Source organism: Amycolatopsis bartoniae, from assembly GCF_014191255.1.
GTDB classification, from domain to species: domain Bacteria; phylum Actinomycetota; class Actinomycetes; order Mycobacteriales; family Pseudonocardiaceae; genus Amycolatopsis_E; species Amycolatopsis_E bartoniae.
The window spans coordinates 135,001-191,734 of the sequence record NZ_JACHWH010000008.1 but is presented as its reverse complement, the minus strand read 5'-3'; the positions used below and the strand labels follow the sequence as shown (position 1 = coordinate 191,734).

The window sequence follows — 56,734 nt, the reverse complement described above, 5'->3', positions numbered from 1 at the left end:
GGAGACGTTGCGCACCAACCCGGAGCGCCTGCTGGCCCGCTGGCCGCAGGCCGAGGTCCTGCTGCTCGACGAGCAGGGCCGCACGCCGGTGCGCGAGGACGAAGGCGTGCTCTCGTGCCGGAAAGCGCTTTCTTTCGGTGACGCCCCGCCCGAGGAGGCGATGTTCCTCGGTGAGTGGCAGGGCGTCGACTACTGGACGCTGCCCGGCGAGCCGGCGGGGGAGCAGGAGGTCGTGGAGTCCCGCGGGAGTTGGGGCCTGACCGAGCGCTACCCGAAGGCCGACGGCGAGGTGTGGGTCGACCTGCGTGGTTACGGCGACCGGCTCGACGACACGTCGGCGGGCCTGTTCACCACCGCGCATGCGTTGCGGAACTGGCACCGCCGGGCGCGGTTCTGCGCCCGCGACGGCAGCCCGACGCAGGTCACGCAGTTCGGCTGGGCGACGCGCTGCGAGGCGAAGGGCCACGAGGAGTACCCGCGCACGGACCCGGCGATCATCTGTCTGGTGCACGACGAGGCCGGGGTCAACGGCGAGCGCGTGCTGCTGGCGCGTCAGCCGATCTGGCCGCAGGGCCGGTACTCGGTACTGGCCGGTTTCGTCGAAGCGGGGGAGTCCCTCGAAGGCTGCGTGACGCGCGAGATCCGGGAGGAGGCCGGGATCGAGGTCGGCGACGTCCGGTACCTCGGCAGCCAGCCCTGGCCGTTCCCGCGCTCGATCATGCTGGGCTTCACCGCCCGGGCCGACTCGTCGCAACCCCTGCACCCGGCGGAGGGCGAGATCGAAGAGGCGCTGTGGGTGTCCCGCGCGGACGTGCAGGCGGCCTTCGCGAACGAGGGCAGACCGACCCCGATCGGTGACGGCACGTCAACGCTCATGCTGCCGGGCAACTCGTCGATCGCCCGCGTGATGCTGGAAGCGTGGGCGTACGCGGAGTGAGACTCGTCAACGAGGGCCTCGCGTTCCTGCTGGAACTACTGGCCTTGGCGGCGCTGGCGTACTGGGGTTTCGCCACCGGTGACGGGATCGTGTGGAAGTTCGTGCTGGGCATCGGAGCACCCGTGGTGGCGGCGGTGGTGTGGGGGCTTTTCGCGGCCCCACGGGCGAGTTTCGGGCTGCCGGTGGTAGGGGTGCTGGCGGTGAAGGCGGTGTTCTTCGGAGCGGCTGTGGTCGCATTGGTGGTTACCGGGCACCCGGTGCTGGGAGCGCTCCTGGGAGTGGTCGCGGTGGCGAACGTGAGCTACACAACCGCGACGCGGGGGAAGCGCAGCCAAGAGTTGGGTGATCATCCCGTCGCCTGATTCAGGACCATCACTTTGAGGAGCAGCCGCAACATTCGTGCTCACCGGCGGCCGAGCTACCCAACCTTGCGGCTGGTCCTCAAAGTGATATGCACAAACCGCAGGCGACGGGATGATCACTCAACTCGACCACCCACCCCAAGGTGAGATCCCTTTGGGCCCCCATCATCCTGGAGCCTGCCCGCCGGCGAGGCATTCTTTTCCTCTTTCGTCCCAGCGTGGTCACCTGCTGTGGGCCGGGCGCGGGCGCCCTCCAATGCCCGGCCACCCCCGCCCCATCCCCTTGATCGTTTAACGGTTGGCTCACCGCGTCAAGGGCGCCTCAGTGGTGGGGTGTTGGTGCCGTCGTGTGGCGGTTAGGGTCTGGTCCTCGGTTGCGTGGTGACTCTCAAGGGCGCTGTCACCTGCGTGTTGGTGGTTGGCTTGGCGAAGAATTGTCCAGCGTGGCCGGGGTCCCGGGCCGGCTGGGCGTGACTTGATAGAAGCGTGGACGAGACGCCATCCATCAACTCGACTGAGGTGTGTCCGTCCAGCCTGGCCCGGGGTGCATGCCTGCCCTGGAGTGGAAGGACACGCGAGAACCATGGTGGTCATTGGGATTGATCCGCACAAGCACACCCATACCGCGGTCGCGGTGGACGAGGTGGGTCGCAAGCTCGGTCAGGTGACGGTGGCGGCTGACGAGGCCGGGGTGTTGCGGTTGTGGGTGTGGGCCGGGCGGTTCGGGCAGCGGCGGTGGGCGGTGGAAGACGGGCGTGCGGTGGCGGGTCGTCTGGTGCGCACGCTGATCGGGATGGGGTCGGCGGTGGTGTGGGTACCGCCCAAGCTGATGGTCGCGTGCCGGGCCAGTGCCCGCACCCGGGGCAAGTCCGACCCGATCGACGCGCTCGCGATCGCCCGGGCCGCGCTGCGTGAACCGCGTTTGCCTGCGGCGAGGTTGGATCAGGTCGCGTTGGACCTGCGGTTGCTGATCGACCGGCGGGAGACGGTGGTGGCGGCCCGCACCGCCGCGATCTGCCGGCTGCGCTGGCACCTGCATGACCTGGCACCCGGGCTGGACGAGGGGACGCGGACACTGACCGGGCGCCGCCGCCAGCACGCCCTCACCGGGATGGTTGCGGCCCTGCCCGCCAGTGTCCGCCGCGACATCGCCTTGGACCTGCTGGCCGACATCACCCGGCTGACCGAGCAGATCCTGATACTCGAGCGACGCCTGAGCGAGCTGGTCACCCCGATCGCACCCACCCTGATGGCGATCGTGGGAATCAACGTCCTCGCCGCGGCCAAACTGATCGGGGAAGTCGCCGACATCACCCGTTTCCGCAGCCCCGCCGCGTTCGCCATGCACACCGGCACCGCACCCATCCCGGTCTGGTCCTCCAACACACCCCAATACCGGCTCAACCGCGGCGGGAACCGGCAACTCAACACCTGCCTGCACCGCATCGCCCTCATCCAGCTCATCCACCACCCACCCGCCCAGCAATTCCGAGACCGCTGGACCCAGCAACACCCCCACGCCACCAAAAAAGCCGCCATCCGCGCCCTCAAACGCCACCTCACCAACGTCATCTACCACGCACTACAAACCGACCACCACCACTTGACATAGAAGCTTCTTCGGCGTCGCTTCGCGATCGCTGCGCGACCCTTGACACGGCGAGCCAACCGCTAATGAGGCTGGGGATCGGGGACGGGGGAGGTCCGGGCGTGTGCCGGGCGTCTTTGTGTTGCCGCGTTTCGTTAGAAAAGTGCGCCTAGTGGCAAAAGGATTGCTATTGCCACCACTGAGATCACTGTTTCCATTACCGACCAGCTTTTGATCGTCTGGCCCACCGACAGGCCGAAGTATTCCTTCACCAGCCAGAAGCCTGCGTCGTTCACGTGGGAGAAGAACAGTGAGCCTGCGCCGATGGCCAGTACCAACAGTGCGCTGTGGGTTGGGTCCAGGGTGGCTGCCAGCGGCGAAACGATGCCCGCCGCCGAGACTGTGGCCACCGTGGCAGAGCCGGTGGCCAGGCGGATGGCCACCGCGACCAGCCAGCCCAACAACAGTGCCGGGATGGAGGCGCCCGTCGCGAGTTGGGTGATCACGTCCCCTACGCCGGCGTCCACCAGGGTCTGCTTGAAACCGCCGCCCGCGGCCACGATCAGGATGATTCCGGCGATGGGCCCCAGCGCATCGCCCACCGTCGACGACAGGCGGTCCCTCGTGAAGCCCGCCGCGCGGCCCAGGGTGAACATGGCCAGCAGCACCGTCAGCAACAGCGCCACCAGCGGGTCGCCGATGAAGTCCAGCACCCGCCGGACCTCGCTCCCGCTCTTCGCCAGGATGTCCGCGAGCGCTTTCGCCAGCATCAGCACCACCGGTAGCAGCACCGTGCACAGCGTCGCTCCGAAGCTGGGGCGGCGCACCTCCGCCGACTCCTCGTGAGCAGCGGGCACGAGACGCTCCGGGGCGACGGCGTCCGGCACCCAGCGGGCCGCCACCATGCCGAACAGCGGACCCGCGATGATCACCGTCGGAATGGCCACGAGCAGGCCGAACGCCAGCACGATCCCGACGTTCGCGTTCAGGGCACCCGCCGCCGCGAGCGGGCCCGGGTGGGGCGGCACCAGGCCGTGCAACACGGAAAGCCCGGCCAGCGCGGGAATTCCGACCAGCATCACCGGCCGCCCGGTGCGCTTCACCACCAGCAGCACGATCGGGATCAACAGCACGAGCCCGATCTCGAAGAACATCGGCAACCCGATCAGCGCCGCCACCAACGCCATCGCCCAAGGCAACGCCCGCCTGCCCGAGCGGGAGACGATCGTGTCCACGATCTGTTCCGCCCCACCGGAATCAGCGAGCAGCTTGCCGATCATGGCGCCCAGCGCGATGAGCACCCCGACGGACGCCACCGTCGAACCCACCCCGCTGGAGAAGCTCTTCAGCAACTTGTCGACCGGCAGCCCGGCGATGAGCCCGAGCGCGCCCGACCCCAGGATCAGCGCGAGGAAGGCGTGCAGCTTGAACTTGCTGATCAACACCACGATCAGCGCGATCGCGACGAGTGTCGCGACGATCAACCGGGTGTCGTGCCCGGTCCATCCGGCGGCCAGCGTGATCACTTCGGCTCCTTTGCCAGTGCGTCGAGCGCGGCACGCACGATGTCCTCGGGCGGAGTGGCGATATCGGCCACGAGCCCGCGCTCGTCGTTCTCCAGTGGTTCGAGGTCGGCGAGCTGCGAGTCCAAAAGGGACACCGGCATGAAGTGCCCCGACCGGCTCCGCATCCGGTCCGCGATCAGCTCCCGCGGCCCGTCCAGGTGCAGGAACCACACGTCCCCGCCGCTGCGCAGCACATCGCGGTAACGGCGTTTGAGCGCCGACGACGACACCACGCCGCCGGTCTCCTGGTGCGCGTGGATCCAGCCGGCGATCGCCGCCAGCCACGGCTGCCGGTCCTCGTCGGTGAGCGGATGGCCTGCCGACATCTTCGCGATGTTCGCCGCCGGGTGAAAGGTGTCGGCCTCGGCGTACTCGACGCCGAGGCGCCGGGCCAGCTCGGCGCCGACAGTCGTCTTGCCCGACCCGGCCACGCCCATCACCACGATGACGGTCATCTCTCGTCTCCCGACCTCTTCGTCCTCGAAGTAGTGCACCGCAAAAGTACTACTTATTCAAGACACAAGTACTACTTAATCGAATCAGTCCTCTAGTGTTCGCGGCGTGGCTGACGGCAGGCACGCACGCGTGCTCGACGAACTGGGTACCGCGATCGCGTCGGGGGAAATCCCCCCAGGCACGGTCCTGCGGCTCGAACAGCTGCAGGAGCAGTACGGCGCGTCGCGGACGGTCGCGCGCGAGGTCGTGCGGTCCCTCGAAGTCATGCGCCTGACCAGCAGCAAGCGCCGGGTCGGCGTCACGGTGCGGGATCCGGCCGAGTGGAACCACTTCGACCCGCGCCTGATCGGCTGGCAGCTCGACGGCAGCGGCAGGGAGCAGGCGCTGCGGATGCTGATGGAGCTGCGCTGGGCCGTCGAGCCCACCGCCGCCCGGTTCGCCGCGCTGCGCGCCACGCCGGAGGACCGCGGGCGGCTGCGGGCGCTGGCGAGCCACCTGCAGACCACGGCCAAGGCGCGGGACCTCGGCGCGTTCCTCGACCACGACATCGCCTTCCACCACGTCGTGCTCGCGGCGTCGGGGAACCCGATGTTCGCGCAGCTCTCCGACGTCGTCGCGCAGGTGCTCACCGGCCGCACCGAGCACGGCCTCATGCCGCCGGAACCCCAGCCCGAAGCCGTCGCGCTGCACGTCCGCGTCGCGCTCGCGGTCGACGCCGGGAACGCCGACGAGGCCGAGGAGGCGATGCGCCGCATCATGGAGCAGGCGCGCGACGAGGTGGCCGAGCAGTTCGAGTAACCTCCCCCGCGGAAACGGACAACCGGGGGGCACGGGGTGAGTGCGGCGCGAGCCATCGGGCTGCTGCTGGGTGCGGCCGCCGACGGCGTGATCGGGCGCGGCGAGCCGCTCGCCGCCTTCTGCGGGGCGCTGGAAGGCAAGCGGCCCGCCTACACCGCCGGTCTGGTCGGCGGTCTCGTGGTCGCGGGGATCGCGGTCGAGCGCGCGACGCGCCGGAGTCCCGTGCTGCAGGCGGCGGGAACGGCCGTCGCCACGTGGGCGGTGCTCGGCGGAGCCGGGCTCGCCGCCGACGGCACGTCCCTGGCCCGCGACCTCGAAGACGGCGAGCTCGACTCCGCTCGCGACACGCTCTCCGGGCTCGACGCGCGCACCACGAAGTCGCTCGACGTCATCGGACTGTCGAGGGCGTCGGTCGAATCCGTCGCACAGCACACCTCGGACTCCGTGGTGGCACCCATGTTCTGGGGCGCGGTCGCCGGCATCCCCGGCCTCCTCGTGTCGCGGGTGCTCAGCGTGCTGCGGGGAACGAGGTTCGCCGCCCGGCTCGACGAGCTGGTGAACCTGGTGCCGACCCGCGTCGCCGCCGCGCTCACCGTGACGGGCGCGCCGGTGGTCGGCGGGTCCGCGAGCGGCGCGTGGCGGGCGTGGCGCCGCGACACGACGGCGCACCCGAGCCCGAACGCGGGCCGCATCGAGGCCGCCTTCGCGGGGGCGCTGGAGATCCGCCTCGGCGGGCGGACGGTGTACCCGGACGGGGTGGCGGAGCTGCCGGTGCTCGGCGACGGCCGCAACCCGGACGCCGGGCACGTGACGCGCGCGGTGGAGCTGTCCCGGGTGGTGGGGCTGCTGACCGCGGTCAGTTCTGCCGTGCTGGCTCTTCTGACCGGTCTTCGCCGCTCTCGTTAGCCTCGTCCTCAGCGAGAATCTCCGCCACGGACTTCCGCTTGCGCGCCTTCTTCTCCTTCTGCCGCTCGCCCATTTCGGCGAGCACGCCACCGGGCTTGAGCTCCCGGATGGTGAAGTACGCCAGGCCGCCAAGGGCCATCACGCCGAACGCGATCCACTGCAGCGCGTACGAGAAGAACGGGCCCGCGTCGAGCTGGGGGAGCGGCAGGGCGTTGAGCACGCCGGGCGTGTTCTGGTCCAGCTGGAAGTAGCCCGGCCGGATGGGCAGTCCGCTGGAGCGGGCCACCACGCGCGAGTCCACGTCGTAGCTCTGCAGCTTGCCGCCAGTGGAGGCGTCGGCGAACGCGTCGCGGTTCTTCGGGTCCGTCTCGTCCTGGCGGATCCGCCCCACGACGTCGACCACGCCCGCGGGCGGCGCGGCGTACGGCGGGACCGAGTTGTGCTCACCCGGCTGGACGTAACCGCGGTCGATCAGCACGACCTCGCCGGTGGTGGTGCGCAGCGGCGTGAGCACCTCGAACGCCGGCTCGCCCTGAACCGTTCGCAGCCGCGCGACCACCTCGTACTCCGGCAGGTACGTGCCGGTGATCGTGACGCGCGTCCACTCCGTCTTCCGGTCCGGCGCGACGCCCGGCGCGAGCACGGTGTCGAGCGGCTTCGGCTGGGCGGTCATCGACGCCTGTACCGCGGAGTTCTGGGCCTCGCGCTCGGAGTTGCGGCTGAACTGCCACGGCGAGAGCAGCCAGAAACAGGCGAAAGCGAAAATCAGCACGCCCGCGACGAGGGCGAGCCAGCTGGGCCTGAGCAGGAACTTCCACCGCACGCCGTCCACGGTAGCCCCGGGGGTTCAGCGCAGGCAGGACCGGGCCGCCGACAACGCCTGCCGCGCGTAGCCGCCGCCGAACACCGCCGCGTGCATGAGCAGCGGGAACAGCTGGTGCAGCGGCACGCGGTCGCGCCAGCCCTCGGCCAGCGGGGCGCCCTCGTCCTCGGCACCTTCGGCGTAGCCGCCGAGGATCGAGCCGAGCAGTGACGTACCGAACAGTTGCAGCATGGCGAGGTCCGCCTCGCGGTGCCCGCCGTGCGCGGCCGGGTCGATCAGCCACACCCGGTCGGTGCCCCAGTGCACGTTCCCGCTCCACAGGTCGCCGTGAATGCGCGCGGGCGGTTCGGCGGGCACGCCGAGTTCGCCGAGCCGGTCGCCGAGCTTCTCGAACAGCCCGGCGTCGTCGGTGGTGAACAGGCCCTGGTCGACGCAGTCCCGCACGTACGGCAGGACGCGGTGCTCCGCGTAGAACGTCGGCCAGTCGGGGCACGGCTCGTTGCGCATCGGCGCGACGCCCATCCACGCGTCCACCGGACCGCCCGGCGGCGGGCAGCCGTACGCGTCCGCGCCCCGCAGGTGCAGCTTCGCCAGGCCCCGGCCGAACTCCTCGGCGGCCTCGACGGTCGGCGCGCCGGGCGGGAGGTACTGCATGACGAGCCACTGCTCGTCGTGGCCGTGCACCCTGGGCGTGGGCACGTCGCCGTATTCGCCGAGCCAGCGCAGGCCCGTGGCCTCGGCCGCCGTCGCCCCCGGCCCGACGCCCTCCTTGGCGATCACGGCCTCGCCGCTCGCCAGGGTGACCAGGAAGATCGCCCCGCCGGCGCGGCGCACACCCGTCACTTCGCCGCCGTACAGCCGCTCCACGGCCTCACGTGCGTTCACGCGTGCAGTGTGCCCAGTTCGCCGCGCACCCATTCCAGCAGGCCCGGGACCGTGCGCTCGATCATCGCCAGCACCTCGTCGAACCCCTCGTCGCCGCCGTAGTACGGGTCCGGGACCTCGGCGCCTTCGGGCGCGGCCGGGTCGAACGAGCGCAGCAGGCGCACGCGGGACGGGTCGTCGAGCAGGCGCCGCAGGTCGCGCAGGTGCCCGGCGTCCGCGGCGAGCAGCAGGTCGGCGGACAGGTGTTCCTCGTCGACCTGCGTGGCGATGTGCTTGTCGTCGTAGCCGTGCGCGTGCAGGGTCGCCAGCGCGCGGGCGTCGGCGGGCTCGCCCACGTGCCACGGGCCGGTGCCGCCGCTGCTGACGCGCACCCGGTCACCAAGGCCCTCGCGGTCCAGGTGGTCGCGGAACACGATGGCGGCCATCGGGGAGCGGCAGATGTTGCCGGAGCAGACGAAACAGACGTGCAGCGCCTTGTCCGTGGGAGAACTCATGGCCACACCTTCTCGCACGGACCACGGCGGGCACGAGAAAGCCCCTGGCGAAGCGTTCGCCAGGGGCCGTCCTCGACGCTAGCCGCAGCTCGAACAGCAGCCGCAGCCCGGACCGGTGCACTTCCCGCAGGCGTTGCCGCAGCAGCCCGGCGCCGGTACCTCGTGCTCGTGTTCCATGGTCGCTCCCATCGTCGGCGTTCCATCGATGGTCGCGCATGAATCGGCCGGAGTTCCGGACGTCACCGGATCGGGTCAGCGGACTCCCGCCGACGCCGGATGCGAAGATCCCCGTCATGCCCGCACTCGCCGAAGTCATCGCCGCACTGGAGGACGCCTACCCGCCCGAGCTCGCGGAGAGCTGGGACGCGATCGGGCTCGTCTGCGGGGACCCGGCCGAGCCGGTCAGAACTGTGCTGATCTGCGTCGACCCGACCAGCGAGACCGTCGACGAGGCGCTCGACCTCGGCGCCCAGCTGCTCGTCACCCACCATCCGCTGCTGCTGCGCGGCGTGCACGGTGTGCCGGCCGACACCCCCAAGGGCGCCTTGGTGCACCGGCTCATCCGCGAGGGCGTCGCCCTGTACTGCGCGCACACCAACGCCGACTCTGCCGACCCCGGTGTCTCCGACGCCCTCGCCGAGGCCATCGGGCTGCGCGTGCTGCGCCCGCTCGACCCGATCGGCGAGCGCACCGGCCTCGGCCGCATCGGGGAGCTGCCCGAGCCGGAGCCGTTTTCGGTCTTCGTGCAGCGCGTCGCCGAGGCACTGCCGGAGACCGAACCCGGCGTGCTCGGCGCCGGTGACCCGGACCGTCCAATCAGGACGGTCGCGGTGGCGGGCGGCGCGGGGGACAGCCACCTCGCCGTCGCGGCGCAGGCCGGCGTCGACGCGTACGTGACCGCGGACCTGCGGCACCACCCCGCGGGCGAGCACCTCGCCGCGGGTGGCCCCGCGCTGGTCGGCCTCACGCACTGGGCCAGCGAATGGCCGTGGTGCGAGCAAGCCTCGGCAGTCCTGCGCCGGGCGTTTGCGGGTAACGTCGAGACCCACGTGTCCACCCGGCGCACCGACCCGTGGACCATCCGAACCTCAAGGGAGCGCAACCAGTGAAGGCAGACCCCGCCGTCCAGCGTCAGCTGCTCGAACTCGCCAAGGTGGACGCCGAGCTGTCCCGCGTCGAGCACCGCCGCCGCACCCTGCCCGAGCTGGCCGAGATCGACGCGATCGAGAAGACGCTGCGCTCCCGCCGCGACGCGCTCGTCGCCACCCAGACCGCGGCGTCGGACCTCGACCGCGAGATCGCGCGGCAGGAGAAGGAGATCGAGTCCGTCCGCGCCCGCGAGGACCGCGACCGCAAGCTGCTGGAGTCCGGCTCGATCCAGGCCAAGCAGATGAACGACCTCCAGCACGAGCTGGAGACCCTCGCCCGCCGCCAGGCCGCGCTGGAGGACGACCTGCTGGAGCTGATGGAGCGCCGCGAGGCGCTGGAGCTGGACGCGCAGCGCACCGGTGCGGAGGTCGACAAGGCCCAGCAGGAGCTGGCCGACGCGCAGCGCCGCCGGGACGAGAACGTGCTCGACCTCGACACCACGCAGGCGCGCCGCGACGAGGACCGCGCGAAGCTGCTGCCGCGGTTCCCGGAGCCGCTGCTCAAGCTCTACGAGCGCACCCGCGAGCACAAGGGCATCGGCGCCGCGCTGCTGCGGGCACGCCGGTGCGGGGCCTGCCAGCTGGACATCGACCGCGCGGCCATCTCGGAGATCAAGTCGGCGGCCGAGGACGAGGTCGTGCAGTGCGAGAACTGCGGCGCGATCCTGGTGCGCACCCTGGAGTCCGGTCTGTGAACGTGGTCGTCGAGGCCGACGGCGGTTCGCGGGGCAACCCGGGGCCCGCCGGGTACGGCGCGGTGGTCAAGGACGCGGCGACGGGCGAGGTGCTCGCCGAGCGCGCCGAGGGGCTGGGCGTCACCACGAACAACGTGGCCGAGTACCAGGGCCTCGTCGCGGGGCTGGCCGCCGCGGCGGAGCTCGGAGCGTCCACAGTGGACGTCCGGATGGACTCGAAGCTCGTCGTGGAGCAGATGTCCGGGCGCTGGAAGATCAAGCACGCCGCGCTGCAGCCGCTCGCGCAGGAGGCGCGCGAGCTGGCGGAGCGGTTCGAGCGGGTCCGCTACGAGTGGGTGCCGCGGGCACAGAACTCGCACGCCGACCGGCTCGCCAACGAGGCGATGGACGCGCAGGCGGGCAAGCGCACCGAGGTGCCCGCGACCCGCACCGAGGTGCCCGCCAACTCGCCCGCGCGCTGGACGGGTGCACAGGGCAAGCCCACCCGGCTGCTCCTGTTGCGGCACGGGCAGACCGAGATGTCCGTCGACCGCCGGTACTCCGGGCGCGGCGACGTCCCGCTCACCGAGCTGGGCCGCCAGCAGGCCGCGGCCGCCGCGAAGCGGATCGCGGCGCTGCCCGGCGTGGCGGACGCGGACGAGCCCACGCCGATCCTCGCGTCCCCGCTGACCCGCACGATGCAGACGGCGCAGGCGGTCGCGGACGTGGTCGGTGGCCGTGTCGAGACGCGCCAGGGTCTGCTGGAGACCGACTTCGGCGACTGGGAGGGCCTGACCTTCGCGGAGGCGGCTGAGCGCGATCCCGAGCTGCATTCCCGCTGGCTGCGCGATTTCACGGTGCCTTCGCCGGGCGGCGAGAGCTTCGAGCGCGTGCACCGGCGGGTGCTGGCGTTCCGCGACGAGCTGTTCGAGACGCACGCCGGCCGCACGGTGATCGTGGTGAGCCACGTGACGCCGATCAAGTCGTTGCTGCGCATGGGGCTCGACGCCGGTCCCTCGCTGCTGTTCCGGCTGCACCTGGACCTCGCGTCGCTGTCGATCGTCGAGTTCTACCCGGACGGCAACGCTTCGGTGCGGCTCGTGAACGACACCTGTCACTTGAGCTGAAGAGCTAGCCACAGCGCGGCCGTCGACGCGGCGAGTGTGGTGGGCACGGTCAGCGTGCCCAAGCGCAGGAAGTCCCGCCAGCGCGGGGATTCGCCCTGTCCGAGCAGTACCCGCCGCCACAGCAGCGTCGCGAGCGAGCCGAGGTAGGTGGCGTTCGGGCCGAGGTTCACGCCCAGCAGCACGGCCAGCAGGATGCCGGGCGCGGGATGCGGCCCGAGCACCGACAGCAGGAGCAGCGTCGCGGGCAGGTTGTTCACCAGGTTCGCGAGCACGGCCGCGACTCCCGCGGTGAGCAGCAGCTGTGGCAGCCCGGGCGTGTCCGGCAGGAGCGCGCGCAGCGGTTCGCCCAGCAGGTGCCGCGACACCGCCTCGACCACGACCGCGAGCCCGAGCACGAACAGGCACAGCAGCGGGTTCGCCTCCGCGATGAGCGTCGGCACGCGGACGCGGCGCGCCGACAGCGCCCGCGCGGCGAGCACCACGGCGGCGATCGCGGCGACCACCACCGGTTCGACGTGCATCAGCGGCGCCACGCCGAACCCCGCCAGCGTCACGGCCAGCACGACGAGCGCGAACACCGGCGTCGGCGGGATCTCGCCCGCGGGTGCGCCCGCCTCGCCGGTCAGGTCGCGCGCGAAGAACCGGAAGAACACCCCCAGCTCGATCGCGATCGTCACCAGCCACGGCAACGCCATCAACGCGGTGAACCCGGCGAAGCTCAGACCCGACGCGGAGAACGCGAGCAGGTTCGTCAGGTTCGACACCGGCAGCAGCGTCGAGGCCGAGTTGGACAGGTGCGCACACGCGTAGAGGTGCGGCCGCGGTGGCAGCTCCAGGCGTTTCGCCGTGGCGAAGACGACGGGGGTGAGCAGCACGACCGTGGCGTCGAGGCTGAGCACCGCCGTGGTGCCCGCCGCGGCCGCGAAGGTCAGCACGAGCAGCCGCCGGGGCCGCCCGCGGCAGGCGCGGGCGAGCCGGGCGCCGAGCCACGTGAACACGCCGTCGAGGTCCGCGAGGTGCGCCAGCAGCAGGATCGCGGCGAGGAACCCGAGCGTCGGCAGGATGGTCAGCGCCTGGTGCCCGGCGTCGGCGGGCGGCACCCAGCCCAGCAGCAGCACGATCCCCGCGGCGGGCAGCGCGACCGTCGCCTCCGGCAGCCCGCGTGGGCGCGCGGTGGCGAACGCGAGGACGGCGGCGAGCAGAACCAGACTCCCGCCCGCCGCCAGCACCCGGACAAGTTACCCTGAGTGCGCGGACGAGTTGGCCGGGCGGTCGCGAGGGGCCTTCGGGTCCTTCGAGGAAAGTCCGGACTCCACAGGGCAGGGTGGTTGCTAACGGCAACCCGGGGCGACCCGCGGGACAGTGCCACAGAAAACAGACCGCCCCGGCTTCCGAGCCGGGGTAAGGGTGAAACGGTGGTGTAAGAGACCACCAGCACCCCGGGTGACCGGGGTGGCTCGGTAAACCCCACCCGGAGCAAGGCCAAGAGGGCGCCTGGCGACAGGCGCCTGCGCAGGCGTTCGAGGGCTGCCCGCCCGAGCCTGCGGGTAGGCCGCTCGAACCTGCCGGCAACGGCAGGTCTAGATGGATGGCCGCCGCCGCGCCTTCGCGCGCGGAACAGGATCCGGCTTACAGGCCAACTCGTCCGCTTCCCCGATGTGGGAAGGTACCGGCGTGGAGAGCGAAGAAGCCCGCGCGCTGGCCCACCGGTGCCACCGCGTCCTTGACCCCCTGCACTCGATGATCTACTTCGCGCCCGAGGCCGAAGAGCTGTTGTCCGGGCTCGGACTGCGGCGCGGTCGCATGGCGTACTTCGCGAGCCGCTCGGCTCCGATGGGGCCGGTGAGCGCGGGCACCGTCGCCGCCACGTTCTACAACTTCAACCCCGCGCTCGTCGCGAAGCACATCCCGCTGGCGTGGACGCTCGCTTCGCCCGCGCAGATCGTCGAGACGCGCTTCGCCGTGGCCGACGCCGTGATGCGGCGCCTGCTCGGCGAAGCGGTGTCGAGCGACGAGACCGCCGAAGCGGCTTCGCTGGCCCGGGAGGCGAGTGAGGCGTGCACCGGCGACGGGCGCCCGCTGTACGCGGCCCACGCGGAGCTGGCGTGGCCGTCCGAGCCGCACGTGGTGCTGTGGCACGCGATCACGTTGCTGCGCGAGTACCGCGGTGACGGGCACATCGCCGCGCTCGTCGGGCACGGCGTGAGCGGCCTGGGTGCGCTGATCACCCACACGGCCACGGGAAAGGGCTTTCTGCCGTCGGCCGCCAAGGCGACGCGAGGCTGGTCGGACGAGGAGTGGGACGCCGAGAGCGACCACCTGAAGGCCGAGGGCGTCCTGGACGCGGACGGCGCGCTCACCGAGCAGGGCCTCGCGCTGCGGGAGAGCATCGAGACCCAGACGAACGCCTCCGCGGTGGCCCCGTGGCGACGCCTCGGCGCCGACCGGGCGGCCCGGCTGCACGAACTGGGCCGCACGCTGAGCCGGGCCGCGGTGGCGGCGGGCGCCTTCCCGTCGGGTGTGTTCGCGGCGCCGCGCGCCTGAACGGAGTAGTGGCGGGGCGCTGGCGGGCAGCGGCCCGCCTCCCCGCCGAACATGTTCGCCCAGCCGCGCCTGACCAGCGCGGAAGCCCTCCTCCCGAACCACGGCATCCTGGTGGAATTCGGCTACCCGACAACAGAGAGCAGTTTGGCTGTCACGGGTAGTCACGCCCCACTGACGTGGCTCAGACTGAACGTGTCCGGATTTCGACAGCTTTTCACGAAATCGGCGCGAGAGGAGGAACCATGTCCAAGACCCACAAGAAGAAGCAGGGCCGGCAACCGAGTTGGCTGCGGTACACCGGCCCCGTCTCCCAGTTGCTCATCGCACTGGCGAAGGCCGCGATCATCGTCTGGCGCGGCGTGCACAACTGTTGACCCTGCCCCTGAGCGCCGGCGGCCACCGGTGCTCGAACGGGCCCGTCAAGGATAGGCTGTCCGCCCCGGAGCGGGCTAGCTCCGAACAGGGCAGCCTGTCCCCTTCTCGACGCCGGCGCTCCGGCGGTCGAGCCAAATCTTCCTCCCGACCTGCACGGACAGTGATGAAGTCGGGGAGCTGTCATGCCGGTGGGCAACGGACCATGATCGACTAGGGCGGAGAAGTCGTCACCGCCGGGTAGCGGGACTGCCACCGATCGGGTCTGTCACACTGTCCCTGCGGCGCGTGCTACGGACGCAGAGTGAGCAGAAACGCTCATTTCGAGCGAGTGCGTACGCAAACTACGAAATACGGGTGGACGGGGTTAATCCTGGGCGGCCTTGCAACGATGATGGAGGGCGACGAGTTCAGGGAGAGTGGCCGTACTGTGCCTGGTGAGGTTCGACTGTCCGGCGACGGAGAGCACTTTGACCGTTACCGGTAGTCACGCCATCATGATGTAGACCAGACCGGACAAGCTCCACACCCCGTGGGCCCCGCCCGGCGAGACCCACCCGACCACACTCCTCGCACCCGGGAGTACGCGATGACCATGATGACGCTTGTGCAGCACCTCGCTGAGGGCGAGATCAAGACCCGAGGCGTCCAGCAGTGGATGCTCGACAACGTTATCCCGCTCGTATTGCTGGCCGTCGCGTTGCTGCTGCTCTGGCTGGGCGGCGGCAAGGGCGACAACGCCGGCGTCATGCGCCGCCTGGCAGGTGTGGTGATCGCGCTCGCGATCGTCGGCCTCGCCGTGAGCGGGCTGGGCGTGAACGTCGGCGAGTGGATCGCCGGCCTGTTCACCGGCTGAGACGAGACCCCGTGCGGATTCGAACCGATGACGAGGTCTACCGGGTCGACGCGGTGTGGCTCGGCCCCCCGAAGGCCACGTTCCCCTGGCGCGCGAGGTACGTCGCGTGGGGTGTCGGCATCGCCGTCTTCCTGGTGGTCCTGACGGTCGAACGCCAGCTCGGCGTCGGGTTCGGGTTCTTCTCCACGGCGTGGGCGTTCGTGGCAACGATCTTGATCACCAGACTGATCACGAGAAAGATCAGTCACGAGCGCCCGCTCGGCGCGGTGTTCACGATGTGGCTGCGAGAGCTGCACACGCCGCGCGAGAAACCGCGAGGGGAGGGCGGTGCGGTGACCGCCGGCAAGCTGCGCGTCCGCTCGCAGCGCCCGTTGCCAAGGAACAAACGCCCTGACAGGTCCCGAGCACGCCGTGGCGCGGCTCCGGCGAGGAGGTAGCTGTTGTTCGGTCGCCGGAAGGACCGGGAGCGCGACGCGGGCGGTGCCACCGAGTGGCAGCCGCAGCGCGGCCGTGGCGCCCCGGCGGGCGCGAAGAAGAACCAGGGAAGCCGGCGACTGCCGGGTGAGCAGGCGATTCCCAGCTACACCCCGTCCATCGCGGCCCGCAGCATCGACGGGCACCTGCTGCGCACCGGGCACGAGGTCTACGCCTGGTACCGGCTGGCGCCGCAGCGCTGGTCGTTCCGGTCCGACTCGCAGCGCCGGGACCTCATCGCGGCGATCGCCGGGCAGTACGCGGAGCTGCAGGGCCGCTGGCTGCACCTGCGGGTCACCACGCGCCCGTACCCGATCCGGATGTGGGCCGAGGCGCACGTGCACAACGCCGTCGGCCGCCCGCAGGACGTGCCGGGCACGCTGTCGTTCGACGACTACCTGATCGGCGAGCAGCAGCAGCTCATGGGCCGTTCGATGGCCGAGAAGGAGGTCTACATCGGCGTCCAGGTGCAGACCCGGCGGATGGTGGACCGCGCGGTCGAGAGCGCCGCGCCGCTGTTGCGCAAGATCCTGCCCGAGGCCGTGGACGCCGAGCTGACCGCGCTGGACTCCGAGGTCGAGCACCTCGACCAGGTCATCGGCTCCTCCGGACTGGAGGGGCGGCCGGTGCACGCGGAGGAGATGTCCTGGCTGATGCACCGCTCGTGCTCGCTGGGGCTGCCCGCGCCGCGGAACCTGCCCGCCGTGCCGGGTACCGAGTGGGAGCCGGAGGACCTCGCGAGCTTCACCGACGCCGCGGACTTCCACGCCGAGCCGTACGCGCCGACGCTGACCGTTCGCGGGCGCACCGGGTCGAACGCCGGGCTGAAGCGGCACGTCGCGGTGCTCACCGTGGGGCAGATGCACGGCCTGCAGATCCCCGAGGTCGACGACCCGTGGGTGCAGCACGCCGACCGGCTGCCGGCCGCCGTGGAGTGGTCCGCCCGGATCTACGTGCGCCGCCCCGAGGAGGTGGCCGGTGAGCTGCAGCGCCAGATGAACAAGGTGCGCTCGCAGGTCAAGCACTACACCGACGAGCACGAGCTGGAGCCACCGCAGTCGCTCGCGCGCCAGGCGTCCCGCGTGCTGGAGATCGACGACGAGATGACGTCGGGCTTCACCGCGCTGGCCACGCGGGTGCGCTCGTGGTGGCGGCTGGCGGTGTCGGGGCAGACCGAGCGCGAGGCGCTGCGCCTGGCCCAGCAGCTGCTCGACCTGTACAAGCCGAAGGTCGCCATCGAGCACCCCGAGGCGCAGTACGCGATGGCGCGGGAGTTCATCCCGGGCGAGCCGCTCGCGTCCTCGGCGTACATGCGCCGGGGTTCGGTCGTGTGGGCCGCGGCGGCGGTGCCGACGGCGACCGCGGAGGTCGGCGACCGGCGGGGCATCCTGCTCGGCGAGACGGTCACGGCGACCCGGCGCCCGGTGGCGTGGGACCCGTGGATGGCGCAGGAGATCCGCGACGGCTCTGGTCTGACCGCGATGGTCGCGGGCCTCGGTGGCGGCAAGTCGTTCCTCGGTGGCGGCATCGTCTACAAGACGATCCGCGCGGGCGCGCACTGGACGCTGCTGGACCCGTCGGGCCCGCTGTCGAGGTTGTGCGACCTGCCGGAGCTGCGGCCGTACGCGCGGCCCATCAACTTGCTCAATGCACAACCCGGCATCCTGAACCCCTACCGGGTGGTGGCGGAGCCGCTGCTGGAGCACTTCCTGGACGAGGACGACCCCGAGCGGGCGTGGCGGCGAGAACGGGCGCTGGCCGGCGCGACCCGACGGCGGTTGGTCCTCGACGTGCTGACCGGGATCCTGCCGTACGAGGTGGCGCGGATGCCGCAGAGCCGGATCGTGCTGCTGCGCGCGGTCCGCACGGTCGGCGGCCGCTACGACGCCGACCCCGGGCAGGTGATCGACGCGCTGCGGCGCGACTCCAGCGAGCACCACGAGCACGCCGTCGTCGTCGCGGACTTCCTCGACGAGATGCGCGAGCGCATGTCGCTGCTCATCCCGGAGGACGACGCCGACCCGTACTCCGAGACCCGCGACGACCGGCTGACGGTGCTGACCATGGCGGGCCTGACCCTGCCCAAGGACGGCGTGGGCCGCGAGCACTGGACCGACGCCGAGGCGCTCGGCGTGGAGATGCTGAACCTCGCCGCGTGGCTCACGCAGCGTTCGGTGTACGAGAAGCCGAAGGACCTGCGCAAGGGCGTCTGGATCGACGAGGCGTTCTTCCTGTCCGAGGTGCCGACGGGGCGCGTGCTGATGAACCGGTTCGCGCGTGACTCGCGGAAGTGGAACGTCCGGGTGCTGCTGTCGTCGCAGATCCCCGCGGACTTCCTGAAGATCCAGGGTTTCGTGGCGTTGCTGGACTCGGTGTTCGTCGGCCGCCTCGACGACGACGAGGCGCAGGCCGACGCGTTGCGCCTGCTGAAGGTGCCGGTCGGCGTCGGGTACGAGCAGGTCGTCGCGGCGCTGGGCCGCCGCCCCGGCGCGCACCGCGACGCCGAGCGCGACCGTGAGCCGCGGCAGTTCATCTTCGGTGACGGTGCCGGTGGCGTGGAGCGCATCCGCGTCGACTTCTCCGGGCCGCACCTGGAGCACCTGCGTGCGGTCATGGACACCACGCCGGGTTCCAAGGACGCGCTGCCCGCCGACAACCGCGCGGCGCGCGAGGCCGAGCAGGAGGAGAAGCCGCACGTGCCCGTGCCGCCTCCGGACGACGAGCTGGAGGAGGACCTGGAGCTCGCGGCGGAGCGCGAGGTCGGGCTCACCGAGGAGCAGATCCTCGCCGAGGACGTGCCCGGCGGCGCCGAGCACGCGACGGCGGGCAAACGGGGCGGTCATGGCCGGGACGCCGCATGACGACCGTCCTGACGCTGGGATTCGTGCTGGCCTGCGCTTGGGGGTGGCACGCGTTCAAGGGATTCCTCCGCAGGGGAGGGTTCCGCGGCAAAAGACCCGGCCGCTGGGCGACGGTGGCCATGGTCGCGCTGGTGCTCGGCCTGCAGGCGGTGGCCACGGCCCCGGCCGCCTCGGCGGCGGCCTGCGGTGAGGCGCCCACGCCCGAACGCCCCGGCGCGGGCATGGTCGGCGCCATCGACCCGCCCGCGACGCACGGCGAGAACGGCAGCGCGTACCTGGACTACAGCTACGCCGGCATGGTCTGGTACGTCTTCCAGACCGACTGCGGCCCGCTGTCCGGGCTCTCCAGCCCGAACTCGACCATCGACACGTGGGCGGGCAACGAGCTGTTCAACATCGGCAAGAACATCGTCGGCGCCACCAACTCGCTGCACTACACGGTGATGGAAGGCGGCCTGCTCAACCCGATCTACGACGCGGTCAAGAGCGGGGCCGAGAAGGTCTACAACAACATCTACGCGCAGCTGTTCGGCATCGCCGCGCTGCTGCTGGCGATCCTGATGTTCCGCAACATCTGGCGCGGCGACCTGGCCGCGGTCAGCAAACGCGCGCTGTACGGGCTGGGCGCGGTGTGGCTCGCCGCGTCGTCGCTCGCGATGCTGCGGTACTTCGACCCGATCGACAAGGCGATCGTCCAGACCACCACCAACATCCAGGCCGGGTTCGTCGACGACTCGGGTGACCGTGTGGTCCGCGAGATCCTGCCCACCGAGCTGCACACGCAGGTGGTCTACAACAACTGGCTGCGCGGGGAGTTCGGCGCGCCCGACGCTTCGCAGGCGACGCAGTTCGGCAGGCCGCTGCTGGACGCGCAGGCGTTCACGTGGGACCAGGTGCGCAACGGCGACGACGCGAACCAGGCCGTCGTGGACGCGAAGAAGGCGTCGTACAAGAACATCGCCGGGCAGCTGGGCACCGCCACGCCGTACTTCACCGGCGAGGGCGGCAGCCGCACCGGCGCGGGGTTCCTGGCGTTGCTGCAGAGCATCGTGTACGCGCTGTTCCAGCTGCTGGCCAAGGCTTCGGTGCTCCTGGCGCAGGTGCTCATCCGGCTGTTCGCGCTCACGGCGCCGCTCATCGGCCTGGTCGCGCTGGTGCACCACGACATTCTCCGCCGCGTGGCGAAGGTGCTGGGCGGGGTCGGGTTCAACCTCATCGTGCTCGCGGTGCTCGCCGGGGTGCACGCGCTGCTGCTGCAGGCGATCTTCGCGGCGGGCAGCGCGTTGTCGATGCTCACGCAGATGGCGATGGCGGGCCTGGTCACCGTGCTGCTGTTCCTCGTGGGGCGGCCGGTGCGGCGGCTGTGGCAGATGGTCGAGATGTCGGTCGGCATGGTCGGTTCGGGTGTGCCGGCGCCGTCGGGTCTCTTCTCGCGCTTCCGCCGCAAGCAGGGCCCGACGCCGCAGGACGAGTTCTGGCAGAACGTGCGGGACTCCGACGACAGCGACCTCGAAACACGCGGGCCGATCGGTGCGACGGCGGGCGGTGGCCGTTACCGCCCGGAGGCGACGATCTTCGCCAGCTCACAGCGGCTCGACGGCTCCGGCTCGATGGCTTCCCGCCCCGCCGCGGCTTGGTCGGGTGCGCTGCCGGGGAACCGGCCGCGCCAGGCGTTGCCCGCGGGCGGCGGTGGTGCCGGGGCGTACCCGGGCTACGCGCCTGCCGGCGGCAGCCCGGACGACTACGTGTACTCCGCCCCGCCGGGCAGCACCCGCCGCGCGGACGCGGGCTGGGTCGCGCAGCCGAGCAGGCGGGTCGACACGTCGCCGGTGTTCGATGGCGACACCGAACAGGCCGACTCCGTGGTGGTGCCGTCGCGGCTGCAACCGGCGCCGCAGGCCGCCAGGGTGCCCGTGCCGCGGCCGCGCCGCGTGGAGCCGGAGCTGGTGGGCGGCAAGCCGGTGCACGTGCTGTACCGCCCGTCGCGCGGGCTCGAAGTGCGCGACACCGACCAGGTCGTGCGGTGAGGTGAGCGATGCCGATCAGGACGAATCGTGGGCGCGCCGCGGTCTACCGGCGCCTGTGGGGCTTTCCGCTGCGCTCGCCGCGGCACCTCGCGGGCACCGCGGTGGCCGTGCTGATCCTGATCATCGCGATCGGGATCGCCGTGCCGCAGCTGCTCGGGTCGCCCGCGGGCAGCAAGGTCACGCCCGCGCGCGTGCCCGATCCCGCGTCGTCGGCGGCAAAGGTGCCCGCGGGCACCACGTCGACGCCGATGTCCTCCCGGCTCACCGCGCCACTGCTGCAGCCGACGTCGGCGGCGCCGAACCCGGAGGCGCTCAACGTCGCGAAGCTGTGGGCGCAGGCGTGGGTCACGCACCCGGCGGGCATGACCAACGCGCAGTGGCTCGACGGGCTGCGGCCGTACACCACCGACGAGTACCTGCCACAGATGTCCACAGTGGACCCGGCGAACATCCCCGCGACCAGGCTGACCGGTGATCCCCGGGTCACCGAGTCCTACACGAGTTCCGTGCTCGTGCTCGTGCCCACCGACGGGCCGCAGCTGAGCATCACCGTCGCGCAGACCGCCGCGGGCTGGCGCGTGACCGGCTACGACCAGGCGAGCTGACGATGCGGCTCGGGGTGATCATCGGCGTGGTGGTCGCCGCGTTGTTCGCGGCGGTGTTCACCACGGGTGTCGTCGCGAAGGTGGTCACCGACCAGCAGGCCGCGCAGGCGCGGGTGCAGAACCTCAGCTGCGACGCGGCGATCGGCCCCACTGACGCGGGTGACGCGCAGACGGCGCAGGGGCAGGCCGACCGGCTCGACGCCACGCAGCGGGGGATCGTCGCGCAGATCATCGCGATCGGCAAGCAGCGCGGGCTGTCGCCGCGGGCGTGGCAGATCGCGATCCAGGCGGGCATGACCGAGTCCGGCCTGCGCAACCTCGCGTTCGGTGACCGCGACTCGCTGGGCATCTTCCAGATGCGCCCGTCGATGGGCTGGGGCACCGTCGGTCAGCTGCAGGACGTCACGTACGAGATCAACAAGTTCTACGACGTGCTGCTGTCGGTGCCGAACTGGGACGGGCAGCGGCCGGGCGACTCGGCGCAGGACGTGGAGCGCTCGGCGTTCCCCGACCGCTACCACCGCTGGGAGCCGATGGCGGCGAACCTGGTGCAGAACGTCGGCCAGGTCAGTGACGCGGTGGGCTGCGGGCAGAGCGTGGGGCTGGCGCTGCCGGCGAACGGGGCGGCGGCCTCGGCGATCGAGTTCGCGCTGGGGGAGCAGGGCAAGCCGTACGTGTGGGGCGCGACGGGCCCGGATTCGTACGACTGCTCGGGCCTGATGCTGCGGGCGTACGAGGCCGCGGGCATCACGCTCGACCGGGTGTCGAGGGACCAGTACCACGACGGCGCGATGCTGCCGGTGCGCAGTGCACAGCCCGGTGACCTGCTGTTCTGGGCGTACGACCCGTCTAACCCGAACACCATTCACCATGTGGCGATGTACCTGGGCGGTGGGAAGATAGTGGAGGCCCAGCAGACCGGCGTGCCGGTGCACGTCCGTTCGGTGTCGTTCGACGAGAACGAGCTCGTGCCGCAGGCCGTGCGGCCGGGTGTGTGAGAGGCGGAGAGGTTCTCGTGGCTAAGAAATTCGGGAAGCGGAAGACCGGGAAGGACCCGGCCGAGCTGTTCGGCGCGCCGGTTCCGCCGCCGCGCTCGGCCGCGCGTCCCGCGTCGAGCACCCCGCTGGCGGACTACCTGGCGCCCGGCTGGCCCGGGGTGGACGAGAACTACGTGGTGCTGCCGCGGTCGCTGGCTGAGGGCATGTCGTTGCCGTGGCAGCAGCAGATGTCGGCGATGCTGGCGCAGTTCCACCAGGCGCACGGGAACCTGTCGTGGCCGGTGTACCGGGTGGTGCCGTCGAGGTACGAGAACCTGGTCGACCTGGACGAGGAGCAACTCGCCGAGGCCGGCTACCTGGTGGAGATCGACGCCGACGGGGACATGGTCTATCGCGAGCGCAGCGGCCGGAAGGTGGAGGACCCGGAGCACACGCGCGTCCTGGTGTCGGTGCTGGACCCGATCCCGCCGCGCAGCACCGCCCGGAGGCAACCGGCGGACCCCGGCCAGCAGCGGGCGAGGGCGGTGCCGATGAACATCCCGCCCGCACCGGTGTGGCGCACCACGCCACCTCCTGCACCCCAGAGCGCAGCGACTCCCGACCCGGGGGCGACGGAGCAGGCGGTTCCCGGGACGGCGGAGTTCCGGGCTCCGGCCGCCCAGCCTCCGGCGGCTGAGTCCCCGGCGGCCCAGGCTGCGTCGGCTGAGGTCTCGGCCGCCCAGCCTCCGGTGGCTGAGGTCTCGGCCGCTCAGTCTCCGGTGGCTGAGGTCCCGACGGCCCAGGCTGCGTCGGCTGAGTCCCCGGCGGCCCAGTCCCGGCAGGCTGAGTCCCCGGCGGCCCAGGCTGCGTCGGCCCAGTCCTCGGCGGCTGAGTCTCCGGCGGCCCCGCCCGCGTACTCTCCGCCGCCCGCCGCCGAGGCCACGGGGCACTTCCAGCCCTCGGATGCCTCGCCTCTGCCGCCGGTCGCGCACTCCGAGCCTCCGGCGCCGGAAGCTCCCGGAGAGCCGGTCGCCCAGGCTCCGGCATTAGAAGCTCCGGCCGCGCAGCCCCACCCTCCGGCCGCCCCGGCTTCGGAAGGCCCACTCCAGCCCCCCGCCGAGGCCGCGGCGCAGCGACCGGTCACCCAGCCTCCGGCGGGGGAGGCCGAAGCCCAGCCACCGTTCATCCAGCCCCCCGCCGAGTCTGCAGCGCAGCCACCGTTCACCCAGCCTCCTGCCGCGGAGGCCGCAGCGCAGGCACCGTTCACCCAGCCCCCGGCCGGGGAGGCCGAAGCCCCTGCGCCGGAAACGCCGCACCCGCCCGCCGCTGCTGAGGGTGCCCCTCAGCTTCCGGCCACCTCGGCTCCGGAGACCGCACCTCAGCCCCCGACCACTCCCGCTCCGGAAGTCACCGTTTCTCAGCCACCGGCCGCCGCGGCTTCGGAAGCCGCATTCCAGGCCCCTGCCACCCCGGCTCCGGAGACCATTGCCCCCCAGCCTCCGGCTGCCCCGGCTCCGGAGGCCGCCCCCCAGGCACCGGCCGCCGCGGCTCAGGAAGCCACGCGCCAGCCACCGGCCGCCTGGGTGTCGGAGTCCCCACTCCAGCGACTGGCCGTTCCGAGCCCGGAGACCGCCCCCCAGCCCCCGGCTTCGGAGACCGCGCCGCAGCCCGCCGCCTCGGCCCCGGAAGCCGCGCAACCACCGGCCGCCGCGGCTCCCGAGACCGCACCTCACCCCCCGGCCCCGGAAGCCACCCCCCAGCCCCCCGCGCCGCCGCTGGCGCCCGCGCCGAAGCGGGTCGCCACGTGGACTCCGCCTCCGGCGCCCGACTGGACCAGCCGCCTCCAGCCCGAAACGCCCCCCACGCCCGCCGCCGAGGGGCCGTCCCGCGTGGAGTCCGCGCTGTCCGGCGAGGAGACCCCGCCCCGCGGGATTCCCGCCGCCGAGCGGGGGTGGTTCGACGAGTACCCGGAGGACGGCGAGCAGCCCCGGTTCGGTCCTACCGGGCAGCCGACGGAGCTTCCGTACCGCTACCGTCCCTGACCGGCTCCTCCGCCACGTACTTCCCGCCCCGCAGCCACGACGCGACGCCCGCCACCAGGCACGCCGCGATCGCGAACCCGAACGCCACCGTCAACCCCGTGGCGAACGGGCCCGAGATCAGGTCCGGGAAGAACTCGCGTCCGGTCAGGACGTCCACACGCGACTGCGGCAGCTGGTGCAGCACGCTCGGATCCAGCAGTGTCCCGAGCGGGTTGTAGCCCAGCAGCGACGCGAACAGCACCGCCACCGGTGGCAGCGCTCCCAGCGCACCCGCGCTCGACGCTGGAACCCCTTGCGCCACAAGGCCGTTCGTCAGCGTCGACGGCAGGTCCCGCGCGATACCCGTGATCATCAGGCTGAAGAAGATCCCGATCGACAGAACCATCGCCGAGTTCTGGAACGTCGTGCTGATCCCCGCGCCGACGCCCCGCCGGTGCGGCGGCAGAGCGTTCATGATCCCGGCGCGGTTGGGTGACGCGAACAGGCCCATGCCCAGCCCGTTGAGCAGCAGTGCCAACGCGAACTGCCAGTACGCGAAGTTCACCGGCAACAGCAACAGCCACAGGAAGCTCACCGCCGCGATGGCCATGCCACCCGTCGCGAACGGGCGCGCGCCGAACCGGTCGGACAGCCAGCCCGACAGCGGCCCGGCGACGAGGAACCCGACCGTCACGGGCAGCATGTAGATGCCCGCCCACAGTGGCGTCGACTCGAAGCTGTAACCGTGGCGCGGCAGCCAGATCCCCTGCAGCCAGATGATCAGGATGAACTGCAGCCCGCCGCGCCCGAGCGACGCCAGCAGGCTCGCCAGGTTGCCCGCCGTGAACGCGCGGATCCGGAACAGCCGCAGCCGGAACATCGGGTCCGGCACCTTCGTCTCGATCACGCAGAAGACGCCGAGCACCACCACGCCGCCGATGAGCATCGCGAGCACGAACGGGTTGGTCCAGCCCATGGTGTGCCCGGCGTAGGGCTGGATGCCGTAGGTGATCCCGACGAGCACCGCGATGAGCCCGACCGCGAACGTGAGGTTGCCCCACCAGTCGAGCCGCGCGGGGTTGCGCACGCCCGTGTCGTGCAGTTTCCAGTACGCCCACACCGTGCCGAACACCCCGATCGGCACCGACACCAGGAACACCGTGTGCCACTCGACCGGCCCCAGCAGCCCGCCCAGCACCAGCCCGATGAACGACCCGGCGATACCCGCGACCTGGTTGAGCCCCAGCGCCAGCCCGCGCTGCTCGACGGGGAACGCGTCGGTGATGATCGCCGTCGAGTTCGCCATCAGCAGCGCGCCGCCGACGCCCTGCAGGATCCGCATGACGATCAGCCACAGTGCACCCGCCGTCCCGTGCAGCCAGGTGACGGACAACAGGATCGAAAACACCGTGAACACGGCGAACCCGGCGTTGTACATCCGGACGCGGCCGTACATGTCACCGAGGCGGCCGAAGCTCACCACGAGCACCGCGGTCACCACGAGGTAACCCATGATCAGCCACAGCAGGAGACTCGTGTTGCCGGGCGCGAGCGGATCGATCCGGACACCGCGGAAGATGTCGGGCAGCGCGATCAACAGGATGGAGGAGTTGATCGTCGCGATCAGCACGCCCAGCGTCGTGTTGGACAACGCGATCCACTTGTACCGAGGGTTCCGCACCGCGATCGCGGCCCGAGCCTGCCGATCCACGCTCCACCACTTCCCCTAGTTGGTTACTCAACCTAACTAACCATAAACCGCACCGGCATGACAGCGGCCGGGGGAAATGCGAAGCTCGTGCCATGAAGGACGCGAACCCCGATCAGGGTTGGTACTACAACACGAAGACCGGCGAGGTGGAGCACCTCGAACGCTCCCGTTCGATCGACCTCCTCGGCCCGTACCCGGACGAGGCGACCGCCCGGCGGGCGCTCGACATCGCCCGGGAGCGGACCAAGAAGGCGGACGCCGAGGACGCCGACTGGAACTGAGTGCTCACGGGAGCAGGATCAGTTTCCCGGCCATGCCGTCGCCGTAGCTCGTGACCTTCGCGCCCAATGCGGCGAGGTCGCCCGCGTAGGTCTCGCCGGCGGTGGCGTACACCCGCGCGCCGCGGAGGAGGGCCATCTGCGTTGCGGCGTACCCGATCGTCGAGCCCGCACCGTGGATCAGGATGCTCTGGCCGGCGGTGAGACCGAAGAGGTCGAGCGTGTTGGCGGCGGTCATCACCGCCATCGGCAGGGCGGCCGCCTGAGTGAGGTCCAGCCCGTCGGGCACGAGTGCCCAGTGGTCCAGGACGGCCTGGTCGCCCGCGCCCGCCGTCGGCTGGCCCGCGTAGTCGGCGCTGCCCAGAACGCGGTCTCCCACAACGACATCGGTGACTCCTTCGCCGACGGCGTCGACGGTGCCGGACACGTCGAGGCCGATGCCGCGCGGCAGCGTGCCGGGCAACAGGCCCCGGCACAACGCCCAGTCCGCGGGGTTCAGGGCGACGGCGTGCACGGCCACGCGGACGCGTCCCGGGCCCGGTTCGGGTGCGGCGGCGTCCTCCAGGCGCAGCACGTCCGCGGGCTCGCCGTACTCGTGAAATCGGATGGTCCTCATGGGAAGGCCTCCTGCTCGTTGTGACAGTTCCTGACGCTACCACGGTAGCGACAGGAACTGTCACAACGAGGTAGGATCGGCGACATGCCCAGGAGCGGAGAGGAAGCGAGGCGTCGGCTGCAGGAGGCGGCGCTGGAGCTGTACCTGGACCGGGGCTACGACGCGACGACGACGGCCCAGATCGCCGAGCGGGCAGGCGTGACCGAGCGGACGTTCTTCCGGCACTTCGCCGACAAGCGGGAGGTGTTCTTCGAGGGCGAAGCGGGTCTGCGCGAGGCGCTCGTGACGGCGATCGCCGAGGCGCCTGCCGACCTTCCGCCGCTCGCCGTGCTGCGCGAGGCGTTTTCCGCGGTGCTGCCGATCATCGAGGGCAACCGGCCTCTCCTCGGGCCGCGGATCAAGGTCATCGCGGCCACGCCGCAGCTGCGGGAGCGCGAGCTGGCCAAGGTGGAGGCGCTGAACCACGCGATGGCCGACGCCCTGCGGGAACGCGGTCTGTCCGAGTCGCTGGCGCTGCTGGCGGCGAAGGTCGGCATGGCGGCGTTCGAGCGCGCCGCGCGGGAGTGGCGGGCGGACCCGTCGCGGGACCCGCACGCGTTGATAGCGCAGTCCTTCGCCGAGGTCCACAGCCTGGGCTGAACGCCCCCGGCCGCCGTCGCGACCGGGGGCAGAACCTCAGCAGTCCCGCAGTTCCGGGCTCTGGTTGCGCAGCTGCCCGGCGGGCGAGATGAACTCCCGGTAGGCATCGCTGTCCACGGCGGCCGGGCGGAAGGCCGCGACGCGGTGGCAGTTCTGGAACGCCAGCTTCATCCCGAAGTGCCGCTCCAGCCCGCCGCGGATCGCGTCCGACGCCAGCGCCCGCAGTAGCTGGCCGCGCTCGGCCTCGCTCGGCGGCGGCGTCGCGTGGTCGGCGAAGTCGGTGCCGTCCAGGCCCGCGGCGACCTCGCTGATGATCTGCCACGCGTACGGCAGCGAGTCGCGCACGCACGCGACGAACTCCGCGTCCGTCACCTCGCCCGATTCGGCTCGCTCCAGCAGGGCGGCGGGTACGTCCAGGGACAACGGTTTCTCCTTCTCACTCGGTTACCCCGGCCAGCGGGCCGGGGACGAACTCGGGGTCGACCTGCTCCGCCAGGTCCGCCCCAGCCCACGAACGGGCGTTGCGCAGGTGGAACTCCACCGCCTGCCGGTGGTACCGCACCCAGTCGCGCTCGCACGAGTCCACAGTGGACAAGATGTGAGCCAGCGCCGTCAGGTTGTGCTCCTCCAGCGCGGTGACCGGGCGGGCGCGGCCGCGCTCCGCCGCGCGGACGTGGCCCGAGCCGGTGAGCCAGCACAGCAGGTCGTCGCCGAGCTCGTCACGCAGGAACGCCACGTCCTCCTCGTCGGCGACCTTGTTGCCCACCACCGCGAGCCGCACGCCGAAGTCGCGCGCGTAGTCGGCGTACTGCCGGTACACGCCGACGCTGCGGCGCGTCGGTTCGCACACCAGGAACGTCACGTCGAAGCGGGTGAACAGCCCGGACGCGAAGGCGTCGGCGCCCGCGGTCATGTCCATCACGACGTACTCGCCGCGCTCGTCCACCAGGTGGTTGAGCAGCAGCTCGGCCGCGCCGACCTTCGAGTGGTAGCAGGCGACGCCCAGGTCGTCCTCGGTGAACCGCCCGGTGACGCCGAGGCGCACGCCGCCGACCTCCCGGAAGCACGTGTCCAGCACGGGGTTGCTCTCGAACGGCCGGACCAGCCGTGAACCGCGCCCCGGCGGGGTGGTCTTGATCATCGCGTCCGCGCTCGCGATCCGCGGGTTGTCGCCGCGCAGGTAGTCCTTGATCAGCGGCAGGTGCTCGCCGAGCGTCGGCAGCGCGGCGGCCTCCTCCTCGCTCGCGCCGAGCGCGACGGCCAGGTGCTGGTTGATGTCCGCGTCGATGGCGAGCACGGGCTTGCCGGACGCGGCGAGGTAGGCGGCGAACAGGGAGGTCAGCGTGGTCTTCCCGCTGCCGCCCTTGCCGACGAAGGCGACCTTCACGGCGAACTCCATTTCGAAAACGATAGTGGTTTTCAGTATCAGGAGCGCAAGATACACCCGGGTGGCCCAATCACGAACGAGGGATCAACACCCGTTCCGGGGGTTAGGGTGGGAACGTGCCTCGCTCGGCGGTCGGCCCACCTTCGGCGGACGGGGGCTTCGGTCACCTGCGCGCCGAGTTCGACCTGCCGGAGTCCTTTCCGGCCGACGTGCTCGCCGAAGCCGAGGCCGTCGATCCCGACGACGCCGGGCGCGAGGACGCCACCGCGCTCCCGTTCGTGACCATCGACCCGCCGGGCGCCAAGGACCTGGACCAGGCCATGGTGCTCAGCCGCCGCGGGAACGGATTCCGGGTGCACTACGCGATCGCGGACGTCGGCGCGTTCGTCACCCCCGGCGGCCCGGTCGACCGCGAGGCGCGCCGGCGCGGCCAGACGATCTACCTGCCGGACGGGGCGGTCCCGCTGCACCCGCCCGTGCTGTCCGAAGGCGCCACGAGCCTGCTGCCCGGGGAGGTCCGGGCCGCGGTGCTGTGGACGGTCGACCTGGACTCGCGCGGCGAGCCGACCGCGACCCGGGTGCGGCGCGCGTTCGTGCGGTCGGTCGAGCAGTTCGACTACGAGACCGTCCAAGCGGCACTGGAGACGGGCACCGCGCACCCGTCGGTCACCGCGTTGCCGGAGCTGGGCAGGCTGCGGCGGCAGCTGGCGGTCGAGCGCGGCGCCGTCGAGCTGCAGCTGCCCGAGCCGATCGTCACCGGGGACGTGGGCGCCTGGCAGCTGGGCACGCGCCCACGCAACGACGTGGAGGCGTGGAACGCGGAGATCTCGCTGCTGACCGGGATGGCGGCCGCGTCGATCATGATCGAGGCCGGGATCGGCGTCCTGCGCACGCTGCCCGATCCGGATGAGGCCTCCATCGCCTGGTTACGCCGCTCCGCGCAGGCGCTCGGCATCGACTGGCCCGAAGGGAAGGGCGTGGCCGAGCTGCTCGCCGGGCTGGATCCGAAGCGCCCGGAGTCGATGGCGCTCTACACGTGCACGACGCGCCTGCTGCGTGGCGCCGGTTACACCTCGTTCGCCGGAGGGCTTCCGCCGTCGACCGCGCACGCGGGCATCGGCGCGCCGTACGCGCACGTGACCGCGCCGATCCGGCGGCTCGTGGACCGCTTCGCCGCCGAGGTGTGCCTGGCGGTGACCGCCGGCCGACCGGTGCCGGACTGGGTCCGTGCCGCGTTGCCCGAGCTGCCGGTATTGATGAGCTCCTCGGACGGCCTGGCCTCGCGCGTCGAGCGGGCGTGCATCGACCAGGTCGAGGCGTGGCTGCTGGCCGAGCGGATCGGCGGTACGTTCGAGGCGGTGGTGCTGCGGGCGGAGGAGGCCCGCGCGGAGATCCTGGTGGAGGACCCGCCGGTGACGGGCCGGTGCGCCGGCGCGAACCTGCCGGAGGGCGAGCGGATTCCCGTGCGGCTGACGGCCGTGGACGTGACGAAGCGCAAGGTGTCGTTCGAACGGGCGTGAACAGTGGACAAGTGGACCGATGCGGAACGCGAGCTGGCCGAACGGGTGGCGGCCGGGCACGCGGTGCTGGTGAACGTACGCAAGTCCGGGCCGCACAAGCACCTCGTGCCGTGGCTCGTCGAACGCGACCTGATCACCTACATCGGCCACGCCGGGCCGCGGCACTCGTGGCCCGAGTCCGACTTCGCGAACCCGTTCGTGCGTGAGGCGAAGACCGACCGCGAGGCGATGGTCCGGCATTACCGCGAGTACCTCGACGGCCGGCCGGACCTGCTCGCGCGGCTGGACGAGCTGAAGGGCCGCGCGCTCGGCTGCTGGTGCGCGCCGCAGCCGTGCCACGGCGACGTCCTGCTGGAGCGGCTGGCATGACGCTGTTCGACGACCTCGGCGAGGACGTGCCGCTGCGCGGGGTGCCGCGGCGGGTGGTGTCGCTCGTGCCGTCGTTGACGGAGGCGGTGGCGACGACCGTGCCGGGAGCGCTCGCGGGCGCGACGGACTACTGCACGCATCCGTCCGATTTGGACGTACCGCGCGTGGGCGGCTCGAAGTACCCGAAGCTGGACAGGGTGTTCGACCTGCGGCCGGACCTCGTGCTGGCGAACTCGGAGGAGAACCGCCCGGAGGACGTGGAACGCCTGCGGGCCAACGGTTTCCCCGTGTGGGTCATGGCGGCGCCCGCGACCGTGCCGCACGCGCTCGCCTCCCTGCGGCGGCTGCTGACGCAGGTGTTCGAGGCGGCCGAACCACGCTGGCTCGTCGAGGCCGAGGAGCTGTGGCGGGAGACGAGGCCGGTCCGGCGGCGGGCGGTGGTGCCGGTCTGGCGCAAACCGTGGGTGATCCTCGGCCGGGACACCTTCGGTGGCGACGTGCTGCACAGGCTCGGAGTGTGCACTGTGTACGGTGAGCACGAGGACCGGTATCCCCGCCCGAAGCTGGACGAGCTGCGTTCGTGGTTCGCCGACGGCACGGCGGACCTGCTGGTCCTGCCCGACGAGCCGTACGAGTTCACCGCCGAGGACGGCCCGGAAGCCTTCCCGGACGTGCCTTACGTGCTGGTGTCCGGGCGGTATCTGACCTGGTACGGGCCCTCACTGGTGGCCGCGCACGCCGAGCTCAGCGCGGTGTTGTGACCAGCAGCGCGATCGGGGAGTCGCCGCAGCGGCGCAACGTCGTGCCGTCGGACTGGAGCGCGTTCGCGCCCGAAGCCCACCACGCCGGGATGTCCGGGTCTCGCACGAGCGAGCCGGTGGCCTGCCGCGCGTTGTTCGACGCGATCACCCGGCTCTGCGCGTTGACCAGCGCGGCGCGCCCGCCGAGCGTGCGCAGCCGGGGCAGCAACGTTCGTTCGAGCTCGCGCACCACGACGTCCGCGCCGACGACACCGGCGAAGCGCCCGTCACGCCGCACCGGGATCGTGAAGGTCAGTGTGTACGTGTCGGTGCACAGGTAGTCGACGTACGGGCCGGTGATGTGGCGGCGGCCGGTGTCGCGGGGCACGGTGAACCACGACTGGCGCGTGTAGTCCAGGAAGCGCTCGCTGTTCGGGTCCAGGCTGATGAACAGCTGCGTCGGCGTCCCGTCCGCGGTGGTGGTCCACCACTCGAAGCCGAACCGCTGGTCGGCGAGCGTGTCCGGCGCGGCGATGAACCCGGCGCCGACGACGATGCCGCCGAGCCCCCGCTCGATCCGCGGCCGCAGCCGGTCCAGGTCGGTGGCGTGGACCTCCGGCTGGTCCAGGATGGTCTCGGCCGTCGCGACGATCGGCTTCAGCCGCTCGAAGACAGCCTCGACGAGTCCGGACACCTCTTCGACGATCTCGTCGCCAGTCAACGCGTTCACGCCCCTTGTTCTCGCGGCTCACGAGCCGAGCAGGTCCAGGTGCAGCTCTGCCAGCCGGTCGACGGTGTTCAGGATGTGTTCCTCGGTGAGCTTGCGTGCCAGGTCCCCGTCGGCCTGGCCGATCGCCGCGGTGATCGCGCGGTGTTCGGTGCAGGCGGTGTCGTCCGGGTCGTGCCCGAGCGGCAGCCAGAGGAGTGCGCCCTGCTCACTTTGCAGCCACACCTCCTGCTGGGTCAATCGTGGGGACTGCGACGCCGCCGCCACCTCCAGGTGAAACTGGCGCTCGGCGCGGGATGCCGCGGCGCCCGTGGCGCCGCGGAGGTCCTCGGCGGCCAGTTCGAGCCGCGTCAGGTCCTCAGTGGAGCTTCGCTCGGCGGCCAGCCGCGCGGCCGTGCCCGCGATGGCGACGTAGTGGTCGCCGATGTCGCGCAGCTCGCTCAGCGACACCTCCCGCAGGCGTTCGCGCCACGTCGTCGCGTGCCTGCTCTCGTCCCGCGGCGCGCGCACGAAGCTGCCGCCGCCGCGCCCGCGCCGGGTTTCGAGCAGCCCCTGCTGCCGCAGCGCCATGAGCGCTTCCCGGACGGTCACCGTGGAGACGCCGAACTGCCCGGCGAGCTCGGCCTCGCTGGGCAGCTGCTCCTCGTCCGCCAGCAGACCGAGGGTGATCGCGTCGACGAGGCGCCGGGTCACCGCTTCGACCCTTCCGGTCTGGTCCAGCGGCGCGAACAGCACTGATCTCGCGCTGGGTGACTTGCGCATCGCGCTCCTTGCGTCTTTCGGGTGCCGCCGGGTTTCAATCCTGCCTCACCATCTTGTCATATGAAATATGGTCTTATATGTTTTGCCGATCTCCGCCGAACCAGGAGGCAGATGTGGCTCAGCTCAGGCACTTCATCGCCGGTGAGCAGGTGGACTCCGCGGACGGTCGCAGCGCCGACGTGGTCGATCCCGTCACCGGACGCCCGTACTGCACGGCGTCGGTCGGTGGACCCGAGGACGTCGACCGCGCCCTGCGTGCCGCTGCCACGGCGTTCGAGTCGTGGCGCGGGACGACGCCGGGAGACCGGCAGCTCGCGCTGCTGAAGCTCGCCGACGCCGTCGAAGCCCGCGGCGACGAGCTCGTCCGCGTCGAGTCCGCGAACACCGGCAAGCCGGTCGAACTGACCAGGACCGAAGAGCTGCCGATGGTCACCGACCAGCTGCGGTTCTTCGCCGGAGCCGCGCGGGCGCTCGAAGGCCGGTCGGCGGGGGAGTACCTGGCGGGGCACACGTCGTTCGTCCGCCGCGAGCCCGTCGGGGTCTGCGCGCAGGTGACGCCGTGGAACTACCCGCTGCTGATGGCCATCTGGAAGATCGCGCCCGCGCTCGCCGCCGGGAACACCGTGGTGCTCAAGCCGTCCGACACGACCCCGGCCTCGACGCTGCTGCTCGCCGAGATCGCCGCCGAATTCCTGCCCGCGGGCGTGTTCAACGTCGTGTGCGGCGATCGGGACACCGGGCGCGCGCTCGTCGCGCACGAGATCCCCGCGATGGTGTCGATCACCGGGTCCGTGCGGGCGGGGATCGAGGTCGCGGGAGCGGCCGCCGCCGACGTCAAACGGGTGCACCTGGAGCTCGGCGGCAAGGCCCCGGTGCTGGTCTTCCCGGACGCCGACCTCGAGGCCGCCGCGGAAACGATCGCGATGGCCGGGTACTTCAACGCGGGCCAGGACTGCACGGCCGCCACCCGGGTCCTCGTGCACCAGGACGTCGCCGACGAGTTCGTGGCGGCGCTGACGCGGCAGGCGGAGGGCACGAAGACCGGCCTGCCCGACGACCCGGACGTGGCGTACGGACCGCTCAACAGCGCCGGCCAGCTGGCGAAGGTCAGCGGGTTCGTCGACCGGTTGCCAGACCACGCGACCGTCCACACGGGAGGGAAACGGGCGCGCGACGAGGGCTTCTTCTACGCGCCCACGGTGGTTTCCGGCCTGCGGCAGACCGACGAGATCGTGCAGAACGAGGTGTTCGGGCCGGTGGTCACCGTGCAGAGCGTCAAAAGCGAGGACGAGGCGCTGGCCCACGCGAACGACGTCCAGTACGGGCTCGCGTCTTCGGTGTGGACCAGCGACCACTCCCGCGCGATGCGCCTGGCCGCGAAGCTCGACTTCGGCTGCGTGTGGATCAACACGCACATCCCGCTGGTCGCCGAGATGCCGCACGGCGGGTTCAAGAAGTCCGGCTACGGCAAGGATCTCTCGCTGTACGGGCTGGAGGACTACACCCGCGTCAAGCACGTCATGACGGCGTGGTCGTGATGTCGCCGAACCAAGCCCCCTCGCTGCCGCAGACCGCACCACAGGCCCCGGCCGGGATCGCCGCCGTCCGGTTGTCCGGGCTGCGCAAGGAGTTCGGTCCGGTCACCGCCGTCGACGGGGTCGATCTGGAGATCGTCGAGGGCGAGTTCTTCTCGATGCTCGGGCCGTCCGGTTCGGGCAAGACCACGGTGCTGCGCCTGATCGCCGGGTTCGAGCAGCCCACCGCCGGGTCGGTCGACCTCGGCGGGCGCGACGTCACGCGGCTCGCGCCGTTCCAGCGCGACGTCAACACCGTCTTCCAGGACTACGCCCTGTTCCCGCACCTGAACGTGCGGCAGAACGTCGAGTACGGGCTGCGCGTCAAGCGGGTGCCGCGAGCCGAACGGCGGCAACGCGCGCAGGAGGCGTTGCGGACGGTCCGGCTGGAGGACTTCGGGTCACGCAAGCCTTCGCAGCTTTCCGGCGGCCAGCGGCAACGCGTCGCGCTCGCCCGCGCGCTGGTGAACCGGCCGAAGGTGCTGCTGCTCGACGAACCGCTCGGCGCGCTGGACCTCAAGCTGCGCCACGCGATGCAGGCGGAGCTGAAGCAGATCCAGCGCGACGTGGGCATCACGTTCGTCTTCGTCACGCACGACCAGGACGAGGCGCTCACCATGAGCGACCGGATCGCGGTGTTCAACGCGGGCCGCGTCGAGCAGGTCGGCACCCCGGTCGAGGTCTACGAGCACCCCGCAAGCGCTTTCGTCGCCGGGTTCGTCGGCACGTCGAACCTGTTGTCCGGCCGGGGCGCGGAAGCCGTGATCGGGCGCAGCGGGGTGTACAGCATCCGCCCGGAGAAGATCCGCCTCGACCCCGACCTGTCCCGTCCCGCCGCGCCCGGCGAGGTGAGCGCGACGGGCACGGTGACCGACACGTTCTACGCGGGCGCCACGGTGCGCTACGTGGTGTCGCTCGACGCCGGCGGGCAGCTGTCCGTGGTGCGCCAGAACTCCGAACCGGCCCCCGAACTCGCCGACGGCCGAGTCCGCCTCGCCTGGCGGCACGAGCACAACTTCCGTATCCCCGAGGACAAGGAGCACACCGATGCGTAAGAGCCGGACACTGCGCCTGCTCGCCGGGCTGCTGTGCGCGGGCACGGCGGTCGCGGCCTGTGGCACCTCCAGCACGAGCTCGTCCGGCGGGACGGGCTTCACGCCGCCGAAGCTCGAACCCCTGGCCCAGCTCGGTCAGCCGGAGGGCGCGCTGAACGTGCTGGCCTGGCCCGGGTACGCGGAGGACGGCTCCAACGACCCGAATGTCAACTGGGTCACCCCCTTCGAGCAGCAGACCGGCTGCCAGGTCAACGTCAAGACGTTCGGCACGTCGGACGAGGCCGTGAACCTGATGAAGACCGGGCAGTACGACGTGGTGTCCGCGTCCGGCGACGCGTCGTTGCGGCTGATCGCGTCCGGCGACGTCGAACCGGTCAACACCGCGCTCGTGCCGAACTACGCGGACGTGTACGACTTCCTCAAGAACAAGCCCTGGAACAGCGTGAACAACGTCGCGTACGGCGTGCCGCACGGCTGGGGCGCGAACGTCCTGACGTGGCGCACCGACAAGGTGCGGCCCGCGCCCACGTCGTGGTCGGTGATGTTCGACCCGAACTCACCGTACAAGGGCAAGGTGATCGCGTACGACTCGCCGATCTACATCGCGGACGCGGCGCTGTACCTGATGAAGCACAACCCGGACCTGGGCATCAAGAACCCGTACGCGTTGGACGACAAGCAGTTCGCCGCCGCGGTCGACCTGCTCAAGCAGCAGCGGCCGCTGGTGTCGGAGTACTGGTCGGACTACCTCAAGGAGAGTCAGGCGCTGAAGAACGGCGACTCGGTCGTCGGCACGGCGTGGCAGGTGACGGTGAACCTCACCGAGGGCGAGGGCGCGCCGTTGGCGTCGGCGGTGCCGTCCGAGGGTGCGACGGGCTGGTCGGACACGTGGATGGTGGCGGCGAAGTCCGCGCACAAGACGTGCGCCTACAAGTGGCTGGACTACATCGTGAGCCCGAAGGCGAACGCGCAGGTGGCGGAGTACTTCGGCGAGGCGCCCGCGAACTCGAAGGCGTGCGCGCAGATGTCGGACCCGAAGTTCTGCGACTCCTACCACGCCGGGGACGCCGCCTACGCGTCGCAGATCTGGTACTGGACGACGCCGATCACACAGTGCGTCGACGGCCGCACCGACGTCCGGTGCAAGGACTACGGCGAGTGGACGCGCGCCTGGACCGAGATCAAGGGGTGACCTCGGTGACCCTCGCCGCTTCGAGTTTCCTGCACCGCAACCCGAAACTGCGGCTGGGCCTGCTGCTGTCCGCGCCGCTGTTGTGGCTCGGGCTGGCGTACCTCGGCGCGCTGGCGGCGTTGTTCGTCACCGCGTTCTGGACCACGGACACGTTCACCGGTCAGGTGGTGACCTCGTGGTCGCTGGACAACTTCGGCACACTGTTCACCGAGGGTGTGTACCGCACGATCACATTGCGCACGCTGGGAATCGCGGTGCTGGTGACGGTGGTGGACGCGGTGGTCGCGTTCCCGATGGCGTTCGCGATGGCCAGGTTCTGCTCCCCACGCGCCCAGCGGTTGCTGGTGATCGCGGTGATGACCCCGTTGTGGGCGAGCTACCTGGTGAAGGCGTACTCGTGGCGGGTCATGTTGTCGGGTAACGGTTTGTGGGGCTGGGCGTTCGGGTCGACGCCGGGTTACGGGGTCACGGCGACGGTGCTCACGTTGTCGTACCTGTGGTTGCCGTACATGATCCTGCCGATCTACGCGGGCCTGGAGCGCCTGCCGGATTCGCTCCTCGACGCGGCGGGCGACCTGGGCGCGCGCCCGTTCCGCACGTTCTGGTCGGTGATCCTGCCGCTGACGTTCCCGGCGATCGTGGCGGGTTCGATCTTCACGTTCTCGTTGTCGCTGGGCGACTACATCACGGTGAAGATCGTCGGCGGTGCCAGCCAGATGCTGGGAAACGTCGTGTACGACAACATCGGCGCGGCGAACAACCTCCCCTTCGCGGCGACGGTCGCCCTCGTGCCGGTGGTGATCATGCTGGGATACCTCGCCGTCGTGCGGCGCACGGGCGCATTGGAGAACCTGTGAAACACGCGATGAGAGCCGCGCTGGTGCTCGGCCTGGCGGTGATCTACGTACCATTGCTGGTGGTGCTGCTGAACTCCGTGAACAGCGATCCGACGTTCGGCTGGCCCCCTTCGGGTTTCACCCTGGAATGGTGGTCCCGCGCGGCCGGCAACGCAGGTGTTCTGAGTGCACTGTGGACAAGCCTGGTGGCGGGCCTCTCGGCGACGGCGGTGGCACTGGTCCTGGGCACGATGGCGGCTTTCGCGTTGCAACGACACCGTTTCTTCGGGCGGGATACGGTGTCGTTGTTGATAATCCTGCCCATCGCACTGCCCGGCATCGTCACGGGAATCGCGCTGAACAACGCTTTCCGGACCATCCTGGGCCTGAACCTGGGCCTGCTGACGGCGATCATCGCCCATGCGACGTTCTGCATCGTCGTGGTGTTCAACAACGTGGTCGCGCGTCTCCGGCGCCTGGGTGGCAGCCTGGAGGAGGCCTCGGCGGACCTGGGCGCGAACGGCGTGCAGACGTTCCGCCTGGTGACCTTCCCGATGCTCCGCTCGGCACTGCTGGCGGGTGGCCTGCTGGCGTTCGCCCTGTCCTTCGACGAGATCATCGTGACAACGTTCACCCTGGGCGCGGGACAGCAGACGTTGCCGATCTGGATCCTCGACAACCTGTTCCGCCCCAACCAGGCCCCGGTGGTGAACGTGGTGGCAGCGGTGCTGGTGGTCGTCTCCACAGTCCCGGTCTACCTGGCACAACGCCTGTCCGGAGACACCACGAGCGGCGGCAGGCTCTAAGCGCGCCCGCGGCACTCCCGGCATCGCGCCCATACCGCACCACTTCGCCCGATTGCGGACGGACGCCTTTGCCGTCCGCTCATCATCGGTCGGGTACGTTCGACCCGGTTTCCGCGTTGCCTTCCATGAGAGGTCCGCAATGTCCGCCGTGACATATTTCGAGGCGATTGTCGTCGGCGCCCTGCAGGGTGTGTCCGAATTGTTCCCAGTGTCCAGTCTCGGGCACAGCATTCTGCTGCCCGCGTGGATCGGGGGGAAGTGGGCGCAGGACCTGAGCATGGGCAAGGACTCGCCGTACCTGGCGGTCCTCGTCGCGATGCACGTGGCCACCGCGATCGCGCTCGTCGTGTTCTTCTGGCGCGACTGGGTGCGCATCCTGCGCGGGCTGTGGACGTCGATCCGCGACCGCCAGGTCGTCGACTCCGACCAGCGCCTGGCGTGGCTGCTCGTGCTGGCCACGATCCCCGTCGGCATCGCGGGGCTGCTGCTGGAGAGCGCGCTGCGCAACTTCCTCGGGAAACCCGTGCCCACCGCGATCTTCCTCGCGCTCAACGGCGCCGTGCTGCTGGCCGTCGAGCGGTTCGGCCGCAGCCGGCAGAAGGTTCCCCCGGTGCCCGTCGCCGCCGAGCAGACGATCGACTTCTCCGCCGAGGTCACCATGCCGATGCGGGCGATCAGCACCGAGGAGGCGTCGGACCGGCGCCTGTCGAAGCTCGGCGTCGGCGAGGCGATCCTGATCGGCGCGGCGCAGATCCTGGCCCTGTTCCCCGGGATCAGCCGGTCCGGCATCACGATGGTCGCGGGGCTGCGCCGCGGCCTCGACCACGAGGATTCCGCGCGGTTCGCGTTCCTCCTCGCCACGCCGGTGATCCTGGCGGCGGGCGTGCTCAAGATGCCGTCGCTGTTCAGCGAGGAGAACCGCGCGTCGCTCGGCCCGGCACTCGCCGGGAGCCTGGTCGCCGGAATTGCGGCTTATATCGCCGTCCGATTCCTGACGTCGTATTTCGAAACGCGGACGCTGACCCCGTTCGCGGTGTATTGCGTGGTCGCCGGAATCGGTAGTCTGGCATATTTCCTGGTATGAGTGTTCCGCTTTCCTGGGGGAGAGTGTGTACCGCCTGGACGGCCGACGTCCCGGCGATCGTCTTCGTCCTGCTCCTGGGTGGCGGTTACCTGTTCGCCGCGCGGCGCGTGCCCGGGTGGGCGCGCGGCCGCACCACGGCGTTCCTCGCCGGGCTGGCCACGATCCTGCTGCTGACGTGCTCGTTCCTCGGCGTGTACGACGACGTGCTGTTCTGGGTGCGGGCACTGCAGGTGGTCGTGCTGCTGATGGTCACGCCGCTGCTGCTGGCGCTGGGCGCCCCGCTGACGCTCGTGCTCGCGGTGGTGCCGTTCGCGGACCGGCTGCGCAGGCTCGGCCGCGGCACGGTCGCGCGGACGCTCACGTTCCCGCTCGTGATCACGGTGCTGCTGATCGTGCCGCCGTTCCTGATCTACCTCACCCCGCTGTACGAGCTGACCCTGCGCCACGGCGCCGTCGACGAGCTCGTCCGGCTGGGTTTGATCTGCTGCGGGTTCGTCTACTTCTGGACGCGCCTGCGGCTGGACCCGACGCCGCGGGAGGACCACCACCTGGTGTCGTTCAGCATCAGCTTCGCCGAGGTGGTCGTCGACGCCGCGCTGGGACTGGTGCTGTGGCTGGGCCCGCTGCGGGCGGCGGACTACTACCACGCGCTCGCCCGCACCTGGGGTCCCGACCTGCGCACGGACCAGATCGTGGGCGCCGGAATCCTGTGGATCGGCGGCGACCTCGCCGGCCTGCCGTTCGTCGGCGCGCTGTTCACCCGCTGGATGCGCGACGACGACCGGCAGGCCGAGAAGATCGACCGCGAGCTGGACGAGCAGGAGCAGTCGCAGGAACGACCCAGCTCCGGCCTGTGGTGGGAGAACGACCCGCAGCTCGCGGAACGCTTCAAACGCCAATGACCAAACGCTCCACCGCTAGTGGAAGGCGTGCTCCGGGGCCGGGAACTCGCCGCGCCGCACCTCGTCCGCGAACGCCGTCGCGGCCCCGGACAGCGCACCGGCCAGGTCGGCGTACCGCTTGACGAACCGCGGCGCCTTCCCGCGCCGCAACCCCGCCATGTCCTGCCACACCAGCACCTGGGCGTCACAGTGCGGCCCGGCGCCGATGCCGACCGTCGGGATCTTCAGCTCGTGCGTGACCCGCTTCGCGACCTCCGCGGGCACCATCTCGAGCACCACCGCGAACGCCCCGGCCTCCTGCAGCCCGAGCGCGTCGGCGACCAGCGCCTCACCGGCCTCGCCGCGCCCCTGCACCCGGTACCCGCCGAGGTTGTGCTCACTCTGCGGCGTGAACCCGATGTGCCCCATCACGGGGACACCGGCGCTGGTCAGCGCCTCGACGTGCGCGGCGAACCGGCGCCCGCCCTCGAGCTTCACGGCGTGCGCCCGGCCCTCCTTCATGAACCGGACGGCGGTGGCGAGCGCCTGCTCGGGGGAGAGCTGGTACGAGCCGAACGGCAGGTCGGCGACCACGAGCGCGCGCTTGGCGGCCCTGGTCACCGCCCGGACCAGCGGTAGCAGCTCGTCGACGGTGACGGGCAGCGACGTCTCGTAGCCGAACACGTTGTTCGCGGCCGAGTCACCGACGAGCAGCACGGGAATCCCCGCCTCGTCGAACAGTTCCGCCGTGTACATGTCGTACGTCGTGAGCATCGGCCACGGCTCGCCGCGGTCCTTCAGCTGCTGGAGGTGGGGAATGCGCACCTTCTTGGCGGGCGCGCTCTGCTGTGGGCCGTTGCCGTAGGGCGCAGCGGTCTCACCAGTGGGGGTGGACATCGTCGTCGACCAACCTTCCCTCGAGGCCCTCGTCGGGTCCCCGGGTCGTGGATCTGGAACGTCCAGGGTCGCACCGCCCGCCCGGCCCGCCCAAGCGCCTGCGATGAGCTTCACACCAGGCGGTGAAAACGGCCCCTCCCGCGAGCCCTACTAGCGCGCGCTATCGCCCGAAAGGGGTTGCCCCACAAGCAAAAGAGGCCAAATTGTCAGACCCCCTCGCCAAGATGTCCCCATCGAACCCGCCCGAGAGGAGCCCCGAAATGAGTACCAACGTCCGCCCGGTCCGCGACGAGCGCGACGGCCTGCTCGCCTTCCTCGCCCAGCAGCGCTACGTCCTGAGCCTCGCCGCGCACGGCCTCACCGACGAGCAGGCGCGCCGGGTGCCCAGCCGCAGCGCGCTGAGCATCGGTGGCCTGATCAAGCATGCCGCGCGCACCGAGCGCGGCTGGATGGACACTGTCCTGCAACGAAGACCGGAAGGCACGCTCCAGCAGAGAGCGGAGCAGTACCTCGCCGACTTCCAGCTGACCGGTTCGGAGACCCTCGCCGACGTCATCGCCGAGTACCGCCAGGCCGGCCGCGAGACGGAGGAGGTCATCTCCGCCATCCCGGATCTCGGTAAGCCGGTCCCGGTGCCGAAGGGAGTGCCGTGGTTCCCGCCGGACGTCGACGAGTGGTCGGTCCGCTGGGTCCTGCTGCACCTGATCCAGGAGACCGCCCGCCACGCCGGGCACGCGGACATCATCCGCGAGCACCTCGACGGCGCCACGGCCTTCCCCCTGATGGCGGCGGCCGAAGGCTGGCCCGAGACGCCGTGGATCAAGCCCTGGAAACCTGATCCGGTCTGACAGCCGTTCACCCCGGCCAGCCTGAAAGGAGGGCATTCCTAGAACAAGGTCGGTTCCTCGGCGCGTGCGCCTTCGATCACGAGCATCCTGCGCTTCGTGTCCACACCTCCAGGTGCGGAGAAACCCACCATCGCGCCTTTCGCACCGAGCACGCGATGGCACGGCACGACGATGGGGAAGGGGTTGCGCCCCAACGCCCGCCCCACGGCCTGCGCCGAGCCGGGCAGCCCCAGCCGGTCCGCCACTTCGCCGTAGGTGAGCGTCTTGCCGGGCGGGATCGCACGCGCGATCTCGTAGACCCGGCGGTGGAAGTCGGGCACGCCCGTGAAGTCGAGCTCGATGGTCGCGAGGTCGCGGGACTCGCCGCGCAGGAGCGCCACGATCTCGCCGATCGCGAGCCGGACGTGTTCGGGCGGTTCCGTTTCGGTGGCGTCCGGGAAGTTGAGGTGCAGCCGGGCGCGGGTCAGCGCCGCGCTGCCATCGGGCAGGCGCACGCCGATCACACCGCGCTCGCCCCAGGCGATGCCGCAGTGCCCGAGTGCGGTCGGGAAGACCGCGAAGCCCTGTGCCGTCATGACCATTTCGATTCTCCGGTACGAGACAGGAAGGAGGTCCTCGAACCCCTCACGACGGTGGTCAGTGTCGTCGCCGAACTGACTCCGCGCAGCGGGGTTCGTGTCGGCGACCAGTCTGCCCGTCGCCCTGCCGAGGGTATTGAAGATTCTTGCACCGGGGCCGCCGGTGCTCGGGATTTGTCGTACCCCGGGCGTAGCTTGCGCGCATGCGCAGTGCGGTGGAACTGATCGTGCGGCCGGAGTTCGCCGTGCACACGGTGTGGTGCCGGGACGACCACCGGGGCTGGTCCGCGCCCGAACAACGCTCGGGCTACGGGCTGGTTCTGGTGCGCCGCGGCCGGTTCCGCCGCCGGGCGGCCGGTTCGGTCACCGACGTCGACAGGACGATCGGTTACGTAACGCTGCCCGGTGACGAGGAGTGCTTCGCCCACCCGGCGGGCGGTGACGTCTGCACTTCCATCACGCTGGCCCCGGAACTGTGGGAGTCATTGCCCGAGAACCGAACCCTCTACGTCAACGCACGCACGGACGTGGCCCACCGGCGGCTCCTGGCAGCAACCACCACCGGCGACGCCGCCTACGCCGCGGTTGAGCAACTGCTGGCCCTGTTGACCGAAGTCCTGCCCACGCCACACGCTCCGTCGAAGACCGACCGCGCCCTGGCAGCCCGAGCCCGCACGGCGATCCTGGAGAACCACCCGGCCGCGCAGGGCCTGCTGCCGCTGGCGGAGCTGCTGGAGGTTTCGCCCTACCGCCTGAGCCGCGCCTTCACCCGGGAGCTGGGAATCTCACTCACCCGTTACCGCAACCGAGTCCGGGTGGGCCGGGCGCTGGACCGCCTGGAGGCAGGGGAACAGAACCTGGCGACCCTCGCGGCGGACCTGGGTTTCGCCGACCAGCCCCACCTGACCCGCACGATTCACACCCACTGCGGCCACACCCCCACCGCCCTACGCCAACTACTCCACCCCTGACCCGGGCGCATCCTGCCACTGGCGTCCGCCGCCGGACGGGACCCTCGCCGCCCCCTTCCGCCGCCACGTCTCGTCACGACCGAGCGCGATCCCACCGCCACCGCCCTCGCAGACCGCGGCCGTCGACCAACTACACCCCGCAACCACCACCCATCAGCCGCCGCTAGCTCGGATCTCAGCCGCGTCCACCGCAGTCGCAGCCCGTACCTCACCGCAGCCGTTCACCCAACCGACCGCAACCATCCACGAACCGCAGCCACCGGACGGGCGCCGGTCGGCCACCGACCGCAACCACCCTCCGCGGCCACAGTCACCCCCACCGCGAGGGCCGCGCCCCTGCTATCACTCCAACCGCAGCCATCCGCCCATACCCACCACCGACCGCGGCAGTCGCGGCCCACCACCTCGACCGCGACCAACGGCCACCATCTCGATGGCGGACGCCGTGGCCCGGACCCCTGCCGCCGCCCGCCCGCCATGGCCAGGCGGCCCGACCGCGACCACCTGCTCCGGCTCAGCAGCTCCAGCCCGCCACCCGACTCCGGTCCAGCGGCTCCGCCCCAGCGGCGCCAGCCCGCCGCCTGCTCGGCCCCGGTCCCGGCGACCCGGTCCCGGTCGCCCGGCGACCCGGTCCCGGCGGCCGGGCCCCGGTCACCCGGCTCCGGCGCGGCAGTCCGACGGCGGCCACCTGTCCCGGCCCGGCGGTGCCAGCCCGCCGTCCGGCCCCGGCCCAGCGGCTCCAGCCCGCCGTCCGGCCCCGGCCCAGCGGCTCCAGCCCGCCACGAGCTCGGACCCGGCCCTGACCCAGCGGCTCCAGCCGTCACAACCCGGCGGCCCACCGACCCCGCCGAACCGGCCCCGACCCAGCGGCGCCAGCCCGCCGCCTGCTCGGCCCTGGGCCCGGCGACCCGGCCACCCGGCCACCCGGCTCCGGCGCGGCAGTCCGACGGCGGCCACCTGTCCCGGCCCACCGATGCCAGCCCGCCACCCGACTCCGGTCCAGCCGCCCCGGCCCAGCGGCTCCAGCCCGCCACGAGCTCGGACCCGGCCCTGACCCAGCGGCTCCAGCCGTCACAACCCGGCGGCCCACCGACCCCGCCGAACCGACCCCGGCCCCCGGCCCCCGCCGAACCGGCCCCCACAACCCCTACCGCTGATCCCCCTCACGCCAGCCGTTCGTGATCGGCAATCGACGGTCCCGGCCGAAGGCCTTGAACGTGATCTTCGTGCCGATCGGGTACTGGCGGCGCTTGTACTCCGCCCGGTCGACCATCCGGATCACCCGGTCGATCGTCTCCGCCTCGAAGCCCGCCGCGATCAGGTCCGCGTAACCGCGGTCGCCCTCGACGTAGTCGTCCAGGATGTCGTCCAGCAGCGGGTAGTCCGGCAGCGAGTCGGTGTCCAGCTGGCCCGGCCGCAGCTCCGCCGACGGCGGCTTCGTGATCGAGTTCTCCGGGATCGGCGGCACCTCGCCGCGCTTCTCCGCCTCCGCGTTCCGCCAGCGCGCCAGCTCCCACACGTGCGTCTTGAACACGTCCTTGATCGGCGCGAACCCGCCCACCGCGTCCCCGTAGATCGTCGAGTACCCGACCGCCAGCTCGGTCTTGTTGCCCGTCGCCAGCACGAGGTGACCGTCCTGGTTGGACAGTGACATCAGCAGCATCCCGCGCACCCGCGCCTGGATGTTCTCCTCCGCCAACCCGGTCAGCTTCAGCTGCTCGACGTACACCCGCACCATGTCCTCGACCGACTCGGTCCGGAAGTGGCACCCGAGCCGCCGCGCCAGCTCCGCCGCGTCTTCCCGGGAATGCGAAGAGGAGTACGCCGACGGCATCGACACGCCGTACACCGCGTCCGGCCCCAGCGCGTCCGCCGCGAGCGCCGCCGTGACCGCCGAGTCGATCCCGCCCGAGAAACCGAACATCACCGACCGGAAACCGTTCTTCTGCACGTAGTCCCGCAACCCGACGACGAGCGCCGACCACACCTCCGCCTCGTCCGGCAGCGGCTCCGCAACCGGCGGCACCAGAGGCTCGTACGGCGCCAACGCCTCGGACGACAACACCCGCCGCCGCACCGAAAGCCCCTCGAAGGTTCCTTCCGCGCTGTGGCCGCCCGACGGCAGCTCCAGGTCCACCACCAGCAGGTGCTCCACGAACTGCGGCGCCCGCGCCAGCAGCGACCCGTCCGCGCCGACCACGATCGAGTCGCCGTCGAACACCAGGTCGTCCTGCCCGCCGACGAGGTTCGTGTACACCAGCGGCGCCCGCGCCTCGGCCGCGCGGCGCGCGACCAGCGGCAGCCGGATGTCGTCCTTGGACCGCTCGTACGGCGACGCGTTCGGCGCGACCACGAGGTCCACCCCCGCCTCGCCCAGCGCCGTCACCGGCCCGCCGTCCTGCCAGATGTCCTCGCAGATCACCATGCCGATGTCGAGCCCGTGCAGCCGCACGACGTCGAGCGTCTGCCCCGGCTTGAAGTACCGGTGCTCGTCGAACACGCCGTAGTTCGGCAGGTGGTGCTTGAACTGCCGCCCCACCACTTCGCCGCCGTACAGGGCGACGGCCGCGTCTCGCGGGCCCACCTCGTCGTTGTCGAGGTACCCCGCGTACACGAGCAGCTCGCCGCACCCGGCGTCGACCAGCCGCCGCGCCAGGTCGTCGACGGCCTGGCAGGACCCCTGCGCGAACGTCTTGCGCAGGGTCAGGTCCTCGACCGGGTAGCCGGTCAGCGACATCTCGGGGAACACCACCACGTGTGCTCCCGCTTCGGCGGCTTTCTTCGCCCAGTCGACGTGGAGCTGGGCGTTGCCCGCGATGTCCCCGACCGTCGCGTTGATCTGGGCGAGCGCGATCCTCAGTTGCGGCATGAGGTCATTCTCGCCCAGACCCCCGCTCCTCACAGCGGAATGTGCGCGACCGAACCTACTTGCGCTTGATCAGGCTCCGCACCTGCTTGAGCGTCTGCTCGAAGTCCGAGTCGAACGGGCTGTCGTGCACGAGGTACGTCCACGTCGAGCTCGGCCGCCGCACGCCGGAGGCGCCCAGGTCGATGCCGTCGTCGCCGACCTCGGCCTCCTCGAACGTCTTCACCGAGCGTTCCTCGATCGTGGGCACGATCTTGTGGAACTCCGGGATCGCGAGCCGGTGGAACTCGTCCAGCGGCGTCTCCCGCGCGATCGCGCGCAGGTGGATGCTCTCGCGCACGTCGGTGAGGTACGCCAGGTGGTCCGACCACAGCTCGTCCAGGTGGAACAGCATGATCTCCCGGCACAGCTGCGCCAGCGCCTCTTCGTCGAGCTTCTCCGCGAGCTCCTCGTACCGCTTCGGCGCGGCCTCCTTGAGCTTCTCCGCGGCCAGCCCGGTGCGCAGCAGCTCGTCGCGGTGCTTGAGCAGCTCGCCGCGCTGGTGCTCGATCAGCCGCGTGTAGCGCCACGTGTTGCGGTGGATCTCCAGGTGCACGCCCTCGGCGACCCGCTGCGCGTGGTTGATCTGCCGCTGCGCCGCCGGATCGGTGATGAGCCCGGTCTCCTCGTCCGCGTGGATGCCCTCCGGCACGTCCGGCGCGTTCGACAGCACCAGCTCGTCGTTCAGCGACGCGAAGAACACCGCGCTGCCCGGGTCGCCCTGGCGCCCGGACCGGCCGCGCAGCTGCCCGTCGAGCCGGCTCGACGGGTACCGCGCGGTACCGATCACGTGCAGCCCGCCCAGCTCGGCGACGCGCTCGCGGTCGGCACCGTCGGCGCCGCCGAGGCGGATGTCGGTACCGCGGCCCGCCATCTGCGTGGACACCGTGACCGCGCCGTACTTGCCCGCCTCGGCGATGATCGCCGCCTCTTCGGCGTCGTTGCGCGCGTTGAGGACGACGCACGGCATGCCGTCCTTCTCCAGCTTCTCCGCCAGCTCCTCGGACTCGGCGACGTCCTGCGTGCCGACGAGGATCGGCCGCCCGGTCTCGTGCACCTCCCGGATCTCGGCCTCGATCGCGCGCAGCTTCTGCGACGGGGACGCGTAGATGCGGTCGGGCTCGTCGGTGCGGATGTTCGGCGTATTCGGCGGGATCACCGCGACTTCGAGCTTGTAGAACTCCCGCAGCTGCTCCGCCACTGCCACCGCTGTCCCGGTCATGCCCGCGACCTGCGGGTAGCGGGCCATCAGCGCCTGCACGGTGATCGAGTCCAGGATCTCGCCGCGGTCGGTGGCGGCCACCTGCTCCTTCGCCTCGACGGCGGCCTGCAGCCCGTCCGGCCAGCGCTGCAGCTCCGCGACGCGCCCGCGCGACGCGTTGATCAGCTGCACCTTGCCGTCGCGCACGAGGTAGTCGACGTCGCGGGTGAGCAGCGCGTGTGCGTGCAACGCGACGTTCACCGCGGCGAGCCGGTCCGCGCCGGAGTCGTCGTAGAGGTCGATTCCGCCGAGCGCCTTCTCGACGACGGAGGCGCCGGCGGCGGTCAGCCACGCGTTGCGCCCGTCGGAGTCGGTCTCGTAGTGCAGGCCCAGCCGCAGCCGCCGCACGACGTTCGCCACCTCGACGTCCGCGTCGGTGTGGTCCACCGAGCCCGCCATCACCAGCGGCACGCGCGCCTCGTCGACCAGCACCGAGTCGGCCTCGTCGACGATCGCGACCTCGGGCTCCGGCTGCACGAGGTCCTCGACGCGGGTGACCAGGCGGTCGCGCAGCACGTCGAAACCGATCTCGCTGACCGCGCCGTACGTGACCTCGCGCGAGTACGCCTCGCGGCGCTCGTCGCGGGTCAGCGTCGGGCCGACCCAGGACACCGACACGCCGAGCAGGTCGTAGACCGGCCGCATCCACTCGGCGTCGCGGCGGGCCAGGTAGTCGTTGACCGTGGTGACGTGCACGCGCTTGCCCTGCAGCGCGAAGCCGGCCGCGGCGAGCGCACCGGACAGCGTCTTGCCCTCACCGGTCTCCATCTGCACGACGTGTCCGGTCAGCAGGCCCATGGTGCCCAGCAGCTGCACGTCGAACGCGCGCTCGCCCAGCGCCCGCTTCGCCGCTTCGCGGCCCAGCGCGCACACCTCGACGAGCTGCGTGTCGCCGAACTCCGCTTCGAGCCGCAGTTTGCCCGCCCGCTCGGTCAGCGCGGCGTCGTCGAGCTCCGCCAGCTCGCTCTCCAGCTCGCCGATGGTGGGCAGCAGTGCCTCGTACCGGCTCAGCTCGGCGCTGCCCGGCCGCTCGATGAGCCTGCGCAGCCGCTTGCCCATGCGGGTGATCAGTGCTGGCACCCCTGGTCTCCTGTCTCTCTCTGTCCGACCCGCCAACGAGGTGGTGGTGGTCCGGTGTTCCCCGCCAGGATGGCACGATCGGCCCGTGTCCCTCCTACAGCGAGCCCGGTCGCGAACCGCGCGTGCAGCCGTTCTCCTCGGTGTCTGCCTGCTGACGCCGCTCGCCGCCTGCACCTCGGAGCAGACCGGCACGCAGCAGCCGCAGCAGGAAGTGACCGAACAGCGCGGTCCGGCCGGTCCGGTTCCTGCCGGTCTGGACCGGTTCTACGCGCAGCCCTTGACCTGGGGCGATTGCGCACCCTACGCGACTTCGCAGGACGCGCGATCCCTCTTTGGTACGAAAGGTCTCCAGTGCGCGAGGCTGACCGTTCCGCTGGACTACGCGAACCCGCAGGGCGACACGATCACCCTCGGTGTCCTGCGTCACACCGCGAGCGGTGATCGGATGGGCGCGCTGGTGCTCAACCCGGGCGGTCCCGGCGCCTCCGGCATGGTTGCCGCAGCGAGCCTCGCCTCGCAGGTTTCCGGCAGCGAGCTGGGGAAGCGGTTCGACTTCGTGGGCTTCGACCCGCGGGGGATCGGCGCGAGCGAGCCCGAGGTGACCTGCCTGACCGACCAGGAACGGGACACCGAGCGCAGCGAGGAGCTCGACACCGACGGCTCGCCCGCCGGGGTCGCGAAGCAGGAGGCCGAGGCGAAGGACTTCGCCGCCAAGTGCGTGCAGCGGACCCAGCACGGCACGGAGATGCTCGCCAACCTCGGTACGCGGGATGTCGCCAGGGACATGGACGTGCTGCGTTCCGCGCTGGGCGAGCAGAAGCTGACCTACCTGGGCTATTCCTACGGCACGCGCATCGGCTACACCTACGCCGAAGAGTTCCCGACCAACGTGCGCGCGATGATCCTCGACGGTGCGCTCGACCCGAACCAGGACGAGACGGAGTCGCTCGTCGCGCAGGGCGCCGGTTTCGGCGTGGCGTTCAACCAGTTCGCCGCGTGGTGCGCCGCGCGCCAGGACTGCGCGCTGGGGCAGAACGCCGCCGGCGCCACCAAGGCGTTCCAGGACCTCGTGCGCCCGCTGGTCGACAACCCCATCACGCTCGACGACGGCCGCAGGCTCACGTTCGACGACGCGACGCTCGGCGCGATCCAGGCCCTGTACTCCCAGCAGCTGTGGGAGTCGCTCAACTCCGGCCTCAACGAGCTGAAGAACGGCCGCGGCACCACGCTCATGGCGCTGGCGGACCAGTACAACGAACGCGATTCGAGCGGCCACTACACCAACACGCAGGACGTCTTCACCGCCGTCCGCTGCGTCGACGACCCGCGGGTCACCGACAAGGCCGAGATCCTCGACGCCGAGAACCGGTACGACCAGGTCGCCCCGTTCCTCGACGACGGCAGGCCCAACGGCGCGGCGCTCGACGCGTGCGCGTTCTGGCCCGTGCCCAACACTTCGCAGCCGCACGAGCCGAAGGTCGCCGGTGTCCCGCCGGTGCTGGTGATCTCGACGACGAATGATCCGGCCACCCCGTACGACGCGGGGGTGAACCTCGCGAAGGCGATGAACGGCGCACTGCTGACGTTCGAGGGCACGCAGCACACCGTTTTCCTGCAAGGGAATTCGTGTGTCGACCAGGTGGGCACCGACTACCTCGTCGACGGCACGCTCCCGGCTGCCGGGAAGCGCTGTGCCGCTCAGTGACCGGCCTGGCACGATGAGGTAGATGCCTTTTCGACGCTGCCGGCTGCCCGCCGTGCTCGGCCTCCTGTTGTGCCTGCTGATCGCGTGCACACCGGTGCGGGTCGTGCCCCGGCCCCAGCCGCCCCCGGTGTCCGACGTCCACGCGCTCGACAGGTTCTACGAGCAAAAGCTGTCCTGGGGGAACTGCGCGCCCTACGCCACCGGACAGCAGAGCCAGGACGCGTTCCGCACGCCCGGTGTGGAATGCGCCCGGCTGACGGTTCCGCTGGACTACGCGAAACCGCGGGGCGACACGATTACCGTCGGTGTGCTGCGGCACAAGGCGGCGGATCCGGCGGACCGCCTCGGCTCGCTGGTGCTCAACCCGGGCGGGCCGGGCGGTTCGGGCATGGAGGCGGCGGCCCGCCTGGTGCCGACGGTCGCGGACAACGCGATCGGCCTGCGCTTCGACCTCGTGGGCTTCGACCCGCGCGGCGTCGGCGCCAGCGAGCCACGGGTGCACTGCCTGACGGACGCCGAACGCGACGCCGAACGCGCGGCGCAGCCGGGCGACGGCACCACGCCCGCGTCAGCCGCCGCGTGGACGGCACAGGCGCGGGACTTCGCGGCGAAGTGCGCGCAACGCACCGGTGCGGCGATGCTGGCGAACGTCGGCACCCGGGACGTCGTCAAGGACCTGGACGTCCTGCGGGCCGCACTCGGCGACGACAAGCTGAGCTACCTCGGCTACTCCTACGGCACGCAGATCGGGTACAGCTACGCCGAAGCGTTCCCCACGCGAGTGCGGGCCATGGTGCTCGACGGCGCGATCGACCCGACCGAGGACGAGTCGGATTCCCTGGTGGGGCAAGGTGAAGGCTTCTCCCGCGCGTTCGGCCTGTTCGCGGCGGAGTGCGCGAAGCACAGCGGCTGTGCGGTCGGCCAGGACCCGGCACGGGCCGTGCAGACCTTCGAGAACCTCACGAAGCCACTGCTCACCCACGCCGCCCGGGCCGGCACGCGCTCGCTGTCCTACGGCGACGGGATGACGGGTGTCGTCGAGGCGATGTACTCCCAGCAGTCGTGGCCGACGCTGAACGCGGCGTTGAACCTGCTGAAGTCCGGCGACGGCAGCCTGCTGCTCCAGCTCGCCGACTCCTACTACGAGCGCGGCCCGGACGGCCGCTACTCCTCGCTGCAGGACGCGTACTACGCCGTCCGCTGCGTCGACAACCCGCGCGTGCAGGATCCCGCCGGCGTCACCGAGGTCCACGACCGGATGCTCGCCGCGGCCCCGTTCCTCGGCGGCGGCCGCCCGGACGAGGGCGAGCCGGACGTCTGCGCGTCCTGGCCGGTGCCCAGCACCTCCCAGCCGCACCGCCCGTTCCTGCCCGGCGTGCCGCCGCCGCTGGTGATCTCCACCCGGAACGACCCCGCCACCCCGTACCAGGCGGGCGTCGACCTCGCCGCCGAGATGGGCGGCGGCCTGGTGACCTACGAAGGCGCGCAGCACACGGCCTTCCTGCACGGGAACCAGTGCGTGGACGTCAACGCACTGGCCTACCTCGTCGATGGCACCCTGCCGCCGCCGAACACCAGCTGTCCGGCTTGACGCCGCTACTTGTTGTCGATGCGCCCGGCCGGGTCCGTGCTCTCCGCGAGCTCGGCCTGCACCTGCTTCCACGCCGTGTCGTCGATCCCGAGCGCGCTGCGGAGGTAGGCCCACGAAGCCTCGCGGATCAGGGCGACGCGTTCGGGGCTCTCGTCCGTGGTGTCCGCGGCGTTGTAGCCGTGGATTCCGCCGAGCGAGTGTTCCGCGCCGAACACGGTGAGCAGGCTCTGCGCACCGGGGCTGTACCGGTAGACGTCGGTGAACCAGTCGGGGCCGCGCGTCGAGAGCTGGGACTGGTCGTGGTCGCCGGCGACCACCAGGCTCGGCGTGGTGAGGGCGTCGAAGTCGGGGCTCATGAAGGAGAAGTTCTCCGCCGCGAAGGGCGTCAGGTCATCGCCGCCGAAGCCGGTCGTCGCGAGCAGCACACCGGCCTTCACGCGAGCGTCGGTTTCCGCGGGGCCGGGCTGTCCGTCCGGGCCGACGACGCGTGCGCCGAGGAGCATGCTGACGGTTTGCCCGCCCCAGGAGTGTCCTGCCACGGCGATGCGGTCGCGGTCGATGCGCTCGCTGAGCCCCGGGATGGCGGCGACGATGTGGTCGAGCTGGTCGAGGACCTGCTTCACGTCGCGGACGCGGATGCGCCAGATGTCCGGGTACCGCGGGTCGGTGGGGGCGATGCCGAGGGTCAGCGAGTCGAGGAACGTGGGCTGGATGACGACGAACCCGTTGCCGGCCCAGAAGTCGACCAGCGGGTCGTAGGAGGACATCGACTGGCCGAAACCGTGGGCGAAGACGACGACCGGAAGGCCGTTGCCCGAAGCTGGCGCCGACAGGCGGACCTGCAGGTCCTCGCCGCGCTCGGGTGGCGCGGTGAGGACGACGGGCTTGACGCTGACGATCGGGGTGGTCAGGGCGGGAACGGCACTGACAGGTGCAGACATGGGAAAGCTCTCTCTCGATCCGTACACTCCTAACCGGAGCGTTGCTCCGACTATACGGAACATTGCTCCGCTTGTCGAGGAAGGGGTTGCGGCATGAGTGCTGCGGAGGAGCCGAAGGCGGCCAAGCGCGCGGACGCCCGGCGCAACGAACGGGCATTGCTCGACGCCGCCGCGGCGGTGTTCGTCACGCACGGAGTGGATGCCCCGGTGCGCCGCATCGCCGCCGAGGCGGGGGTCGGGATGGGCACGATCTACCGGCACTTCCCCAAGCGCGCCGACCTGGTCGCGGCCGTCTACCGGCACCAGGTCGACGCCTGTGCCGAAGCCGGTCCCGAGCTGCTGGCGACAGCGCCGTCACCGTTCGCCGCGCTGCGCCAGTGGGTGGAGCTGTTCGTCGACTTCCTGGTGACCAAGCACGGGCTCGCCGCCGCGCTGCGCAACGATCCCGAGGGTTTCACCGCCCTGCACGGGCTCTTCGTCGATCGCCTCGTGCCGGTGCTCGACGACATCCTCACCGCGGCCCGCAAGTCGGGCGAGGTCAAGGCGGAGATCGGCGCGTACCAGCTGCTCCGCGCGATCGGGGACATCTCCGCGGGCGCGGAGATGACCGACCCGGCGTACGACGCGCGCCTGACCGTCCGGCTGCTGCTCGACGGGTGCCGGGTCTAGCCTTCCGGCGTGGCGCTCGGCGGCGTGTTGAACCCGGAAAGCCCCAGTTCGAGCATCACGGCGCCCTCGTTCGGCTGACGCGGCGGCACCTGCATCCACACCCGGACGAGGGTGCGCGGCTCGCTCTGCGTGACCCAGAACTTGACGTCGACATCCGACTGGATCTGCGGCAGGACACTCGACACGGCGTCCTTGCTCAGTTCCGCGGTCACCCGGTACGTCTGGACGCCCTTGACGTCTTCCTTCGTCTCCGTCTTGAGCCCGGTCGCGCTCGTCAGCAGCTTCGGCAGCCCGTGCGACAGCAGGGCGGCCGGCGCGTACTCGGCCGGCACGGGTTCGCGGGTCTGCGCGCCGTGCTGGTCGGTCAGCACCAGCTCGTCCCCGGTGATCTCGTAGCTCAGCTCGAACCGGTTGGTCGACTCCTGCATGTCCGCCTGCCCGACGGCCGACCCGTACTGCCCGCCCGCGCGGCTCGCCCAGCCCTTCACCTCGCGCACGTCGAGACCGGGGACGATCCCGCTGACGCTGAAGTCGAACTGCACGCTGGTGACACCGCCGAGCGAGCCCGCCGCGGCGGTGACCAGTTCGGGCGCGGCGGGCAGCGGGCCACGCGTGTCGGGCGACGCGGCGCAGCCGCAGGCGAGCGCCAGGATCAGCACGAGGACACTCGCAGTGCGGCGGAGCATGCCGATTACCGTAGCGGGGCCGGTCAGGAGCGGGAGAAGGTGCGCCGGTAGGCGAGTGGTGAGACACCGATCGCGGCGTTGAGGTGCTGGCGCAGGGACGCGGCGGTGCCGAGCCCGGACTCCGCCGCGATCCGGTCCACCGGCAGGTTCGTCGTCTCCAGCAGGTGCCGTGCGTGCAGGACGCGCTGCTGGTTGAGCCACGCCCGCGCGGACAGTCCGGTCTCGGCGCGAAACCGCCTGCTGAACGTGCGCACGCTCATCCGCGCGTGCCGCGCCAGGTCCGCCAGCCCCAGCGGTTCGCCGAGCCGTTCGAGCGCCCACGTCCTGGTCGCCGCGGTGCTGCCGGCGTCGGGCCCAGGTAGCGGCCGGTCGATGAACTGCGACTGCCCGCCGTCACGCCACGGCGGTACCACGCAGTACCGCGCGGCCTGGTTGGCGACGGCACTGCCGTGATCGGACCGGACGACGTGCAGGCACAGGTCCACCCCGGCGGACAGCCCGGCCGAGGTGAGCACGTCACCGTCGTCGACGAACAGCACGTCCTCGTCCAGCTCGACGCGGGGGTACAGCCGCCGGAACGCCTCCGCGTGCGCCCAGTGGGTGGTGGCCCGCCGCCCGTCGAGGAAACCGGCGGCGGCCAGCACGAACGCACCCGTGCAGATGGACATCACCCGGGTGCCGGGCCGGATGCGGGCGAGCGCGGCGGCCAGTGCGGGGGAGAGCGTGCCGTCCTGCCGGGGCCCGGCGACCCGCGTGCCCGGCACGATGACCGTGTCGGCCTCCGCGAGCGCCTTTGGCCCGTGCTCCAGTTGCGCGGAGTAGCCGTAGCTGACGCGTACGGGCTGGTCGTCGACGCCGCAGATCCGCACGTCGTAGAGGCGTTTCCCGTCCTTCTCGGCGGAGTTGAACACCTGCGGCGGGATGTTGAGGTCGTACCCGATCACCTCGGACAGGGCGAGCACGGCGATCCGGTGCATGGCCGAATCTTTGCACATATTGGCGCTTCGGCCACTCGTCACGCCTTCGGAGATCGCCGAAGCTGGTGCCGTGACCACGACAACCCGACTCCACCGAGCCTGGCTGGTGGCCTTCGCGGCCTTCGTCGCCCTCGTTGGCGCGGCCGGTTTCCGCGCCACTCCGAGCGTCCTGATCGACCCGCTGCACGAGGAGTTCGGCTGGTCCACCGCCACGATCTCCGCGGCCGTCTCGATCAACCTCCTGCTCTACGGGCTGACCGCGCCGTTCGCGGCAGCGTTGATGGAGCGGCTGGGCATGCGCCGGGTCGTCACCGGCGCGCTCGTCCTGGTCGCCGCGGGCAGCGGGCTCACGGTGTTCATGACCGCGAGCTGGCAGCTGCTGCTGTGCTGGGGAGTGCTCGTCGGACTGGGCACCGGGTCGATGGCGCTGGCCTTCGTCGCCACGGTCACCGCACGCTGGTTCGTCCGCCAGCGCGGCCTGGTCAGCGGCGTCCTGACGGCGGCGGGCGCGGCGGGCCAGCTGGTGTTCCTGCCGGTGCTCGCGGCACTGGCCGCGCACGACGGCTGGCGCACGGCGTCACTGGTGGTGGCCTTCGCCGCGTTGGCGGTCGTGCCGATCACGCTGATCTTCCTGCACGACCACCCGAAGGACGTGGGCACGACGGCGTATGGCGCTGTCGAGGCCGAGGAGCGTCCGGCCCCGACCTCAGGCGCGGCCCGGCGCGCGCTCCAGGTGCTGGGACAGGCCGCGAAGACGCCGACGTTCTGGCTGCTCGCGGGCGGGTTCGCGATTTGCGGCGCGTCCACGAACGGGCTGGTCGGCACCCACTTCGTGCCCGCCGCGCACGAGCACGGCATGCCGCCGACCACCGCGGCCTCGCTGCTCGCGCTCGTCGGGGTCTTCGACGTGGCGGGCACGATCGCGTCCGGCTGGTTCACCGACCGCGT

Annotated in this window: 54 protein-coding genes and 1 other RNA gene (2 of these 55 running past the window's edge); 35 read left to right on the top strand and 20 right to left on the bottom strand. The window is 71.2% G+C overall.

Annotation, left to right across the window (positions count from 1 at the left end; genetic code table 11):
• The 3 genes from nudC to FHX82_RS29315 all read left to right on the top strand — a co-directional run.
• On the top strand, positions 1–937 hold the 3' portion of the coding sequence (nudC, locus tag FHX82_RS29325; protein WP_145938330.1) for an NAD(+) diphosphatase. The gene continues 62 nt to the left of window position 1, outside the view; the window shows 937 of its 999 coding nt (coding positions 63–999); its start codon lies off the left edge, out of view; its stop codon occupies positions 935–937.
• On the top strand, positions 919–1,299 hold the full coding sequence (locus FHX82_RS29320; RefSeq protein WP_145938331.1) for a YrdB family protein: 381 nt from the start codon (positions 919–921) through the stop codon (positions 1,297–1,299). Before nudC ends, FHX82_RS29320 begins: the two co-directional genes overlap by 19 nt.
• Positions 1,300–1,882: 583 nt before the next feature.
• Positions 1,883–2,911: an IS110 family RNA-guided transposase gene (locus FHX82_RS29315; protein ID WP_145939377.1), complete on the top strand. Its 1,029-nt coding sequence runs from the start codon at positions 1,883–1,885 to the stop codon at positions 2,909–2,911.
• A 131-nt stretch (positions 2,912–3,042) separates the two neighbouring features.
• Here the strand turns inward: FHX82_RS29315 and FHX82_RS29310 are convergent, their stop codons facing one another.
• Positions 3,043–4,413, bottom strand: a complete 1,371-nt coding sequence (locus FHX82_RS29310; protein ID WP_145938863.1) for a GntT/GntP/DsdX family permease — start codon at positions 4,411–4,413, stop codon at positions 3,043–3,045.
• Complete coding sequence (locus FHX82_RS29305; protein WP_145938864.1) at positions 4,410–4,907, bottom strand: gluconokinase; 498 nt, start codon at positions 4,905–4,907, stop codon at positions 4,410–4,412. Before FHX82_RS29305 ends, FHX82_RS29310 begins: the two co-directional genes overlap by 4 nt.
• Positions 4,908–5,013: 106 nt before the next feature.
• On the opposite strand from FHX82_RS29305, the gene FHX82_RS29300 reads away from it, so the two are divergent.
• Together FHX82_RS29300 and FHX82_RS29295 are read left to right on the top strand one after the other, a co-directional pair.
• Positions 5,014–5,706: a FadR/GntR family transcriptional regulator gene (locus FHX82_RS29300; RefSeq protein WP_229881568.1), complete on the top strand. Its 693-nt coding sequence runs from the start codon at positions 5,014–5,016 to the stop codon at positions 5,704–5,706.
• Positions 5,707–5,742: 36 nt separating this feature from the next.
• The gene (locus FHX82_RS29295; RefSeq protein WP_145938865.1) at positions 5,743–6,612 is read left to right on the top strand and encodes a cobalamin biosynthesis protein CobD/CbiB; all 870 of its coding nucleotides are present in this window, start codon (positions 5,743–5,745) and stop codon (positions 6,610–6,612) included.
• Here the strand turns inward: FHX82_RS29295 and FHX82_RS29290 are convergent.
• From FHX82_RS29290 to FHX82_RS29280, 3 genes are read right to left on the bottom strand one after another with little or no spacing between them, the layout of a single operon-like run.
• Entirely contained in the window at positions 6,563–7,435 is an 873-nt protein-coding gene (locus FHX82_RS29290) for an SURF1 family cytochrome oxidase biogenesis protein (protein ID WP_145938866.1), read from the bottom strand. The two genes, FHX82_RS29295 and FHX82_RS29290, sit on opposite strands and share 50 nt — an antisense overlap.
• Before the next feature lie 24 nt (positions 7,436–7,459).
• Positions 7,460–8,320 (bottom strand): fructosamine kinase family protein, encoded by an 861-nt coding sequence (locus FHX82_RS29285; RefSeq protein WP_229881564.1) that lies wholly within the window; start codon positions 8,318–8,320, stop codon positions 7,460–7,462.
• The gene (locus FHX82_RS29280) at positions 8,317–8,814 is read right to left on the bottom strand and encodes a low molecular weight protein-tyrosine-phosphatase (protein ID WP_145938868.1); all 498 of its coding nucleotides are present in this window, start codon (positions 8,812–8,814) and stop codon (positions 8,317–8,319) included. Before FHX82_RS29280 ends, FHX82_RS29285 begins: the two co-directional genes overlap by 4 nt.
• A 293-nt stretch (positions 8,815–9,107) precedes the next feature.
• On the opposite strand from FHX82_RS29280, the gene FHX82_RS29275 reads away from it, so the two are divergent.
• The 3 genes from FHX82_RS29275 to FHX82_RS29265 are packed head-to-tail and all read left to right on the top strand — an operon-like array spanning position 9,108 to position 11,763.
• On the top strand, positions 9,108–9,923 hold the full coding sequence (locus tag FHX82_RS29275) for a Nif3-like dinuclear metal center hexameric protein (RefSeq protein ID WP_145938869.1): 816 nt from the start codon (positions 9,108–9,110) through the stop codon (positions 9,921–9,923).
• Positions 9,920–10,657, top strand: coding sequence for a zinc ribbon domain-containing protein (locus tag FHX82_RS29270; RefSeq protein WP_145938870.1), 738 nt, complete (start codon positions 9,920–9,922; stop codon positions 10,655–10,657). Before FHX82_RS29275 ends, FHX82_RS29270 begins: the two co-directional genes overlap by 4 nt.
• A gap of 2 nt (positions 10,658–10,659) precedes the next feature.
• Positions 10,660–11,763, top strand: coding sequence for a bifunctional RNase H/acid phosphatase (locus FHX82_RS29265; RefSeq protein ID WP_145938879.1), 1,104 nt, complete (start codon positions 10,660–10,662; stop codon positions 11,761–11,763).
• On the opposite strand, the gene FHX82_RS29260 is transcribed toward FHX82_RS29265, so the two are convergent.
• Complete coding sequence (locus FHX82_RS29260; RefSeq protein WP_145938871.1) at positions 11,751–12,992, bottom strand: SLC13 family permease; 1,242 nt, start codon at positions 12,990–12,992, stop codon at positions 11,751–11,753. The two genes, FHX82_RS29265 and FHX82_RS29260, sit on opposite strands and share 13 nt — an antisense overlap.
• A 27-nt stretch (positions 12,993–13,019) precedes the next feature.
• Between FHX82_RS29260 and rnpB the strand changes: the two genes are divergently transcribed.
• The 9 genes from rnpB to FHX82_RS29220 all read left to right on the top strand — a co-directional run bounded on the left by rnpB (position 13,020) and on the right by FHX82_RS29220 (position 22,500).
• Positions 13,020–13,411, top strand: an RNA gene (gene rnpB / locus FHX82_RS29255) — RNase P RNA component class A.
• 26 nt (positions 13,412–13,437) lie between these two features.
• The gene (locus FHX82_RS29250; RefSeq protein ID WP_373308720.1) at positions 13,438–14,307 is read left to right on the top strand and encodes an SCO6745 family protein; all 870 of its coding nucleotides are present in this window, start codon (positions 13,438–13,440) and stop codon (positions 14,305–14,307) included.
• A 242-nt stretch (positions 14,308–14,549) separates the two neighbouring features.
• Entirely contained in the window at positions 14,550–14,681 is a 132-nt protein-coding gene (locus tag FHX82_RS37400; RefSeq protein WP_260172478.1) for a hypothetical protein, read from the top strand.
• Positions 14,682–15,268: 587 nt separating this feature from the next.
• Entirely contained in the window at positions 15,269–15,535 is a 267-nt protein-coding gene (locus FHX82_RS29245; RefSeq protein WP_145938872.1) for a hypothetical protein, read from the top strand.
• 11 nt (positions 15,536–15,546) lie between these two features.
• A complete protein-coding gene (locus FHX82_RS29240) occupies positions 15,547–15,972 on the top strand; it encodes a hypothetical protein (RefSeq protein WP_145938873.1) in 426 nt (141 codons plus the stop codon).
• Between the two features lie 3 nt (positions 15,973–15,975).
• The gene (locus FHX82_RS29235; RefSeq protein ID WP_145938874.1) at positions 15,976–18,870 is read left to right on the top strand and encodes an ATP-binding protein; all 2,895 of its coding nucleotides are present in this window, start codon (positions 15,976–15,978) and stop codon (positions 18,868–18,870) included.
• Positions 18,867–20,897, top strand: coding sequence for a magnesium transporter (locus FHX82_RS29230; protein WP_145938875.1), 2,031 nt, complete (start codon positions 18,867–18,869; stop codon positions 20,895–20,897). Before FHX82_RS29235 ends, FHX82_RS29230 begins: the two co-directional genes overlap by 4 nt.
• A gap of 8 nt (positions 20,898–20,905) precedes the next feature.
• On the top strand, positions 20,906–21,502 hold the full coding sequence (locus FHX82_RS29225) for a hypothetical protein (protein ID WP_145938876.1): 597 nt from the start codon (positions 20,906–20,908) through the stop codon (positions 21,500–21,502).
• 2 nt (positions 21,503–21,504) lie between these two features.
• Positions 21,505–22,500 (top strand): C40 family peptidase, encoded by a 996-nt coding sequence (locus FHX82_RS29220; RefSeq protein ID WP_145938877.1) that lies wholly within the window; start codon positions 21,505–21,507, stop codon positions 22,498–22,500.
• A 388-nt stretch (positions 22,501–22,888) separates the two neighbouring features.
• On the opposite strand, the gene FHX82_RS37890 is transcribed toward FHX82_RS29220, so the two are convergent.
• Positions 22,889–23,065, bottom strand: a complete 177-nt coding sequence (locus tag FHX82_RS37890) for a hypothetical protein (protein ID WP_191303945.1) — start codon at positions 23,063–23,065, stop codon at positions 22,889–22,891.
• Between the two features lie 1,412 nt (positions 23,066–24,477).
• Positions 24,478–26,211: an MFS transporter gene (locus FHX82_RS29210; RefSeq protein ID WP_229881562.1), complete on the bottom strand. Its 1,734-nt coding sequence runs from the start codon at positions 26,209–26,211 to the stop codon at positions 24,478–24,480.
• A gap of 92 nt (positions 26,212–26,303) precedes the next feature.
• On the opposite strand from FHX82_RS29210, the gene FHX82_RS29205 reads away from it, so the two are divergent.
• Entirely contained in the window at positions 26,304–26,492 is a 189-nt protein-coding gene (locus FHX82_RS29205; RefSeq protein ID WP_145938900.1) for a hypothetical protein, read from the top strand.
• A 4-nt stretch (positions 26,493–26,496) separates the two neighbouring features.
• On the opposite strand, the gene FHX82_RS29200 is transcribed toward FHX82_RS29205, so the two are convergent.
• On the bottom strand, positions 26,497–27,105 hold the full coding sequence (locus FHX82_RS29200; protein ID WP_145938901.1) for an NADP-dependent oxidoreductase: 609 nt from the start codon (positions 27,103–27,105) through the stop codon (positions 26,497–26,499).
• Positions 27,106–27,189: 84 nt separating this feature from the next.
• Here FHX82_RS29200 and FHX82_RS29195 point away from each other — a divergent pair, with 84 nt between their 5' ends.
• Positions 27,190–27,744 carry a TetR/AcrR family transcriptional regulator gene (locus FHX82_RS29195; protein WP_145938902.1) on the top strand — a complete coding sequence of 185 codons (555 nt, stop codon included), beginning with the start codon at positions 27,190–27,192 and terminating at the stop codon, positions 27,742–27,744.
• A 36-nt stretch (positions 27,745–27,780) separates the two neighbouring features.
• Here the strand turns inward: FHX82_RS29195 and FHX82_RS29190 are convergent, their stop codons facing one another.
• Complete coding sequence (locus tag FHX82_RS29190; protein ID WP_145938903.1) at positions 27,781–28,167, bottom strand: SCO5389 family protein; 387 nt, start codon at positions 28,165–28,167, stop codon at positions 27,781–27,783.
• Between the two features lie 13 nt (positions 28,168–28,180).
• Entirely contained in the window at positions 28,181–29,131 is a 951-nt protein-coding gene (locus FHX82_RS29185) for an ATP-binding protein (RefSeq protein ID WP_145938921.1), read from the bottom strand.
• Between the two features lie 116 nt (positions 29,132–29,247).
• Between FHX82_RS29185 and FHX82_RS29180 the strand changes: the two genes are divergently transcribed.
• From FHX82_RS29180 to FHX82_RS29170, 3 genes are read left to right on the top strand one after another with little or no spacing between them, the layout of a single operon-like run.
• The gene (locus FHX82_RS29180) at positions 29,248–30,651 is read left to right on the top strand and encodes an RNB domain-containing ribonuclease (RefSeq protein ID WP_145938904.1); all 1,404 of its coding nucleotides are present in this window, start codon (positions 29,248–29,250) and stop codon (positions 30,649–30,651) included.
• A 3-nt stretch (positions 30,652–30,654) separates the two neighbouring features.
• Positions 30,655–31,020: a DUF4326 domain-containing protein gene (locus FHX82_RS29175; protein WP_145938905.1), complete on the top strand. Its 366-nt coding sequence runs from the start codon at positions 30,655–30,657 to the stop codon at positions 31,018–31,020.
• On the top strand, positions 31,017–31,781 hold the full coding sequence (locus FHX82_RS29170; protein WP_145938906.1) for a helical backbone metal receptor: 765 nt from the start codon (positions 31,017–31,019) through the stop codon (positions 31,779–31,781). Before FHX82_RS29175 ends, FHX82_RS29170 begins: the two co-directional genes overlap by 4 nt.
• On the opposite strand, the gene FHX82_RS29165 is transcribed toward FHX82_RS29170, so the two are convergent.
• Together FHX82_RS29165 and FHX82_RS29160 are read right to left on the bottom strand one after the other, a co-directional pair.
• The gene (locus FHX82_RS29165) at positions 31,765–32,490 is read right to left on the bottom strand and encodes a cache domain-containing protein (RefSeq protein ID WP_145938907.1); all 726 of its coding nucleotides are present in this window, start codon (positions 32,488–32,490) and stop codon (positions 31,765–31,767) included. The two genes, FHX82_RS29170 and FHX82_RS29165, sit on opposite strands and share 17 nt — an antisense overlap.
• A gap of 18 nt (positions 32,491–32,508) precedes the next feature.
• Complete coding sequence (locus tag FHX82_RS29160; RefSeq protein ID WP_145938908.1) at positions 32,509–33,249, bottom strand: FadR/GntR family transcriptional regulator; 741 nt, start codon at positions 33,247–33,249, stop codon at positions 32,509–32,511.
• A 113-nt stretch (positions 33,250–33,362) separates the two neighbouring features.
• On the opposite strand from FHX82_RS29160, the gene FHX82_RS29155 reads away from it, so the two are divergent.
• The 7 genes from FHX82_RS29155 to FHX82_RS29125 all read left to right on the top strand — a co-directional run bounded on the left by FHX82_RS29155 (position 33,363) and on the right by FHX82_RS29125 (position 40,698).
• On the top strand, positions 33,363–34,787 hold the full coding sequence (locus FHX82_RS29155; RefSeq protein WP_145938909.1) for a gamma-aminobutyraldehyde dehydrogenase: 1,425 nt from the start codon (positions 33,363–33,365) through the stop codon (positions 34,785–34,787).
• Complete coding sequence (locus FHX82_RS29150) at positions 34,787–35,878, top strand: ABC transporter ATP-binding protein (protein ID WP_183176899.1); 1,092 nt, start codon at positions 34,787–34,789, stop codon at positions 35,876–35,878. Before FHX82_RS29155 ends, FHX82_RS29150 begins: the two co-directional genes overlap by 1 nt.
• Positions 35,871–37,070: an ABC transporter substrate-binding protein gene (locus FHX82_RS29145; RefSeq protein ID WP_145938911.1), complete on the top strand. Its 1,200-nt coding sequence runs from the start codon at positions 35,871–35,873 to the stop codon at positions 37,068–37,070. Before FHX82_RS29150 ends, FHX82_RS29145 begins: the two co-directional genes overlap by 8 nt.
• Before the next feature lie 5 nt (positions 37,071–37,075).
• A complete protein-coding gene (locus FHX82_RS29140; RefSeq protein WP_145938912.1) occupies positions 37,076–37,927 on the top strand; it encodes an ABC transporter permease in 852 nt (283 codons plus the stop codon).
• An 8-nt stretch (positions 37,928–37,935) separates the two neighbouring features.
• On the top strand, positions 37,936–38,712 hold the full coding sequence (locus FHX82_RS29135) for an ABC transporter permease (RefSeq protein WP_145938913.1): 777 nt from the start codon (positions 37,936–37,938) through the stop codon (positions 38,710–38,712).
• A 139-nt stretch (positions 38,713–38,851) separates the two neighbouring features.
• Entirely contained in the window at positions 38,852–39,796 is a 945-nt protein-coding gene (locus FHX82_RS29130; RefSeq protein ID WP_145938914.1) for an undecaprenyl-diphosphate phosphatase, read from the top strand.
• Positions 39,797–39,819: 23 nt separating this feature from the next.
• Positions 39,820–40,698 (top strand): cytochrome c oxidase assembly protein, encoded by an 879-nt coding sequence (locus FHX82_RS29125; protein ID WP_308431624.1) that lies wholly within the window; start codon positions 39,820–39,822, stop codon positions 40,696–40,698.
• Between the two features lie 15 nt (positions 40,699–40,713).
• Here FHX82_RS29125 and panB read toward each other — a convergent pair whose 3' ends face one another.
• Positions 40,714–41,574, bottom strand: coding sequence for a 3-methyl-2-oxobutanoate hydroxymethyltransferase (gene panB / locus FHX82_RS29120; RefSeq protein ID WP_145938916.1), 861 nt, complete (start codon positions 41,572–41,574; stop codon positions 40,714–40,716).
• 260 nt (positions 41,575–41,834) lie between these two features.
• Between panB and FHX82_RS29115 the strand changes: the two genes are divergently transcribed.
• On the top strand, positions 41,835–42,422 hold the full coding sequence (locus FHX82_RS29115; protein WP_145938917.1) for a DinB family protein: 588 nt from the start codon (positions 41,835–41,837) through the stop codon (positions 42,420–42,422).
• 38 nt (positions 42,423–42,460) lie between these two features.
• On the opposite strand, the gene FHX82_RS29110 is transcribed toward FHX82_RS29115, so the two are convergent.
• A complete protein-coding gene (locus FHX82_RS29110) occupies positions 42,461–42,997 on the bottom strand; it encodes a methylated-DNA--[protein]-cysteine S-methyltransferase (protein WP_145938918.1) in 537 nt (178 codons plus the stop codon).
• 206 nt (positions 42,998–43,203) lie between these two features.
• Between FHX82_RS29110 and FHX82_RS29105 the strand changes: the two genes are divergently transcribed.
• Positions 43,204–43,971 carry an AraC family transcriptional regulator gene (locus FHX82_RS29105; RefSeq protein WP_145938919.1) on the top strand — a complete coding sequence of 256 codons (768 nt, stop codon included), beginning with the start codon at positions 43,204–43,206 and terminating at the stop codon, positions 43,969–43,971.
• 1,147 nt (positions 43,972–45,118) lie between these two features.
• Here the strand turns inward: FHX82_RS29105 and FHX82_RS29100 are convergent.
• Both FHX82_RS29100 and secA2 read right to left on the bottom strand, forming a co-directional pair.
• On the bottom strand, positions 45,119–46,840 hold the full coding sequence (locus FHX82_RS29100; RefSeq protein ID WP_145939150.1) for an NAD+ synthase: 1,722 nt from the start codon (positions 46,838–46,840) through the stop codon (positions 45,119–45,121).
• A gap of 55 nt (positions 46,841–46,895) precedes the next feature.
• Positions 46,896–49,217 carry an accessory Sec system translocase SecA2 gene (gene secA2, locus FHX82_RS29095; RefSeq protein ID WP_145939151.1) on the bottom strand — a complete coding sequence of 774 codons (2,322 nt, stop codon included), beginning with the start codon at positions 49,215–49,217 and terminating at the stop codon, positions 46,896–46,898.
• A 148-nt stretch (positions 49,218–49,365) separates the two neighbouring features.
• Here secA2 and FHX82_RS29090 point away from each other — a divergent pair, with 148 nt between their 5' ends.
• Positions 49,366–50,922 (top strand): alpha/beta hydrolase, encoded by a 1,557-nt coding sequence (locus tag FHX82_RS29090; RefSeq protein WP_373308721.1) that lies wholly within the window; start codon positions 49,366–49,368, stop codon positions 50,920–50,922.
• Positions 50,923–50,944: 22 nt separating this feature from the next.
• Positions 50,945–52,513: an alpha/beta hydrolase gene (locus FHX82_RS29085; RefSeq protein WP_145939152.1), complete on the top strand. Its 1,569-nt coding sequence runs from the start codon at positions 50,945–50,947 to the stop codon at positions 52,511–52,513.
• 5 nt (positions 52,514–52,518) lie between these two features.
• On the opposite strand, the gene FHX82_RS29080 is transcribed toward FHX82_RS29085, so the two are convergent.
• On the bottom strand, positions 52,519–53,454 hold the full coding sequence (locus tag FHX82_RS29080) for an alpha/beta hydrolase family protein (RefSeq protein ID WP_145939153.1): 936 nt from the start codon (positions 53,452–53,454) through the stop codon (positions 52,519–52,521).
• Positions 53,455–53,547: 93 nt separating this feature from the next.
• Between FHX82_RS29080 and FHX82_RS29075 the strand changes: the two genes are divergently transcribed.
• Positions 53,548–54,123 carry a TetR/AcrR family transcriptional regulator gene (locus tag FHX82_RS29075; RefSeq protein ID WP_145939154.1) on the top strand — a complete coding sequence of 192 codons (576 nt, stop codon included), beginning with the start codon at positions 53,548–53,550 and terminating at the stop codon, positions 54,121–54,123.
• Here the strand turns inward: FHX82_RS29075 and FHX82_RS29070 are convergent.
• Together FHX82_RS29070 and FHX82_RS29065 are read right to left on the bottom strand one after the other, a co-directional pair.
• Positions 54,120–54,809 carry an LppX_LprAFG lipoprotein gene (locus FHX82_RS29070; protein WP_145939155.1) on the bottom strand — a complete coding sequence of 230 codons (690 nt, stop codon included), beginning with the start codon at positions 54,807–54,809 and terminating at the stop codon, positions 54,120–54,122. The genes FHX82_RS29075 and FHX82_RS29070 overlap by 4 nt on opposite strands.
• A gap of 23 nt (positions 54,810–54,832) precedes the next feature.
• Positions 54,833–55,786 carry a GlxA family transcriptional regulator gene (locus tag FHX82_RS29065; protein ID WP_145939156.1) on the bottom strand — a complete coding sequence of 318 codons (954 nt, stop codon included), beginning with the start codon at positions 55,784–55,786 and terminating at the stop codon, positions 54,833–54,835.
• A 70-nt stretch (positions 55,787–55,856) separates the two neighbouring features.
• Here FHX82_RS29065 and FHX82_RS29060 point away from each other — a divergent pair, with 70 nt between their 5' ends.
• Positions 55,857–56,734, top strand: the 5' portion of a protein-coding gene (locus FHX82_RS29060; RefSeq protein WP_229881559.1) for an MFS transporter. 403 nt of this gene lie beyond the right edge of the window; the window shows 878 of its 1,281 coding nt (coding positions 1–878); it begins with the start codon at positions 55,857–55,859; its stop codon lies off the right edge, out of view.

Coding starts and splice junctions, on each gene's coding strand:
- FHX82_RS29280 (WP_145938868.1), bottom strand. CDS start 8,814: ATGAGTTCTCCCACGGACAAGGCGCTGCACGTCTGTTTCGTCTGCTCC.
- FHX82_RS29230 (WP_145938875.1), top strand. CDS start 18,867: ATGACGACCGTCCTGACGCTGGGATTCGTGCTGGCCTGCGCTTGGGGG.
- FHX82_RS29105 (WP_145938919.1), top strand. CDS start 43,204: ATGCGCAGTGCGGTGGAACTGATCGTGCGGCCGGAGTTCGCCGTGCAC.
- FHX82_RS29245 (WP_145938872.1), top strand. CDS start 15,269: ATGACCATGATGACGCTTGTGCAGCACCTCGCTGAGGGCGAGATCAAG.
- FHX82_RS29145 (WP_145938911.1), top strand. CDS start 35,871: ATGCGTAAGAGCCGGACACTGCGCCTGCTCGCCGGGCTGCTGTGCGCG.
- FHX82_RS29200 (WP_145938901.1), bottom strand. CDS start 27,105: ATGAGGACCATCCGATTTCACGAGTACGGCGAGCCCGCGGACGTGCTG.
- FHX82_RS29065 (WP_145939156.1), bottom strand. CDS start 55,786: ATGCACCGGATCGCCGTGCTCGCCCTGTCCGAGGTGATCGGGTACGAC.
- FHX82_RS29315 (WP_145939377.1), top strand. CDS start 1,883: ATGGTGGTCATTGGGATTGATCCGCACAAGCACACCCATACCGCGGTC.
- FHX82_RS37400 (WP_260172478.1), top strand. CDS start 14,550: ATGTCCAAGACCCACAAGAAGAAGCAGGGCCGGCAACCGAGTTGGCTG.
- FHX82_RS29070 (WP_145939155.1), bottom strand. CDS start 54,809: ATGCTCCGCCGCACTGCGAGTGTCCTCGTGCTGATCCTGGCGCTCGCC.
- FHX82_RS29085 (WP_145939152.1), top strand. CDS start 50,945: ATGCCTTTTCGACGCTGCCGGCTGCCCGCCGTGCTCGGCCTCCTGTTG.
- FHX82_RS29080 (WP_145939153.1), bottom strand. CDS start 53,454: ATGTCTGCACCTGTCAGTGCCGTTCCCGCCCTGACCACCCCGATCGTC.
- FHX82_RS29110 (WP_145938918.1), bottom strand. CDS start 42,997: ATGACGGCACAGGGCTTCGCGGTCTTCCCGACCGCACTCGGGCACTGC.
- FHX82_RS29205 (WP_145938900.1), top strand. CDS start 26,304: ATGAAGGACGCGAACCCCGATCAGGGTTGGTACTACAACACGAAGACC.
- FHX82_RS29275 (WP_145938869.1), top strand. CDS start 9,108: ATGCCCGCACTCGCCGAAGTCATCGCCGCACTGGAGGACGCCTACCCG.
- FHX82_RS29135 (WP_145938913.1), top strand. CDS start 37,936: ATGAGAGCCGCGCTGGTGCTCGGCCTGGCGGTGATCTACGTACCATTG.
- FHX82_RS29115 (WP_145938917.1), top strand. CDS start 41,835: ATGAGTACCAACGTCCGCCCGGTCCGCGACGAGCGCGACGGCCTGCTC.
- FHX82_RS29195 (WP_145938902.1), top strand. CDS start 27,190: ATGCCCAGGAGCGGAGAGGAAGCGAGGCGTCGGCTGCAGGAGGCGGCG.
- panB (WP_145938916.1), bottom strand. CDS start 41,574: ATGTCCACCCCCACTGGTGAGACCGCTGCGCCCTACGGCAACGGCCCA.
- FHX82_RS29220 (WP_145938877.1), top strand. CDS start 21,505: ATGCGGCTCGGGGTGATCATCGGCGTGGTGGTCGCCGCGTTGTTCGCG.
- FHX82_RS29075 (WP_145939154.1), top strand. CDS start 53,548: ATGAGTGCTGCGGAGGAGCCGAAGGCGGCCAAGCGCGCGGACGCCCGG.
- FHX82_RS29225 (WP_145938876.1), top strand. CDS start 20,906: ATGCCGATCAGGACGAATCGTGGGCGCGCCGCGGTCTACCGGCGCCTG.
- FHX82_RS29150 (WP_183176899.1), top strand. CDS start 34,787: ATGTCGCCGAACCAAGCCCCCTCGCTGCCGCAGACCGCACCACAGGCC.
- FHX82_RS29130 (WP_145938914.1), top strand. CDS start 38,852: ATGTCCGCCGTGACATATTTCGAGGCGATTGTCGTCGGCGCCCTGCAG.
- FHX82_RS29100 (WP_145939150.1), bottom strand. CDS start 46,840: ATGCCGCAACTGAGGATCGCGCTCGCCCAGATCAACGCGACGGTCGGG.
- FHX82_RS29170 (WP_145938906.1), top strand. CDS start 31,017: ATGACGCTGTTCGACGACCTCGGCGAGGACGTGCCGCTGCGCGGGGTG.
- FHX82_RS29160 (WP_145938908.1), bottom strand. CDS start 33,249: ATGCGCAAGTCACCCAGCGCGAGATCAGTGCTGTTCGCGCCGCTGGAC.
- FHX82_RS29305 (WP_145938864.1), bottom strand. CDS start 4,907: ATGACCGTCATCGTGGTGATGGGCGTGGCCGGGTCGGGCAAGACGACT.